Annotated in this window: 67 protein-coding genes (2 of these 67 cut by a window edge); 55 read left to right on the top strand and 12 right to left on the bottom strand. The window is 61.5% G+C overall.

The window, feature by feature from the left end:
• From rplD to ACQK2M_RS14285, 30 genes are all read left to right on the top strand, one after another.
• Positions 1-583, top strand: the 3' portion of a protein-coding gene (rplD, locus tag ACQK2M_RS14140) for a 50S ribosomal protein L4 (RefSeq protein WP_223478097.1). The gene continues 38 nt to the left of window position 1, outside the view; the window shows 583 of its 621 coding nt (coding positions 39-621); its start codon lies beyond the left edge, outside the window; the stop codon is at positions 581-583.
• The gene (locus ACQK2M_RS14145; protein ID WP_223477864.1) at positions 580-873 is read left to right on the top strand and encodes a 50S ribosomal protein L23; all 294 of its coding nucleotides are present in this window, start codon (positions 580-582) and stop codon (positions 871-873) included. Before rplD ends, ACQK2M_RS14145 begins: the two co-directional genes overlap by 4 nt.
• 25 nt (positions 874-898) lie before the next feature.
• Positions 899-1,732, top strand: a complete 834-nt coding sequence (gene rplB, locus ACQK2M_RS14150; RefSeq protein ID WP_223477863.1) for a 50S ribosomal protein L2 — start codon at positions 899-901, stop codon at positions 1,730-1,732.
• 19 nt (positions 1,733-1,751) lie between these two features.
• Entirely contained in the window at positions 1,752-2,030 is a 279-nt protein-coding gene (gene rpsS, locus ACQK2M_RS14155) for a 30S ribosomal protein S19 (RefSeq protein ID WP_223477862.1), read from the top strand.
• Between the two features lie 2 nt (positions 2,031-2,032).
• Entirely contained in the window at positions 2,033-2,422 is a 390-nt protein-coding gene (rplV, locus tag ACQK2M_RS14160; protein WP_223477861.1) for a 50S ribosomal protein L22, read from the top strand.
• Positions 2,422-3,126 (top strand): 30S ribosomal protein S3, encoded by a 705-nt coding sequence (gene rpsC, locus ACQK2M_RS14165; protein ID WP_223477860.1) that lies wholly within the window; start codon positions 2,422-2,424, stop codon positions 3,124-3,126. The genes rplV and rpsC overlap by 1 nt, the downstream gene beginning before the upstream one ends.
• A 24-nt stretch (positions 3,127-3,150) precedes the next feature.
• Entirely contained in the window at positions 3,151-3,564 is a 414-nt protein-coding gene (rplP, locus tag ACQK2M_RS14170; RefSeq protein WP_223477859.1) for a 50S ribosomal protein L16, read from the top strand.
• 11 nt (positions 3,565-3,575) lie between these two features.
• Entirely contained in the window at positions 3,576-3,773 is a 198-nt protein-coding gene (rpmC, locus tag ACQK2M_RS14175) for a 50S ribosomal protein L29 (RefSeq protein ID WP_223478096.1), read from the top strand.
• A 1-nt stretch (position 3,774) separates the two neighbouring features.
• Positions 3,775-4,017, top strand: a complete 243-nt coding sequence (gene rpsQ, locus ACQK2M_RS14180; protein WP_223477858.1) for a 30S ribosomal protein S17 — start codon at positions 3,775-3,777, stop codon at positions 4,015-4,017.
• A gap of 66 nt (positions 4,018-4,083) precedes the next feature.
• The gene (gene rplN, locus ACQK2M_RS14185; protein WP_223477857.1) at positions 4,084-4,452 is read left to right on the top strand and encodes a 50S ribosomal protein L14; all 369 of its coding nucleotides are present in this window, start codon (positions 4,084-4,086) and stop codon (positions 4,450-4,452) included.
• A gap of 11 nt (positions 4,453-4,463) precedes the next feature.
• Entirely contained in the window at positions 4,464-4,775 is a 312-nt protein-coding gene (rplX, locus tag ACQK2M_RS14190) for a 50S ribosomal protein L24 (protein WP_223477856.1), read from the top strand.
• Complete coding sequence (gene rplE, locus ACQK2M_RS14195; protein WP_223477855.1) at positions 4,768-5,325, top strand: 50S ribosomal protein L5; 558 nt, start codon at positions 4,768-4,770, stop codon at positions 5,323-5,325. The genes rplX and rplE overlap by 8 nt, the downstream gene beginning before the upstream one ends.
• Before the next feature lie 27 nt (positions 5,326-5,352).
• Positions 5,353-5,658, top strand: coding sequence for a 30S ribosomal protein S14 (rpsN, locus tag ACQK2M_RS14200; protein WP_223477854.1), 306 nt, complete (start codon positions 5,353-5,355; stop codon positions 5,656-5,658).
• 12 nt (positions 5,659-5,670) lie between these two features.
• Positions 5,671-6,069, top strand: coding sequence for a 30S ribosomal protein S8 (gene rpsH / locus ACQK2M_RS14205; RefSeq protein ID WP_223477853.1), 399 nt, complete (start codon positions 5,671-5,673; stop codon positions 6,067-6,069).
• 44 nt (positions 6,070-6,113) lie between these two features.
• Positions 6,114-6,647 carry a 50S ribosomal protein L6 gene (gene rplF / locus ACQK2M_RS14210; RefSeq protein WP_425418340.1) on the top strand — a complete coding sequence of 178 codons (534 nt, stop codon included), beginning with the start codon at positions 6,114-6,116 and terminating at the stop codon, positions 6,645-6,647.
• A gap of 12 nt (positions 6,648-6,659) precedes the next feature.
• Complete coding sequence (gene rplR, locus ACQK2M_RS14215) at positions 6,660-7,022, top strand: 50S ribosomal protein L18 (protein WP_223477851.1); 363 nt, start codon at positions 6,660-6,662, stop codon at positions 7,020-7,022.
• 41 nt (positions 7,023-7,063) lie between these two features.
• Positions 7,064-7,633, top strand: a complete 570-nt coding sequence (rpsE, locus tag ACQK2M_RS14220; RefSeq protein ID WP_223477850.1) for a 30S ribosomal protein S5 — start codon at positions 7,064-7,066, stop codon at positions 7,631-7,633.
• A 60-nt stretch (positions 7,634-7,693) separates the two neighbouring features.
• Positions 7,694-7,891 (top strand): 50S ribosomal protein L30, encoded by a 198-nt coding sequence (gene rpmD, locus ACQK2M_RS14225; protein ID WP_425418341.1) that lies wholly within the window; start codon positions 7,694-7,696, stop codon positions 7,889-7,891.
• Positions 7,892-7,908: 17 nt separating this feature from the next.
• Positions 7,909-8,388, top strand: a complete 480-nt coding sequence (gene rplO / locus ACQK2M_RS14230; protein WP_223477848.1) for a 50S ribosomal protein L15 — start codon at positions 7,909-7,911, stop codon at positions 8,386-8,388.
• A gap of 157 nt (positions 8,389-8,545) precedes the next feature.
• The gene (secY, locus tag ACQK2M_RS14235; protein ID WP_425418342.1) at positions 8,546-9,886 is read left to right on the top strand and encodes a preprotein translocase subunit SecY; all 1,341 of its coding nucleotides are present in this window, start codon (positions 8,546-8,548) and stop codon (positions 9,884-9,886) included.
• Entirely contained in the window at positions 9,883-10,467 is a 585-nt protein-coding gene (locus ACQK2M_RS14240; RefSeq protein ID WP_223477846.1) for an adenylate kinase, read from the top strand. Before secY ends, ACQK2M_RS14240 begins: the two co-directional genes overlap by 4 nt.
• 198 nt (positions 10,468-10,665) lie before the next feature.
• Positions 10,666-11,034, top strand: coding sequence for a 30S ribosomal protein S13 (rpsM, locus tag ACQK2M_RS14245; RefSeq protein WP_223477845.1), 369 nt, complete (start codon positions 10,666-10,668; stop codon positions 11,032-11,034).
• A gap of 123 nt (positions 11,035-11,157) precedes the next feature.
• On the top strand, positions 11,158-11,547 hold the full coding sequence (gene rpsK / locus ACQK2M_RS14250; RefSeq protein ID WP_223477844.1) for a 30S ribosomal protein S11: 390 nt from the start codon (positions 11,158-11,160) through the stop codon (positions 11,545-11,547).
• A gap of 90 nt (positions 11,548-11,637) precedes the next feature.
• Positions 11,638-12,648 (top strand): DNA-directed RNA polymerase subunit alpha, encoded by a 1,011-nt coding sequence (locus ACQK2M_RS14255; RefSeq protein WP_223477843.1) that lies wholly within the window; start codon positions 11,638-11,640, stop codon positions 12,646-12,648.
• A 39-nt stretch (positions 12,649-12,687) separates the two neighbouring features.
• Positions 12,688-13,116, top strand: a complete 429-nt coding sequence (gene rplQ / locus ACQK2M_RS14260; RefSeq protein WP_223477842.1) for a 50S ribosomal protein L17 — start codon at positions 12,688-12,690, stop codon at positions 13,114-13,116.
• A gap of 103 nt (positions 13,117-13,219) precedes the next feature.
• Positions 13,220-14,728, top strand: a complete 1,509-nt coding sequence (locus ACQK2M_RS14265) for a DegQ family serine endoprotease (RefSeq protein WP_425420046.1) — start codon at positions 13,220-13,222, stop codon at positions 14,726-14,728.
• A gap of 1 nt (position 14,729) precedes the next feature.
• Entirely contained in the window at positions 14,730-16,043 is a 1,314-nt protein-coding gene (locus tag ACQK2M_RS14270) for a replication-associated recombination protein A (RefSeq protein WP_425418343.1), read from the top strand.
• A gap of 72 nt (positions 16,044-16,115) precedes the next feature.
• The gene (locus tag ACQK2M_RS14275) at positions 16,116-16,670 is read left to right on the top strand and encodes a flavodoxin domain-containing protein (RefSeq protein ID WP_425418344.1); all 555 of its coding nucleotides are present in this window, start codon (positions 16,116-16,118) and stop codon (positions 16,668-16,670) included.
• Between the two features lie 52 nt (positions 16,671-16,722).
• The gene (gene crcB / locus ACQK2M_RS14280) at positions 16,723-17,100 is read left to right on the top strand and encodes a fluoride efflux transporter CrcB (RefSeq protein ID WP_425418345.1); all 378 of its coding nucleotides are present in this window, start codon (positions 16,723-16,725) and stop codon (positions 17,098-17,100) included.
• A 16-nt stretch (positions 17,101-17,116) separates the two neighbouring features.
• A complete protein-coding gene (locus ACQK2M_RS14285) occupies positions 17,117-18,106 on the top strand; it encodes an RluA family pseudouridine synthase (RefSeq protein ID WP_425418346.1) in 990 nt (329 codons plus the stop codon).
• A 47-nt stretch (positions 18,107-18,153) separates the two neighbouring features.
• On the opposite strand, the gene ACQK2M_RS14290 is transcribed toward ACQK2M_RS14285, so the two are convergent.
• The 4 genes from ACQK2M_RS14290 to ACQK2M_RS14305 form a co-directional block, all read right to left on the bottom strand.
• On the bottom strand, positions 18,154-19,728 hold the full coding sequence (locus ACQK2M_RS14290) for an MBL fold metallo-hydrolase RNA specificity domain-containing protein (protein WP_223477836.1): 1,575 nt from the start codon (positions 19,726-19,728) through the stop codon (positions 18,154-18,156).
• Between the two features lie 96 nt (positions 19,729-19,824).
• Positions 19,825-20,253, bottom strand: coding sequence for an FKBP-type peptidyl-prolyl cis-trans isomerase (locus ACQK2M_RS14295; protein WP_223477835.1), 429 nt, complete (start codon positions 20,251-20,253; stop codon positions 19,825-19,827).
• A 229-nt stretch (positions 20,254-20,482) separates the two neighbouring features.
• Positions 20,483-21,889: a type I glutamate--ammonia ligase gene (gene glnA, locus ACQK2M_RS14300; protein ID WP_425418347.1), complete on the bottom strand. Its 1,407-nt coding sequence runs from the start codon at positions 21,887-21,889 to the stop codon at positions 20,483-20,485.
• 61 nt (positions 21,890-21,950) lie between these two features.
• Positions 21,951-22,289, bottom strand: a complete 339-nt coding sequence (locus tag ACQK2M_RS14305) for a P-II family nitrogen regulator (protein WP_223478095.1) — start codon at positions 22,287-22,289, stop codon at positions 21,951-21,953.
• A gap of 213 nt (positions 22,290-22,502) precedes the next feature.
• On the opposite strand from ACQK2M_RS14305, the gene ACQK2M_RS14310 reads away from it, so the two are divergent.
• Complete coding sequence (locus ACQK2M_RS14310) at positions 22,503-24,023, top strand: NAD(P)H-hydrate dehydratase (RefSeq protein WP_425418348.1); 1,521 nt, start codon at positions 22,503-22,505, stop codon at positions 24,021-24,023.
• A 9-nt stretch (positions 24,024-24,032) separates the two neighbouring features.
• Here the strand turns inward: ACQK2M_RS14310 and ACQK2M_RS14315 are convergent, their stop codons facing one another.
• The 3 genes from ACQK2M_RS14315 to uvrA all read right to left on the bottom strand — a co-directional run bounded on the left by ACQK2M_RS14315 (position 24,033) and on the right by uvrA (position 28,469).
• Positions 24,033-24,845, bottom strand: a complete 813-nt coding sequence (locus tag ACQK2M_RS14315; protein ID WP_425418349.1) for a DUF72 domain-containing protein — start codon at positions 24,843-24,845, stop codon at positions 24,033-24,035.
• Positions 24,846-24,945: 100 nt separating this feature from the next.
• A complete protein-coding gene (locus ACQK2M_RS14320; protein ID WP_425418350.1) occupies positions 24,946-25,434 on the bottom strand; it encodes an Hsp20/alpha crystallin family protein in 489 nt (162 codons plus the stop codon).
• Between the two features lie 116 nt (positions 25,435-25,550).
• Complete coding sequence (gene uvrA / locus ACQK2M_RS14325) at positions 25,551-28,469, bottom strand: excinuclease ABC subunit UvrA (RefSeq protein ID WP_425418351.1); 2,919 nt, start codon at positions 28,467-28,469, stop codon at positions 25,551-25,553.
• Between the two features lie 253 nt (positions 28,470-28,722).
• Here uvrA and ssb point away from each other — a divergent pair, with 253 nt between their 5' ends.
• Both ssb and ACQK2M_RS14335 read left to right on the top strand, forming a co-directional pair.
• On the top strand, positions 28,723-29,223 hold the full coding sequence (gene ssb, locus ACQK2M_RS14330; protein WP_425418352.1) for a single-stranded DNA-binding protein: 501 nt from the start codon (positions 28,723-28,725) through the stop codon (positions 29,221-29,223).
• Positions 29,224-29,233: 10 nt separating this feature from the next.
• Positions 29,234-29,644, top strand: coding sequence for a hypothetical protein (locus ACQK2M_RS14335; protein WP_425418353.1), 411 nt, complete (start codon positions 29,234-29,236; stop codon positions 29,642-29,644).
• 10 nt (positions 29,645-29,654) lie between these two features.
• Here ACQK2M_RS14335 and ACQK2M_RS14340 read toward each other — a convergent pair whose 3' ends face one another.
• Positions 29,655-30,281 (bottom strand): MarC family protein, encoded by a 627-nt coding sequence (locus ACQK2M_RS14340; protein WP_425418354.1) that lies wholly within the window; start codon positions 30,279-30,281, stop codon positions 29,655-29,657.
• A 167-nt stretch (positions 30,282-30,448) separates the two neighbouring features.
• Here ACQK2M_RS14340 and gyrA point away from each other — a divergent pair, with 167 nt between their 5' ends.
• The 8 genes from gyrA (at position 30,449) to tgt (ending at position 38,504) form a co-directional block, all read left to right on the top strand.
• Entirely contained in the window at positions 30,449-33,247 is a 2,799-nt protein-coding gene (gene gyrA / locus ACQK2M_RS14345; RefSeq protein WP_425418355.1) for a DNA gyrase subunit A, read from the top strand.
• Between the two features lie 60 nt (positions 33,248-33,307).
• Positions 33,308-33,934, top strand: a complete 627-nt coding sequence (locus tag ACQK2M_RS14350; protein WP_425418356.1) for a LysE family translocator — start codon at positions 33,308-33,310, stop codon at positions 33,932-33,934.
• Positions 33,935-34,135: 201 nt separating this feature from the next.
• Positions 34,136-34,552 (top strand): hypothetical protein, encoded by a 417-nt coding sequence (locus ACQK2M_RS14355; RefSeq protein WP_425418357.1) that lies wholly within the window; start codon positions 34,136-34,138, stop codon positions 34,550-34,552.
• 60 nt (positions 34,553-34,612) lie between these two features.
• Positions 34,613-35,107 carry a pantetheine-phosphate adenylyltransferase gene (coaD, locus tag ACQK2M_RS14360; RefSeq protein WP_425418358.1) on the top strand — a complete coding sequence of 165 codons (495 nt, stop codon included), beginning with the start codon at positions 34,613-34,615 and terminating at the stop codon, positions 35,105-35,107.
• 26 nt (positions 35,108-35,133) lie between these two features.
• Entirely contained in the window at positions 35,134-35,736 is a 603-nt protein-coding gene (locus ACQK2M_RS14365) for a peptidylprolyl isomerase (protein WP_425418359.1), read from the top strand.
• Between the two features lie 37 nt (positions 35,737-35,773).
• Positions 35,774-36,280 carry a peptidylprolyl isomerase gene (locus ACQK2M_RS14370; RefSeq protein ID WP_223477822.1) on the top strand — a complete coding sequence of 169 codons (507 nt, stop codon included), beginning with the start codon at positions 35,774-35,776 and terminating at the stop codon, positions 36,278-36,280.
• Positions 36,281-36,306: 26 nt separating this feature from the next.
• On the top strand, positions 36,307-37,374 hold the full coding sequence (gene queA / locus ACQK2M_RS14375; RefSeq protein ID WP_425418360.1) for a tRNA preQ1(34) S-adenosylmethionine ribosyltransferase-isomerase QueA: 1,068 nt from the start codon (positions 36,307-36,309) through the stop codon (positions 37,372-37,374).
• On the top strand, positions 37,374-38,504 hold the full coding sequence (tgt, locus tag ACQK2M_RS14380) for a tRNA guanosine(34) transglycosylase Tgt (RefSeq protein WP_425418361.1): 1,131 nt from the start codon (positions 37,374-37,376) through the stop codon (positions 38,502-38,504). The genes queA and tgt overlap by 1 nt, the downstream gene beginning before the upstream one ends.
• Here the strand turns inward: tgt and ACQK2M_RS14385 are convergent.
• Entirely contained in the window at positions 38,501-38,929 is a 429-nt protein-coding gene (locus ACQK2M_RS14385; RefSeq protein ID WP_425418362.1) for a DUF4864 domain-containing protein, read from the bottom strand. The genes tgt and ACQK2M_RS14385 overlap by 4 nt on opposite strands.
• A 107-nt stretch (positions 38,930-39,036) precedes the next feature.
• Here ACQK2M_RS14385 and ACQK2M_RS14390 point away from each other — a divergent pair, with 107 nt between their 5' ends.
• From ACQK2M_RS14390 to eno, 3 genes are all read left to right on the top strand, one after another.
• Positions 39,037-39,948 carry a VOC family protein gene (locus tag ACQK2M_RS14390; protein ID WP_425418363.1) on the top strand — a complete coding sequence of 304 codons (912 nt, stop codon included), beginning with the start codon at positions 39,037-39,039 and terminating at the stop codon, positions 39,946-39,948.
• Positions 39,945-40,775, top strand: coding sequence for a 3-deoxy-8-phosphooctulonate synthase (gene kdsA, locus ACQK2M_RS14395; protein WP_425418364.1), 831 nt, complete (start codon positions 39,945-39,947; stop codon positions 40,773-40,775). Before ACQK2M_RS14390 ends, kdsA begins: the two co-directional genes overlap by 4 nt.
• Before the next feature lie 284 nt (positions 40,776-41,059).
• Positions 41,060-42,334, top strand: coding sequence for a phosphopyruvate hydratase (gene eno, locus ACQK2M_RS14400; protein ID WP_425418365.1), 1,275 nt, complete (start codon positions 41,060-41,062; stop codon positions 42,332-42,334).
• 25 nt (positions 42,335-42,359) lie between these two features.
• Here the strand turns inward: eno and ACQK2M_RS14405 are convergent, their stop codons facing one another.
• A complete protein-coding gene (locus tag ACQK2M_RS14405) occupies positions 42,360-42,965 on the bottom strand; it encodes an AAA family ATPase (RefSeq protein ID WP_425418366.1) in 606 nt (201 codons plus the stop codon).
• Between the two features lie 74 nt (positions 42,966-43,039).
• Between ACQK2M_RS14405 and ACQK2M_RS14410 the strand changes: the two genes are divergently transcribed.
• The 11 genes from ACQK2M_RS14410 (at position 43,040) to ACQK2M_RS14460 (ending at position 52,199) form a co-directional block, all read left to right on the top strand.
• Positions 43,040-43,348 carry an FtsB family cell division protein gene (locus tag ACQK2M_RS14410; protein WP_425418367.1) on the top strand — a complete coding sequence of 103 codons (309 nt, stop codon included), beginning with the start codon at positions 43,040-43,042 and terminating at the stop codon, positions 43,346-43,348.
• Positions 43,349-43,493: 145 nt separating this feature from the next.
• Positions 43,494-44,534 (top strand): pyruvate dehydrogenase (acetyl-transferring) E1 component subunit alpha, encoded by a 1,041-nt coding sequence (pdhA, locus tag ACQK2M_RS14415; protein ID WP_425418368.1) that lies wholly within the window; start codon positions 43,494-43,496, stop codon positions 44,532-44,534.
• A gap of 13 nt (positions 44,535-44,547) precedes the next feature.
• On the top strand, positions 44,548-44,826 hold the full coding sequence (locus tag ACQK2M_RS14420) for a hypothetical protein (protein ID WP_425418369.1): 279 nt from the start codon (positions 44,548-44,550) through the stop codon (positions 44,824-44,826).
• Positions 44,827-44,856: 30 nt separating this feature from the next.
• On the top strand, positions 44,857-46,296 hold the full coding sequence (locus tag ACQK2M_RS14425) for a pyruvate dehydrogenase complex E1 component subunit beta (RefSeq protein ID WP_223477811.1): 1,440 nt from the start codon (positions 44,857-44,859) through the stop codon (positions 46,294-46,296).
• A 14-nt stretch (positions 46,297-46,310) separates the two neighbouring features.
• On the top strand, positions 46,311-47,681 hold the full coding sequence (locus ACQK2M_RS14430; protein ID WP_425418370.1) for a pyruvate dehydrogenase complex dihydrolipoamide acetyltransferase: 1,371 nt from the start codon (positions 46,311-46,313) through the stop codon (positions 47,679-47,681).
• Between the two features lie 13 nt (positions 47,682-47,694).
• Positions 47,695-48,333: an SGNH/GDSL hydrolase family protein gene (locus tag ACQK2M_RS14435; protein WP_425418371.1), complete on the top strand. Its 639-nt coding sequence runs from the start codon at positions 47,695-47,697 to the stop codon at positions 48,331-48,333.
• A 75-nt stretch (positions 48,334-48,408) separates the two neighbouring features.
• Positions 48,409-48,672 carry a YdcH family protein gene (locus ACQK2M_RS14440; protein WP_223477808.1) on the top strand — a complete coding sequence of 88 codons (264 nt, stop codon included), beginning with the start codon at positions 48,409-48,411 and terminating at the stop codon, positions 48,670-48,672.
• 84 nt (positions 48,673-48,756) lie between these two features.
• A complete protein-coding gene (gene lpdA / locus ACQK2M_RS14445) occupies positions 48,757-50,202 on the top strand; it encodes a dihydrolipoyl dehydrogenase (RefSeq protein ID WP_425418372.1) in 1,446 nt (481 codons plus the stop codon).
• Between the two features lie 84 nt (positions 50,203-50,286).
• Positions 50,287-50,535: a GlsB/YeaQ/YmgE family stress response membrane protein gene (locus ACQK2M_RS14450; protein ID WP_425418373.1), complete on the top strand. Its 249-nt coding sequence runs from the start codon at positions 50,287-50,289 to the stop codon at positions 50,533-50,535.
• Between the two features lie 21 nt (positions 50,536-50,556).
• Entirely contained in the window at positions 50,557-51,525 is a 969-nt protein-coding gene (lipA, locus tag ACQK2M_RS14455) for a lipoyl synthase (RefSeq protein WP_223477805.1), read from the top strand.
• A 200-nt stretch (positions 51,526-51,725) separates the two neighbouring features.
• Positions 51,726-52,199 (top strand): type II toxin-antitoxin system RatA family toxin, encoded by a 474-nt coding sequence (locus ACQK2M_RS14460; protein ID WP_425418374.1) that lies wholly within the window; start codon positions 51,726-51,728, stop codon positions 52,197-52,199.
• Here the strand turns inward: ACQK2M_RS14460 and ACQK2M_RS14465 are convergent.
• The gene (locus ACQK2M_RS14465; protein WP_425418375.1) at positions 52,196-52,747 is read right to left on the bottom strand and encodes a CinA family protein; all 552 of its coding nucleotides are present in this window, start codon (positions 52,745-52,747) and stop codon (positions 52,196-52,198) included. The genes ACQK2M_RS14460 and ACQK2M_RS14465 overlap by 4 nt on opposite strands.
• A gap of 4 nt (positions 52,748-52,751) precedes the next feature.
• Positions 52,752-53,886, bottom strand: partial view of a bifunctional 2-C-methyl-D-erythritol 4-phosphate cytidylyltransferase/2-C-methyl-D-erythritol 2,4-cyclodiphosphate synthase gene (locus ACQK2M_RS14470; RefSeq protein ID WP_425418376.1) — the 3' portion only. The gene runs 83 nt beyond the window's last position; the window shows 1,135 of its 1,218 coding nt (coding positions 84-1,218); its start codon lies off the right edge, out of view; the stop codon is at positions 52,752-52,754.

The following is a 53,886-nucleotide window of genomic DNA, read 5'->3' on the forward strand; positions in this document are numbered from 1 at the left end:
CGGTTCCGTATCGGTCTCCGACGAGGTTTTCGGCCTCGATCCGCGTGTCGACCTGATGCAGCGCGTTGTGCTTTGGCAGCTTGCCAAGAAGCAGCAGGGCACGCATCAGGCCAAGGGCCGTGCGGACATCTCCCGCACTGGTGCGAAGATGTTCCGCCAGAAGGGTACGGGCCGCGCCCGTCACTCCTCCGCGCGCGCTCCGCAGTTCCGCGGCGGCGGCAAGGCACACGGGCCGGTAGCTCGCAGCCACGAGACAGTGCTTCCGAAGAAGGTTCGCGCGCTCGGTCTGCGTCATGCGCTGTCGGCCAAGGCCAAGTCATCCGACCTGATCATCATCGATGATCTGAAGGCGGGCGACGCGAAGACCAAGACGCTGCTCGGTCAGCTTTCCGGCCTCGGCCTGGAGAATGCACTGGTTATCGGCGGTGCCGAGCTGGACGGTAATTTCAAGAATGCGGCATCCAACATTCCGCAGATCGACGTGCTGCCGGTGCAGGGGATCAATGTCTACGACATCCTTCGCCGCAACAAGCTGGTTCTGTCGAAGGCTGCTGTCGAGGCTCTCGAGGAGCGGTTCAAATGACGGATATTCGCCACTATGACGTGATCGTCTCTCCGGTGATCACCGAGAAATCGACGCTCGTGTCGGAACACAACCAGGTCGTCTTCAATGTCGCCCGCGATGCTTCGAAGCCTGAGATCAAGGCAGCTGTCGAAGCGCTGTTCGGCGTCAAGGTGAAGTCAGTCAACACGCTGCTTCGCAAGGGCAAGGTGAAGCGGTTCCGCGGCATCACCGGCAAGCAGAGCGACGTTAAAAAGGCGGTCGTGACCCTCGTCGATGGTCAGTCCATCGACGTCGCGACCGGGCTCTAACCGGTCGGCCGAGAGGTAATTTGTTATGGCAATGAAAACATTCAAACCGACGTCTCCGGGCCAGCGCCAGCTGGTGACGGTCGATCGTTCCGGCCTTCACAAGGGCGGTCCGGTCAAGGCGTTGACCGAAGGCCTGACGAAGTCGGGCGGCCGCAACAATGCGGGCCGCATGACTTCGCGCAACAAGGGCGGCGGTCACAAGCGTACGTATCGCATCATCGACTTCAAGCGCCGCAAGACCGGCGTCGAAGCGACGGTGGAGCGCATCGAATACGATCCGAACCGGACCGCGTTCATCGCTCTCCTGAAATATGATGACGGCGAACTGTCCTACATTCTCGCGCCGCAACGCCTGCAGGCGGGCGACCGCGTGGTGTCGGGCGAATATGTCGACGTGAAGCCGGGCAACGCGATGGAACTTGGCCGCATGCCGGTTGGCACCATCGTGCACAACGTGGAAATGAAGCCGGGCAAGGGCGGTCAGATCGCCCGTTCGGCTGGTTCCTACGCACAGCTCGTCGGCCGCGACCAGGGCATGGCCATTCTGCGCCTCAACTCTGGTGAACAGCGCCTGGTTTCCGGCCGCTGCTTCGCCACGGTCGGTGCGGTGTCCAACCCGGATCACGGCAACATCAATCTGGGCAAGGCGGGTCGTTCTCGCTGGCTCGGTCGTCGCCCGCATGTCCGCGGCGTTGTCATGAACCCGGTCGACCACCCGCATGGCGGTGGTGAAGGCCGTACGTCCGGCGGTCGTCATCCGGTGACGCCGTGGGGCAAGCCCACCAAGGGCAAGCGTACCCGTTCGAACAAGTCGACAGACAAGTTCATCATGCGCTCGCGTCACCAGCGCAAGAAGTAACCGAGAGAGGAAAAGCCTAATGGCTCGTTCAGTATGGAAAGGCCCGTTCGTCGACGGCTATCTTCTCAAGAAGGCTGACAAGGCCCGTGAGAGCGGTCGTCACGACGTTATCAAGATCTGGAGCCGCCGTTCCACGATCATGCCGCAGTTCGTCGGCCTGACCTTCGGCGTCTACAATGGTTCGAAACACATCCCGGTGGCGGTCAACGAAGACATGGTCGGCCACAAATTCGGTGAATTCGCTCCGTCCCGGACCTATTACGGTCACGGCGCGGACAAGAAGGCAAAGAGGAAGTAACCATGGGCAAGCCCAAGGCACCGCGCCGGCTGGCCGACAACGAAGCGCGTGCGGTAACCCGCACCATCCGTGTCAGCCCGCAGAAGCTCAACCTGGTTGCGGCCATGATCCGCGGCAAGAAGGTCGATTCGGCGCTCGCTGACCTGACCTTCTCGCGCAAGCGCATCGCCTCGACCGTCAAGAAGACGCTCGAATCCGCGATCGCCAATGCCGAGAACAATCATGACCTCGATGTCGACGCTCTTGTTGTCGCCGAGGCCTATGTCGGCAAGTCGATCGTGATGAAGCGCTTCATGGCGCGAGGCCGTGGCCGCGCAAGCCGCATTCAGAAACCGTTCTCTCACCTCACCATCGTCGTGCGTGAGCAAGAGGAAGCAGGGGAGGCCGCGTAATGGGTCAGAAAATCAATCCGGTCGGCCTTCGCCTCGGCATCAACCGTACCTGGGATTCGCGTTGGTACGCGAACACCGGCGAATATGGTGAGCTGCTGCACGAGGATCTGAAGATCCGCGAGTACCTGATGAAGGAACTCAAGCAGGCCGCCGTGTCGAAGATCGTGATCGAGCGTCCGCACAAGAAGTGCCGCGTGACGATTCACTCGGCGCGTCCGGGCATCATCATCGGCAAGAAGGGTGCGGACATCGAAAAGCTGCGCCGCAAACTGTCGGAGTTCACGTCTGCGGAAACGCACCTCAACATCGTTGAAGTGCGCAAGCCGGAAATCGACGCGAACCTCGTGGCCCAGTCGATCGCACAGCAGCTGGAGCGCCGCGTTGCGTTCCGCCGCGCCATGAAGCGCGCCGTTCAGTCGGCGATGCGTCTCGGCGCCGAAGGCATCCGCATCAACTGCGCGGGTCGTCTCGGCGGCGCGGAAATCGCACGGACCGAATGGTACCGCGAGGGTCGCGTTCCGCTGCACACGCTGCGCGCCGATGTGGACTACGGAACCGCCGAAGCCGAGACGGCTTACGGCATCTGCGGGATCAAGGTCTGGATCTTCAAGGGCGAGATCCTCGAGCACGATCCCATGGCGTCGGAGCGTCGGGCGACCGAATCCGACAACCAGGGCTCTGGCCGCCGTCGCGAAAACGCATAAGCGGACAGTTTGGAGTAGAATTCGATGTTGCAACCAAAACGGACAAAGTACCGCAAACAGTTCAAGGGCAAGATCCATGGCGATGCCAAGGGTGGAACCGCTCTGAACTTCGGTGAATATGGCCTGAAGTCGCTCGAACCGAACCGCGTCAACGCCCGCGAGATCGAGGCGGCCCGCCGCGCGATCACCCGTCACATGAAACGTGCCGGCCGCGTGTGGATCCGCATCTTCCCGGATGTGCCGGTTACGTCGAAGCCGACCGAGGTTCGCATGGGTAAGGGCAAGGGTTCCGTCGATTATTGGGCGGCCAAGGTCAAGCCGGGCCGCGTGATGTTTGAAATCGACGGCGTTCCGGAAGATATCGCGCGTGAGGCCCTGCGTCTCGGCGCCGCGAAGCTTTCGGTCAAGACGCGCTTTATCCAGCGCATCGCCGAGTAGGAGTGGAGCCGATGAAAGCCTCTGATGTTAAGGCCATGAGCGCCGACCAACTCGCCGACGAGTTGGCCAAGCTCAAGAAGGAACAGTTCAACCTGCGCTTCCAGAAAGCGACTGGTCAGCTGGAGAAAACCTCGCGCGTACGCGAAGTGCGTCGCGACATTGCCCGTATCAAGACGATTGCCGCGGAAAACGCGGCCAAAGGGAAGTAAGATGCCAAAACGCGTTCTGCAGGGCACCGTTGTCAGCGACAAGAACGACAAGACCGTTGTGGTCAGGGTCGAGCGCCGCTTCACGCACCCGCTGTTCAAGAAGACCGTACGCCGTTCGAAGAAGTACAAGGCGCACGACGAAAACAACCAGTTCAAGACCGGTGACACCGTTTTCATCCAGGAAAGCGCGCCGATCTCGAAGGACAAGTGCTGGGTGGTCGTCACCGACCAGCCTGCGTCCTGAACCTAAACCGCAATACATGCGGCTTCCCAGGAAGCCAGCTGGACACATTTTAAAAGGCAGCCAGTCATGATTCAGATGCAAACAAACCTCGATGTCGCCGACAATTCCGGCGCCCGTCGTGTTCAGTGCATCAAGGTGCTGGGCGGCTCGAAGCGCAAATATGCTTCCGTGGGCGACGTGATTGTCGTTTCGGTCAAGGAAGCCATTCCGCGCGGCCGCGTCAAAAAGGGCGACGTCATGAAAGCCGTCGTCGTCCGCACCGCGAGCGATATTCGCCGTGCCGACGGTAGCGTGATCCGCTTCGACAAGAATGCGGCCGTGATCGTCGACAACAAGAAAGATCCGGTCGGCACGCGTATCTTCGGCCCCGTTCCGCGCGAACTTCGCGCCAAGGCGCACATGAAGATCATCTCGCTGGCGCCGGAAGTTCTGTAAGGAGAGACACGATGCAGAAGATCCGCAAGGGCGACGAAGTCGTCGTGCTCACCGGCAAGGACAAGGGCCGCAAGGGTTCGGTCCTCCAGGTCATGCCGAAAGACAACCGCGCGGTTGTTTCCGGCGTCAATGTCGTCAAGCGCCACCAGCGCCAGACGGCCGGCAGCGAAGGCGGCATTATCTCGAAAGAGGCCCCGATCGACCTGTCGAACCTGGCCTTGCTCGACCCGAAAGACTCCAAGCCGACCCGCGTCGGCTTCCGCATGGAAGGCGAACGCAAGGTTCGTTTTTCCAAACGTTCCGGAGAAGTGATCGATGGCTGACGCTAAGTACCAACCACGGCTCAAGAAGCTCTACGGCGATACCGTTCGCAAGCAGATGCTCGAAGAGTTCGGCTACAAGAACGAGATGGAAATCCCGCGCGTGACGAAGATCGTCGTCAATATGGGCGTCGGCGAAGCGACTGCGGATTCCAAGAAGCCGACATCGGCCGCTGAGGATCTTTCCCTCATCACCGGCCAGAAGGCTGTCATCACGCGTGCCCGCAATTCGATTGCCGGCTTCAAGGTGCGTGAAGACATGCCGATCGGCACGAAAGTGACACTGCGCGGAGAGCGCATGTACGAGTTCATGGATCGCCTGGTCAACATCGCGCTGCCGCGCGTTCGCGACTTCCGCGGCCTGAACCCGAAGAGCTTCGACGGACGTGGCAACTTCGCCATGGGCCTGAAGGAGCACATCGTGTTCCCCGAGATCAATTACGACAAGGTCGACCAGATCTGGGGAATGGACGTCATCGTTTGTACGACGGCGAAAACGGACGACGAGGCCCGGGCTCTGCTCAAGGCTTTCAACTTCCCGTTCCGTCAGTAACGGCAAGCGTTAAAAGGATAAGTTCGCATGGCAAAAGTCAGCGCAGTCGAAAAGAACAACCGCCGCCGCAAGTTGGTGGATCAGTATGCCGCGAGGCGCTCGGCGCTGAAGGCGATCGTGATGGATCGCTCGAAGCCGATCGAGGAGCGTTTCCGCGCGACCATGAAACTCGCAGAATTGCCGCGCAATTCCGCCAAGGTGCGCGTGCGCAACCGTTGCGAGGTTTCCGGGCGTCCGCGCGGTTACTACCGCAAGCTCAAGATGTCTCGTATCGCATTGCGCGAACTCGGTTCGCTCGGTCGTGTACCGGGCGTCGTGAAATCCAGCTGGTAAGGGGAATTCAAGATGTCCATGTCAGATCCTCTTGGCGATATGCTGACCCGCATCCGTAACGGGATGCACCGTTCCAAGGACCGTATCTCGACGCCGGCTTCGAAGCTGCGCGGGAACGTGCTCGAAGTGCTGAAATCCGAAGGCTACATCCGCGATTATTCGCAGGTGGAGTATTCCTCGGGCAAGGCCGAGTACGAAATCGAGCTGAAGTACTTCGACGGTACGCCGGTCATCCGGAAAATCGAGCGCGTGTCCAAGCCGGGCCGCCGCGTCTATGTCGGGGTCAAGTCGATCCCGCACGTCGCGAACGGCCTTGGCATTTCGATCCTGTCGACGCCGCAGGGCGTGATGGCGGATCACGAAGCACGTGAAAAGAATGTTGGCGGGGAGCTGCTTTGCCGCATCTTCTGATGCGTCTTGCAAGCCAGAAACCCAGTAAACGGACAGGTTGAAAAATGTCGCGTATTGGAAAAAGGCCGGTAGCTATTCCGGACGGTGTCACGGCGAGCGTTGACGGTCAGACCGTGACGGCAAAGGGCCCGAAGGGCGAACTGAAGTTCGTCGTCAACGACGAAGTTCTGGTTTCGTTGGAAGAAGGCGCGGTCGCCGTTCAGCCGAAGGACCAGTCGAAGGTCGCGCGCTCCAAGTGGGGCATGTCGCGCACCATGATCTCCAACATCATGGAAGGCGTGAAAAACGGCTTCGAGCGCAAGCTCGAGATCAACGGCGTTGGTTATCGTGCGGCCATGCAGGGCAAGAACATCCAGCTTTCGCTGGGTTTCAGCCACGAGGTCGTCTACCAGGTTCCGGTAGGCATCTCGGCCGCAACGCCGAAGCCGACTGAAATCGTGCTGACTGGCATCGACAAGCAGCAGCTTGGCCAGGTCGCCGCCGAGATCCGCGGGTATCGGTCACCGGAGCCCTACAAGGGCAAGGGCGTCAAATATGCGGAAGAGACCATCATCCGCAAAGAAGGCAAGAAGAAGTAGGGATTGCGCGCCATGGCTAGCAGAAAAGAAACGATCTCGCGCCGCGCGCAGCGCGTACGCCGCCAGATCAAGAAGGTTGCCAACGGTCGTCCGCGCCTGTCGGTTCACCGTTCGTCGAAGAACATCTATGCACAGGTTATCGATGATGCCGCCGGCCGTACGCTGGCTGCCGCTTCGACGCTCGAAGGCGACCTCAAGGGCTCGCTGAAGACCGGTGCCGACGCGGCTGCTGCGGCGGCTGTCGGCAAACTGATCGCCGAGCGCGCCGTCGAGGCTGGCGTCAAGGACGTCGTCTTCGATCGCGGTGCATACATCTATCACGGCCGCGTCAAGGCGCTCGCCGATGCCGCCCGCGAGGGCGGGCTGAACTTCTAAATTTCAACCCCGTGCTTCCGGAAAAGAAAAAGGACTAGGATATGGCACAAAACGATCGTGGAGGTCGCGGACGCGACCGTGGTCCACGCGATGAGGTTGAGAGCGAGTTCGTAGACAAACTCGTTCACATCAACCGCGTTGCAAAAGTCGTGAAGGGTGGCCGCCGTTTCGGTTTCGCCGCACTCGTCGTCGTTGGCGACCAGAAGGGCCGCGTTGGTTTCGGTCATGGCAAGGCGCGCGAAGTGCCGGAAGCCATCCGCAAGGCGACCGAATCCGCCAAGCGCGACATGATTTTCGTGCCGCTGCGTTCCGGCCGTACGTTGCATCATGACGTCGAAGGCCGTCATGGCGCCGGCAAGGTTCTGCTGCGCGCGGCAACGCCCGGTACCGGGATCATCGCGGGTGGCCCGATGCGCGCCGTCTTCGAGACGCTCGGCGTCCAGGACGTCGTTGCCAAGTCGCTCGGCACGTCGAACCCGTACAACATGGTTCGCGCCACGTTTGATGCCCTCAAGCGCCAGATGCATCCGAAGGACATCGCGGCACAGCGCGGCCTCAAATATTCCACGCTTCAGTCTCGCCGCCGCGAGCTGATCGGCGCCGAAGAATAGATCGATCGTGCTCCTGGCTTTCGGCAACGAGGGCAGGGGTCATTGGAAGGAAACTGACTGATGGCTGACACCAACAAGGGCACGATCACGGTCGAACAGATCGGCAGCCCGATCCGCCGGCCGGCCGACCAGCAGAAAACGCTGATCGGTCTCGGCCTTAACAAGATGCACCGTCGCCGTACGCTGGAAGACACTCCGGCCGTGCGCGGCATGATCCGCAAAGTCCAGCACCTCGTCCGCGTTGTGGACGAGGCCTGATAGCGGGGAGACGAACAATGGATTTGAACGAACTGCGCGACAATGAAGGCGCACGCACCTCCCGCAAGCGGGTGGGACGCGGTATCGGTTCCGGCAAGGGAAAGACCGGTGGACGCGGCGTGAAGGGTCAGAAGTCCCGTTCCGGCGTTGCCATCAAGGGCTATGAAGGCGGTCAGATGCCGATCTACCGGCGTCTTCCGAAACGCGGCTTCAACAACATCTTCGCCAAGGACCTCAACATCGTTTCGGTTGGCCGCATTCAGGCCGCGATCGATGCTGGCAAGCTTGACGCCAAGAAGACAGTCGATGCCGCGGCCCTGGCCGAAGCCGGCGTGATCCGCCGCGTCAAGGACGGCGTGCGCGTGCTGGCCGATGGCGAGCTGAAGGCCAAAGTGACCTTCGAGGTCGCTGGTGCTTCGAAGTCTGCGGTCGAGAAGATCGAAAAGGCCGGTGGCTCCGTCACGGTCCTGGCAGCCGCGAAACAGGCAGCCGAGTAATACCGGAGGGCGGCGGAGATATCCGCCGCCCTTTCTTCACATGTTTCTTTACTTGCGTCTCCCCGGCATGGCGCTTATCTCCGCACTGACGTGCGTTGGCCCGGCCGGCCGCATTTCCGGCGATTGACCGGCCCACGCCGAACCGGAGAATTCTTCAATGGCATCTGCAGCAGAACAGCTGGCATCCAACCTGAACTTCGGCGCCTTCGCCAAGGCCGAAGAGCTGAAAAAGCGTATCTGGTTTACGCTCGGCGCACTCCTCGTCTACAGGCTGGGTACTTACATCCCGCTCCCCGGACTCGACATGAATGCCTTTGCGCAGGCGTTCGACAACCAGTCCGGCGGTATCCTGGGGATGTTCAACATGTTCTCCGGCGGCGCCGTCCAGCGCATGGCGATCTTCGCGCTCGGCATCATGCCCTATATCTCGGCCTCGATTGCCATCCAGCTCATGACCTCGGTCATTCCGACGCTGGAGCAGTTGAAGAAAGAGGGCGAACAGGGCCGCAAGGTCATCAACCAGTACACGCGTTACGCAACGGTTCTGCTCGCGACGCTGCAGGCCTACGGCATCGCCGTCGGTCTCGAAAGCGGCAGCGGCATCGTCGCGGATCCGGGCTGGTTCTTCCGTATTTCCACGGTGATCACGCTTGTCGGCGGCACCATGTTCCTGATGTGGCTCGGTGAGCAAATCACCGCACGCGGTATCGGTAACGGCATCTCGCTGATCATCTTCTCCGGCATCGTCGCCGGTCTCCCGAGCGCCATCGCCGGTACGCTGGAACTCGGCCGCACGGGCGCGCTTGCGACCGGTGTGATCCTTGCGATCATCGTTGTGGCGATCGTTGTAATCGGCGCGATCGTGTTCGTGGAACGCGCGCAGCGCCGCCTTCTGATCCAGTATCCGAAGCGGCAGGTCGGCAACCGGATGTTCCAGGGCGACACGTCGCACCTGCCGTTGAAGCTGAACACCGCAGGCGTCATCCCGCCGATCTTCGCATCGTCGCTTCTGTTGCTGCCTGCGACGCTGGCCGGTTTCTCGGATTCCTCGACATTGCCTGAATGGGCGACCGCGATTCTGGCCGCGCTCGGGCACGGACAGCCGCTCTACATGCTGTTCTACGCCTCGATGATCGTGTTTTTCGCGTTCTTCTACACGGCGATCGTCTTCAATCCGGAGGATACCGCTGACAATCTGAAGAAGCATTCGGGCTTCATTCCGGGCATTCGTCCGGGTGCGCGCACGGCGGAATATATCGACTACGTGCTGACGCGTATCACGGTGGTCGGCGCGATCTATCTCGTGCTGGTCTGCATGTTACCCGAATTTCTAATAGCGTCGACGGGAGTGCCGTTCTATCTCGGCGGTACGTCGCTGCTGATTGTTGTGAGCGTTACCCTTGATACCGTTGCACAGGTCCAGGGGCATTTGATCGCCCATCAGTATGAAGGCCTGATCAAGAAGTCGAAACTGCGCGGGGGAAAACGCGGACGATGAAACTTATACTTCTGGGACCGCCCGGCGCGGGCAAGGGAACTCAGGCGCAGCGCCTGGTCGAGAAATACTCCATTCCGCAGCTATCAACCGGCGACATGCTGCGTGCTGCGGTGAAGGCGGAGACTGAGGTCGGTCTTCGCGCCAAGGCAGTCATGGAAGCGGGGGAACTGGTTTCGGACGAGATCGTGAATGCGATCGTTTCCGACCGGATCGACGAGGCAGATTGCGCCAACGGTTTCATCCTTGACGGATATCCGCGCACGCTCGCCCAGGCCGATGCGGTCGAGGCGATGCTTGCCGCGAAAGGCACGCATCTCGATGCAGTCATCGAACTCGTTGTCGACGACAAGGCGCTGGTAGGCCGGATCATGAAGCGGGCCGAAGAGGCGAAAGCCGCCGGTCAGCCGGTCCGCAAGGATGACACGCCGGAGGTGTTCGACGAGCGGCTTCGCGAATACTACAAAAAGACGGCTCCGCTCACGGGCTACTACCATGCCAAGGGCATGCTGAAGAACGTCGATGGCATGGACACGATCGAGGGCGTAACCGCTCAGATCGAAAAGGTTCTGGCTTCGCTCTGACGCGCCTTTAACAGATTGTAAAAACGGGGTTGACGGAATCGCCAGCCCGTGCAATAGCGTCGCATCCTCCCTGCAAGATAGGACATTGAGTGCCTTCGTGGCGCGATGCCGTTTGGTTGGGAAACCCGCAAGGGCCGGCCTCCACCGGACGCGGGGCAACAATAAACGCCGGTTCACCCGGCATACATGGAGAACAAAATGGCACGTATAGCCGGTGTTAACATACCGACCGGAAAGCGCGTTGTGATCGCGCTTCAGTATATTCACGGTATCGGTGCGACTTTCGCCCAGGAAATCGTCGAGAAGAACAACATCCCCGCAGAGCGCCGGGTGCATGAACTGACCGACGCCGAAGTCATGGGCATTCGTGAAACCATCGACCGCGACTATCAGGTCGAAGGCGATCTTCGTCGCGAAGTCTCGATGAACATCAAGCGTCTGATGGACCTCGGCTGCTATCGCGGCCTGCGCCATCGCCGCAACCTGCCGGTGCATGGTCAGCGCACGCACACCAATGCCCGTACCCGCAAGGGTCCGGCAAAGGCGATCGCCGGCAAGAAGAAGTAATTGGGCGAATAGCGAAGCCGCGGTTGGCGAACAGGACTTTCTGCTCGCCGGTTCGCTGCTCACTGTTTGCTCTCCAGGTGTAGCCGCTGGAACTACGGCGGTGCAGAGATCGAAAGGACTACCATGGCAAAGGATGCCGGACGCGTTCGCCGCCGCGAGCGTAAAAACATTTCGTCGGGCGTGGCGCACGTCAACTCGACTTTCAACAACACGATGATCACCATTACCGACGCGCAGGGCAATACGATTGCCTGGTCTTCGGCCGGCATGCAGGGCTTCAAGGGCTCGCGCAAGTCGACGCCGTTCGCCGCGCAGGTTGCGGCCGAGGACTGCGCCAAGAAGGCCCAGGATCACGGCATGCGTTCGCTGGAAGTCGAAGTCTGCGGCCCGGGATCCGGCCGTGAGTCGGCTCTGCGCGCCCTTCAGGCGGCCGGGTTCACCATCACGTCCATCCGCGACGTGACGCCGATCCCGCACAATGGCTGCCGTCCGCGCAAGAAGCGCCGGGTGTAAGTACAAGAAGGGCGACGCCGATCCTGCGTCGCCCGTTTTCAGGTCTGTTGCCACGAATGGATGGTGGCAAGGAAGCTGAGGGAAACTGCCGTGATACACAAGAACTGGCAAGAACTGATCAAGCCGAAGAAGGTCGAGTTCAAGAGCGGAGGCACCAACAAGGTCACGCTCATCGCCGAGCCGCTGGAACGCGGGTTCGGTCTGACGCTCGGCAACGCGCTTCGCCGCGTGCTTCTTTCGTCGTTGCGCGGCGCGGCTGTAACCGCGGTGCAGATCGACGGCGTGCTGCATGAATTCTCCTCGATCGCCGGCGTGCGCGAGGACGTGACGGACATCGTCCTGAACATCAAGGAAATCGCCATCCGCATGGAAGGCGACGGTCCGAAGCGCATGGTCGTGCGCAAGCAGGGCCCGGGCGTCGTTACCGCCGGCGATATCCAGACGGTAGGCGATGTCGAGATCCTCAATCCGGATCACGTCATCTGCACCCTCGACGAGGGCGCGGAGATCCGCATGGAGTTCACCGTCGACAACGGCAAGGGCTACGTGCCGGCCGAGCGCAACCGCGCCGAGGACGCGCCGATCGGCCTGATCCCGGTCGACAGCCTGTATTCGCCGATCCGCAAGGTCTCCTACAAGGTGGAAAACACCCGTGAAGGCCAGGTTCTCGATTACGACAAACTGTCGATGACGATCGAGACCAACGGCGCGGTCACGGCCGAGGACGCTGTCGCGTTTGCGGCACGCATCCTGCAGGATCAGCTCGGCGTCTTCGTCAATTTCGAAGAGCCGCAGAAGGAAGTCCAGGAAGAACAGGTCCAGGAACTGGCGTTCAACCCGGCTCTCCTCAAGAAAGTCGACGAACTCGAATTGTCGGTACGTTCGGCGAACTGCCTGAAGAACGACAATATCGTCTATATCGGCGATCTGATCCAGAAGACGGAAGGCGAGATGCTTCGCACGCCGAATTTCGGCCGCAAGTCGCTGAACGAAATCAAGGAAGTGCTGGCGTCCATGGGGCTCCATCTCGGTATGGAAGTCCCGGCTTGGCCGCCGGAAAACATCGAAGACCTCGCGAAACGCTACGAGGATCATTACTGATCGCCGGCAACACCGGCCTAACACGCAAGGAGAAGGCTCATGCGCCACGGAAAATCGGGCCGCAAGCTGAACCGCACTGCCAGCCACCGCAAGGCGATGTTTGCCAACATGGCGGCTTCGCTTATCGAGCATGAGCAGATTGTGACGACGCTGCCCAAAGCCAAGGAAATTCGTCCGATCGTCGAGAAGCTGGTTACGCTCGGCAAGCGCGGCGATCTACATGCCCGCCGCCAGGCGATCGCCGCGATCCGCGACGAAACCCAGGTGCGCAAGCTGTTCGATGCGATCGCGACGCGTTACGCCGATCGTAATGGCGGCTATCTGCGGATCATGAAGGCGGGCTTCCGCCATGGCGACAATGCGCCGATGGCCGTCATCGAGTTCGTCGACCGCGATGTCGACGCGAAGGGAGCGGGCGACCGCGCCCGGGTCGAGGCAGAAGAGCAGGCTGCCGAAGAAGCAGCCTGACAATAGTCCCGAGGGACTGTCTGAAAATGGGGCCTTTTATGGCCCCTTTTTTTCGTTATGTTGGCGCGAATCTCAGGCGGTCAGGGAGCTTTTCATGTCATCGATGCGTATTTCGCGCGTGGTGCTCGCAGTGGCATTGGTTCTGGGAACAGCGTTCGCGCCGGTCCATGCCCAAAGCATAGAAGAGGGCGTCAACAACCTGCTCGAAGATCTCTTCGGGGGCGGTAATTCGCGCCAGAAGCCACCGCGTCCCGGAAATCCCGCCGATGCCGATGCACCGCGTCGCGTCCCAGCCAGTCAAGGCGAGATTCAGCTTTCCTTCGCGCCGCTAGTGAAGCGGACGGCGCCCGCCGTCGTCAACGTCTATGCGGCCCGCATCGTGCAGCAGCGCTCGTCGCCATTTCAGGGCGATCCGTTTTTCGAACATTTTTTTGGTCGGAATTTCGGTGGCCCGGCCAAGCCGCGCATGGAGCAGTCGCTCGGGTCCGGCGTCATCGTCGATCCGTCCGGCCTGATCGTCACGAATAACCACGTCATCGGCAATGCGGACGAGATCAAGGTTGCCCTGTCGGATGGCGAGGAATTCGAGAGTACAGTCGTGTTGCGCGACGAACGTTCCGACCTTGCGGTGTTGCGGATCGATGCGGGTCGGCAGCTGGATTATATCGAACTGGACGATTCCGACGCGGTCGAGACGGGTGACCTCGTTCTCGCGATCGGCAATCCGTTCGGTGTCGGGCAGACCGTCACCTCGGGCATTGTATCGGCACTTGCGCGGACCCGGATCGGCGTCTCGGATTTCGGATTTTTCATCCAGACCGATGCGTCCATCAATCCCGGAAATTCCGGCGGTGCGCTGATCGCCATGTCGGGCCGGCTGATCGGTATCAACTCTGCCATCTTCTCTCGGTCGGGCGGCTCCAACGGTATCGGTTTTGCTATCCCGTCCAACATGGTGCGTGCGGTGCTTGATCAGGTTCGCGGCGGTGCGGACGCCTTCGAGCGGCCTTATCTTGGGGCCGAATTCTCGACGGTGACCGCCGAGATCGCCGAGAGCCTCGGCATGCGGCGGCCGGTGGGCGCGATCGTGCGCAGTATCGACCCGGGCAGTCCCGCGGACCGGGCCGGCCTGAGTGTCGGTGACGTGGTCTTGAGCGTCGACCGGCATACGATCGAACATCCGGACGCCATCTTCTATCGCCTGGCGACTGCCGGGCCCGGGCGCACGGTGACGTTCGCCCTGTTATCTCGGGGGAAACGCCTCGCACTCGATATCCGGCTCGAGAAAGCGCCGGAATCCGTTCCTGCGAACGAGACGACGATTACCGGTTCCAATCCGCTCGCCGGCGCAAGCGTTGCGAATATTTCACCGCGCATTCTGAATCGGATGAATATCCGTTTCCGGGGAGACGGCGTGATCGTCACGGACATCGGGCGTGGCTCGCCCGCGATGAAGTTCGGCTTCCGTCCCGGTGACATACTGGTGAAGATCAATGGCACGACCATCAGGGACGTCGGTGATGTTGCCGAGACCGTCGAGGACGGAAAGCGGTCCTGGAGCTTCGAGGTCAATCGCGGCGGCCGCCTGATCCGCCAGTATTTCCGCGGCTAGCATGAGCGATTTGTTTGCAACGCCGGAAACCGGTCCGACTGTCTCGGCGCCGCGCCCGCTTGCGGACCGGCTGCGGCCGGAGCGGCTCGACGACGTCGTGGGACAGGATCATCTGACCGGGCCGGACGGTGCACTGACCAGGATGATCGCATCCGGCGGTCTGGGCAATGTCATCTTCTGGGGGCCTCCAGGCACCGGCAAGACAACCATCGCGCGATTGCTCGCGGGCGCGACCGGACTGCATTTCGAGCAGATATCCGCAATCTTCAGTGGCGTCGCCGACCTGAAGAAGGTCTTCGAGGCGGCGCGGCTGCGATTGCGCAATGGCAAGCAGACATTGCTGTTCGTCGACGAGATACATCGCTTCAACCGCGCGCAGCAGGACAGCTTCCTCCCGGTCATGGAGGACGGCACGATCCTTCTCGTTGGTGCTACGACCGAGAATCCGTCCTTTGAACTGAACGCCGCCTTGCTTTCGCGCGCGCGTGTCCTGACGCTTAAACGGCTTGAAGAGGATCATCTGGCGCGCCTCTTGCAGCGCGCGGAGGCGCTGACGAGAACGCCGTTGCCGGTTACTCCCGAGGCGCGCATCCTGCTCACCGGCATGGCCGACGGCGATGGCCGTGCCGTTCTGACGTTGGCCGAGGAAATTCTTCGTGCGGCAAAGCCCGACGAGACACTTGATGAGGATGGCGTGCGGCGCATTCTGCAGCGGCGCGCGCCAATCTACGACAAGGGACAGGACGGCCACTACAACCTGATCTCCGCGCTGCACAAATCGGTTCGCGGATCCGATCCGGATGCGGCGCTTTATTATCTCGCCCGCATGTTCGACGCTGGCGAAGACCCGCTTTTCATCGGCCGGCGGCTCGTTCGCATGGCGAGCGAGGATATTGGTCTCGCTGATCCGCAGGCCTTGTCGATCGCATTGTCCGCCAAGGAAGCTTACGACTATCTGGGATCGCCCGAGGGCGAACTCGCGCTGGCGCAAGCCTGCATCTATCTCGCAACCGCGCCGAAATCGAACGCGGCCTATGTCGCGTTCAAGGCGTCGATGCGGGCGGCGAAGGAGAACGGTTCGCTGTTGCCGCCGATGCATATCCTCAATGCGCCGACCAAGTTGATGTCGAAGGAGGGGTATGGCGACGGCTATCGCTATGACCATGACGAACCAGACGCTTTCTCCGGGCAGGACTATTTCCCGGAAGCATTGGGACGTCAGAATTTCTACGAACCGGTCGAGCGCGGATTCGAACGCGAGATTCGCAAACGACTGGACTACTGGGCGCAACTGCGGAACAAGAAAAACTCCTGAACGCCGGGTTTGATCGTTATCAAGGCAATGCCGGGCGGCGGGTGGCACTTGGTTCGCCGAATGGAGGAAAGCATGCGTATCCTGCTCGTTTATGCGACCGTTGAGGGTCAGACACGCAAGATTGCCGACCATGTGGCCGAGAGGCTTTCGGGCGGTGGAAACGACGTAACGCAGATCGACGCCACCGATGTACATAAAGCGCCCGACGCGAGCGCGTTCGACGTCGCGATCGTGGCCGCGCCGGTCCATATCGGTACGTTTCCGGCGCCGTTGCGCCGTTTCGTAGAAAAGAACAGTGCCACGCTGATGGCCCGGCCGGGCGCATTCGTTTCGGTTTCTCTCACTGCGGCATCGGCGGATGAGAGCGAGATCGCCGAACTCGATCAGATCGTCGAGAAGTTCAGCCAGGAAACCGGCTGGTGGCCTGTATCGATCCACAACGCCGCCGGCGCGCTCAAATACACCGAGTACGACTTCTTCCGCCGCTGGATGCTGAAGCGTATTGCCCGGAAAGAGGGCGGGCCGACCGACACCAACCGTGATCACGAGTTCACCGACTGGGTGGCGCTGGACAAGTTCGTCGATGAATTTGTCGCACAGGCTCCGCACCTCGCCGGAAAGATCTGAAGCCGACGCGCCAGGGCTTTCGCGCCGGCGGGCCATGGAGTAGGACGACTCCATGTCTCATCTTCTACTCGTGGCCCTTGGCGGCGGTCTTGGCGCATCCGCCCGTTACCTGACCAATCTTGCCGCGCTCCGGATCGCCGGGCCGCATTTCCCTTGGGGCACGATGATCGTCAACATCGTCGGGTCCTTCGCCATGGGTGTTCTCGTGGCTTGGCTCGCGCGGCGGACCGGAACCAGTATGGAATTGCGCAGCTTCATCGCCACGGGTTTCCTCGGCGGCTTCACCACGTTCTCGGCGTTCTCGCTCGATTTCGCGCTGATGTGGGAGAGGGGCAACCAGTGGCCGGGTGCGATCTATCTTGCCGCCAGCGTGGCGCTGTCGATCCTTGCCTTGTTCGCCGGGCTGACGCTCGTGCGCAGTGTAGCCTGACGGCGGAGAACCAAAGATGGCGAACGTCGAGCAGAAGACGGTGGAGGACGACGAGGCGGGAATGCGTCTCGATCGCTGGTTCAAGGTCCATTATCCGGACCTTGCTTTCGGTGCATTGCAGAAACTGCTGAGAACCGGCCAGGTCAGGGTCGATGGTGGTCGCGCCAAGTCGGAAACGCGGCTCGAAGCGGGGCAGACTGTGCGCATTCCTCCAATGGCTGCGGCAAGTGTGCTCGAAAAGGGGCCGATGACCGCCCGCACGATTCGCAACCAAAGCGACGAAGAAGCCCTGAAGCGGATGATCCTCTTCGAGGACAAGAAAGTTCTTGTTCTCAACAAACCGGCGGGTCTCGCGGTTCAGGGCGGTTCGGGCCTCAACAGGCATATCGACGGCATGCTCGAGGCGCTGCGCAACGCCAAAGGCGAGAAGCCGCGCCTGGTGCACCGTATCGACCGCGATACGTCGGGTATCCTTGTCGTGGCGCGGACACGCGGCGCGGCGCAGAAACTGACCGGTTCATTCCGGACACGCGACACGCAGAAGACCTACTGGGCATTGGTCAAGGGCGTCCCGAAGAAGCGGGAAGGGCGCATCTCGACCTGGCTGCTCAAGGAGCAGACGCCCGACGGCGACAAGATGCGCGTGTGCAAACATGGCGAACCCGACGCTGACCATGCCGTTTCGGATTACCGCGTCATACAAGTCGCCGGCCATCAATTGTCATGGCTGGAGATGGAGCCGGTCACCGGGCGCACGCACCAGTTGCGCGTTCACGCCGCGCATATGGGCAATCCGATCCTTGGCGACCCGAAATATTTCGAGGACGACCCGAATTGGGAGTTTCCGGGCGGGATGCAGAAAAAGCTGCACCTGCATGCGCGGCGCATCGTGATTCCTCATCCCGACGGCGGCGTCATCAACGTGACCGCGTCCTTGCCTCCGCACATGGTGCAGAGCTGGAATCTGCTCGGGTTCAAGGAGTCCGACGCCGACACTGAGGAGTGAAGGCATGCCTGACTTCTGCTCCGTCTGCGGACCCGTAGCCTTTCCGACTAAAGCGCCTTGCTCAGGCCGGCGATGATCTCCCGGCGTTCTTCGTCGTTCTTGGCGTCTTGCAGGCGCCGTGTGAGGGTGACGAGGAACGCGGCATAATCGTTGTTCCAATCGGTCAGCAATTCCGCCTGCGGCACGCGCTGTGGCAGGCGCCCCTTGGATTTGGCGTCACCGGCCACGAGCTCGAACGATTCGTCCATTTGCGGCAGGACGATATGTTCCGGGTCGAACCCACGCGTTGCCAGCAGCCGCGCCATTTCCTCGCGCGCATCGTCATCGCCATGGTTGAGAAACAGGCGTCCGACCACGGGGCCGCGCTCCTCGACCCAGTCGAGCAATTCCGACTGGTCGGCATGGGCGGAATAGTTGCCGAGCTGGCGGATTTCCGCCTTCACCATGAACTCCTTGCCGTGAATGCGAACGACCGGCTCGCCGCTGGTGATGAAATATCCCAGCGTTCCGGGGGCCTGGTAACCGGCAAAGAGGATCGTGGCGTTCGGGCGCCAGATATTGTTCTTGATGTGATGCTGGATCCGTCCCGCATCGGCCATCCCGCTGGCCGAGATGATGATCGCGCCGCCGGTGATTCGGTTGATCGCCTTGCTCTCCTCGACATCCTGGACGAGGCGGAAGCGCGGATCGCGAAAGAGGGCGGCTTCGTCGAGTTCGACGTCGTCAAGCGTGCCCGCGTGTTTGATGAAGACTTCCGTCACGGCCTTGGCAAGCGGTGAATCGAGAAAGACCGTCGTTTCCGGCAGTTCGCCGTTCGCGAGCAGGACACCGATATCGTGCAGGAGTTCCTGGCTGCGTTCGACCGCGAAGGCCGGGATCACCACATTGCCGCCGGCCGACAATCCGCGCACCAGTTCCTTGCGGAGCATTTCGCGGCGGACTTCCAGCGTGTAGTCGTCGCGCTCGCGGTCGCCATAGGTGCTCTCGCAGATGACATAGTCGAAGCCACGCTCTGCTTCAGGCTCGGGATGGAAAACCTTCTCCTCGGGGCCGATGTCGCCCGAGAACAGCATGCGCATCGTGTTGCCGCCGTTATCGTCCTCGATCTTCAATTCGGCGGAGGCCGAGCCCAGGATGTGGCCGGCGTTCCAGAAACGGACATGGATGCCCGGCTTCGGCTCGAACCATGAGTCGTAATCCTTGGTGCGAAGCAGTTCCAGCGTCGCGCGCGCGTCTTCCTCGGAGTAGATCGGCTCAAGCGGTTCCTCGCCCTTGCGCTGGCGCCTTCGATTGTAGCGCTCGGTATTGGACCGCTGGATCTTGGCCGAATCCAGCAGCATGAAGCTCAGCAGATCGGCGGTCGGGGGCGTGCAGTAGATGGGGCCGGAAAAGCCATGCTTGACCAGTTTGGGCAGGAGGCCCGAATGGTCGATATGGGCATGGGTGAGAATCAGGAAATCGGCGCCGGGGTCGAACGGGAACGGCTGATCGTTGAGCGCCCGTATCGTCTTGTTGCCCTGGAACATGCCGCAATCGACGAGAAAGCGGGCATTGGCTGCCTGCACCATCGAGCAGGAACCGGTTACTGTCCCCGCCGCGCCGTAGAAAGAAAGCGTTGCCATGAAATTATCTCCCGGTTCCTCTGAGAACCGGTGTGACAAATCCGGCCCTTGCGGGCAAGGGGCGCGAAGCCGATGCCTCGCACCCCGTCATGTATGCTAGCTGACCGCTACCAGTTCCACGTCAAAAACCAGATCGCGTCCGGCAAGGGGATGGTTGGCGTCAAGCGTCACGGTGGCGTCGTCCGCCGCAACCACCGTCAGATTGATGACATTGCCGTCCTGGGCGGACGCCTGCAGGCGTGAACCGAGATCGGTATCGACATTCGGGGGAAGGGATTCGCGTTCGACCACGTGGACGCCTTCCGGATGGTGCGGGCCATAGGCCTCGTCAGAGGGGATGGTGACAGTCTTCGACTGACCGACTTCCATGCCGCGCATGGCCTTGTCCAGACCGGGAATCACCTGTCCGGCGCCGAGTTCGAACTCGAGGGGTTCGCGTCCGTCGGAACTGTCGAAGACGGTGCCGTCCGTCAGTTTTCCTGTGTAGTGAATATGCACCTTGCTGCCGTGCTGGGCTTCGCTCATATGGCTTCTCGTTTTGGATAATGGAGTTCTGGGCAAATCGTTCGCGCTGCCCAATGGTCGTCCGCATGCGTGTCGCGCGCGGGATTTGCAACAGCATACAAATGTGAGGTGAGGTGTAAACCCTGTCACCCCTTCCCATTTCCATGCCGGACCGGCGGTTCAATGGCATGAAAAAACCGGCGGCGCTTGCGCGCCGCCGGCTTGTAGCCCCGTCCCCTTCGCTCTGGAATCAGAGCGAGTAGTACATGTCGTATTCGACCGGGTGCGGCGTGTGCTCGTAACGGATGTTTTCCTCTTCCTTGAGCTCGAGATAGGCCTCGATCTGGTCGTCGTCGAAGACGCCGCCGGCTTTCAGGAAGTCGTTATCCTCACGGACTGCCGCGATGGCTTCACGCAGCGATCCGCAAACGGTCGGGATACCGGCCAGTTCTTCGGCCGGCAGGTCGTAGAGGTCCTTGTCCATCGGATCGCCCGGATGGATCTTGTTCTTGATGCCATCGAGGCCGGCCATCAGCATTGCGGCGAAGGCGAGATAGGGGTTCGCCATCGGATCCGGGAAGCGGATTTCGACGCGCTTGCCCTTCGGCGAGCCGGAATGCGGAATACGGCAGGACGCCGAACGGTTACGCGCCGAATAGGCGAGCAGAACCGGTGCCTCGAAGCCCGGGACGAGACGCTTGTAGGAGTTCGTCGACGGGTTGGTGAAGGCATTCAGCGCCTTGGCGTGCTTGATGATACCGCCGATGTAGTAAAGGCAGGTATCGGACAGGCCGGCATAGCCGTCGCCGGCCATCAGCGGCTTGCCGTCGCCCCAGATCGACTGGTGGACGTGCATGCCGGTGCCGTTGTCGCCATAAACCGGCTTCGGCATGAAGGTGACCGTCTTGCCATAGGCGTGGGCGACGTTGTGGCAGACATATTTGTAAAGCTGCACTTCGTCGGCCTTGAAGGTCAGCGTGTTGAACAGCATCGACAGTTCGTGCTGAGCGGCCGCCACTTCGTGGTGGTGCTTTTCGATCTTCACGCCCATTTCGCCCATGACCGTCAGCATCTCGGAACGGATGTCCTGTGCGGAGTCGATCGGGTTGACCGGGAAGTAGCCGCCCTTGATGCGCGGACGGTGACCGAGGTTGCCGGTCTCGTAGTCGGCGTCTGTGTTGGTCGGCAGTTCGACGGAATCGACCTCGAAGCCGGTCTTGTACATGTCGGTCGAGAACTTCACGTCGTCGAACAGGAAGAATTCCGGTTCCGGGCCGAAATAGGCCGTGTCGCCGAATCCGCCGGACTTGATGTAGGCCTCGGCCTTCTTCGCGGTCATGCGCGGATCGCGGTTGTAGGCTTCACCGGACATCGGCTCCAGGATGTCGCAGAAGATCGCCATCGTGGACTGCGCGTAGAACGGGTCCATGTGCGCGGTCTCGGTGTCGGGCATCAGCACCATGTCGGAGTCGTTGATGGCCTTCCAGCCGGCAATCGAGGAACCGTCGAACATGACGCCGTCGGCGAACATGTCTTCGTCGACGACCGAGGTTTCCATCGTGACGTGCTGCAACTTGCCGCGCGGGTCGGTGAAGCGCAGGTCGACGAACTTGACCTCGTTGTCCTTGATGTTCTTCAGAATGTCATTTGCACTCATTTGTCTTCCCTTTGGTTGAACTGCAAATTTTGGGGAAATGGTTTCTCGAGGAACCGTGTCGTCAGATCGCGTCCGCGCCGGTCTCGCCGGTACGGATACGGATGACTTCCTCGATATTGGAGACGAAGATCTTCCCGTCGCCGATGCGCCCGGTCTGGGCTGCATTCCTGATCGCTTCCATGGCCGCTTCGACGGTATCGTCCGCGACCACGACCTCGACCTTCACTTTCGGGAGAAAGTCCACGACATATTCGGCGCCCCGGTAGAGTTCGGTATGACCCTTCTGGCGGCCGAACCCTTTTGCTTCCGTAACGGTAATGCCCTGGAGGCCCACCTCCTGCAAAGCTTCTTTCACTTCATCGAGTTTGAACGGTTTAATGATCGCTTCGATCTTTTTCATGTACAGGCAAGCCTCCACGGTAAAGTCTGGCGCTACACAAGCAGATGGCGTGCCAATTTTGAACTGCGTCGTTTTGCCATGGACAAGTTCGCCGAAGCCCAACAATCTCGGCTTTGCCATCTGCGGTGCGCGCCGTGTTTCGCGCCTAGCTACATATGGAATGCACAACCAATAGGCAAATTGCATAATTTGTAATCACATAAGAGGTTCGAAATGGAGTCCGCGACGGACGCCCGTCATGAGAATGCGATCCTGACTTGCGCGCGGATGGCGCGTGCGGATGCCTTCTCAATTCGCAATGCCTACGCATCGGGCATCACCCTGATGCGCAATGCCGGGGCGGCGGTTGCCGACTGCGTGCTTGCCGGTTTCGGAGATGCGCAACGCGCGCTGGTTCTTTGCGGGCCTGGGAACAATGGCGGCGACGGCTATGTCGTCGCACAACGGCTCGCGCAAGCAGGTGTCGCAGTCAGATTATTCGCCTTGGGCGAGCCGCGCCCGGGTTCGGACGCGGAGATTGCACGGTCGGAATGCGCGGTGCCAGTGCTGCCGCTCGATCGGTTCGATCCCGGTCGCGACGACGTGGTCATCGATGCGCTGTTCGGCGCCGGTCTTGCGCGGGGGATTACCGGCGCTGCGCTAACCGCGCTGGACAGGACGCGCGAGAGCGGCTGCCGCGTCGTCGCTGTCGACCTGCCAAGCGGCGTCAATGGCGACAGCGGCCGCGATCTCGGCGGAGCGGTGCCAGCCGATGCGACGGTCACGTTCTTTCGCAAGAAGCCGGGGCACCTTCTTTATCCGGGCAGGGCCCTTTGCGGAACGCTGGTCGTTGCGGATATCGGCGTCCGGCCCGAGGTCTTTCGGGACGACCCGCCGGATGTGTTCGAAAACGAACCGGGCCTTTGGCGAAGCAGATTGTCGCGTGCCGATGAACGGTCTCATAAATATGCGCGCGGGCATGCGGCGGTGTTTTCCGGCGGGCGGCACGCGACCGGCGCGGCGAGATTGTCGGCTATGGCGGCGCAACGCGCCGGCGCCGGTGCGGTGACCATTCTCGCACAGCCCGATGCGCTCGATATTCACGCCGCCCATCTGACCTCCATCATGCTTCGCCCCTGCGCGCCGGACGATGCATATGACAGGCTGAGCGATCTGAAGGGGTGCCGCGCCTGCGTGCTGGGGCCGGGATTCGGCGATCTGGCCAGTGCGCGGCCCATCGCGCGGCTGACGCTTGAGGGCGCAAATGAGAGCGGCCTGCATCTCGTGCTGGACGCGGACGGGATCACCGCGTTCGCGCAGGACCGAAAGACGCTCTTCGATGCTGCGGCTTCATGTGCGGAGCCGGCTTTGGTGCTGACACCGCATGAAGGCGAATTCGGCCGGCTGTTTCCCGACCTCGCGGAAGACGGCACCATGTCGAAACTCGACAAGGCGCTGGAGGCGTCCCGGCGGGCGAATGCGGTTCTGCTCTACAAGGGGCCGGACACGGTGATCGCCGCTCCGGATGGACGCGCGGCGATCAATTCCAATGGGACAGCGGCGCTTGCGACCGCAGGCTCCGGCGACGTGCTGGCGGGTGTCATCGGCGGACTGATCGCGCAGGGAATGGGTCCGTTCGAAGCGGCATGCGCGGCAGCATGGCTGCATGGCGAAGCGGGAAGGGCGGCCGGACCATTGACAATCGCTGAAGATATCGTTTCGCAAATCGCTCCGGCTCTCGAGCCGTTGCTCTGACGACAAGCCTCAGCCGGCCTTTTCAACACGGTTCAGGAAATCGATAGCCGCGTGCGGTGCGCGGATCTTTCCCTCGTGGATGAAGTAGAGGAACACGTCGCGCGGTTTTTGCTCCGGTCGGCGGTCCGGTGCGGCAAGCGGCAGACCGTCAGGGACGCCACCTTCAGCCCAGGTGATCGCACGTTTCGCCCAGGCGTCCATGGCGTCCGGCGAATAGGCCGTCGGGATTGAATCGTCGCCTGTCTGCAGGCGCGCATAGATGAAATCGGCGGTGACGTCGGCGATGGCCGGATAGGCGAAATGGTCGGCATAGACGATGGCCGCGCCATACGCGGCGGCCAGTTCGACGAATGCGGGATCGATGAAGCTCTCGTGACGAACCTCCAGCGCGTGCCGAAGCCGGACGCCGTTTTCCTCGGCCGGTAGAAGTTTCAGGAATTCCTCGAAGTCGTCGGCCTCGAATTTCTTTGTCGGTGCGAACTGCCACAGGATCGGACCGAGCTTGGGGCCAAGACCGGAAAGCTGCTGGGCGAAGAACTTGCTCAGCGAGTCCGCGGCGCTGCCAAGCACCTTCTTGTTGGTGACGAAGCGATTGCCCTTGATGGAAAAGACAAAACCGTCAGGCGCTTCGGCACCCCAGCCGGCGACCGTTTCGGGCTTCTGGCCCCGATAATAGGTGGCGTTGACCTCGATCGTGGTGACCTGGCGGGTCGCGTATTCGAGCTGTCGTTTCTTCGGCAGGTCTTCCGGATAGAAGACGCCTTGCCATGGCTCGAAATTCCAGCCGCCCATGCCCGATCGAATGATACCGCGATTTGCCATGGCGCATGCTTGGCGCATGTCGCGGGCGGCGGCAACCCGAAAGCAGAAAACCGGCCGGGAAGACCGGCCGGCTCCTGACACATACTGCTATTTCCCGCTGCTACTTCTCGATAGCGATCTTGCGCGCGGCGGAGACGGACTCCGCCTTTTTCGGCATGACGACCTTCAAGACGCCCTTGTCGAACTTCGCGCTGATCTTGTCGGCATCGACGCGGTCCGGCACCGGCATGGTCCGCTGGAACGACCCGTAGGACCGTTCGGTGACATGGACATTATCCTTGTCCTCGTCGCGCTCATGCTTCTTCTCGCCTTTCAGCGTCAGGACGCCATCGCGCACTGTCAGATCGACATCTTCCTCAGCGAGACCGGGAAGTTCCGCGGTCAGCGTGATGGACTCGTCATTCTCGGTGACGTCGATGGCGGGATTGACCAGGCCGGTGGGCATATCCGCCCAAGCCTTGGACGGCGTCGGCCAGCCGCGCCGACCGCTGAAGAAGCTGGAGATCGCATCATCCATTTCCTTGCGGAAGTCGTCGAACATTCCGCCGGACCACATGGAAGGAACATTGCTCTTTTTGTTTTCAGCCATGAATACCTCCTTTGCGTGCCCCGTCCTCGCGGGGTGTCGGGAAGGTAGGAATTCGATTGTGAAAATTCCTTGACGGCTATCAATGGCACGGTAGCCGAGCTGCCCTTGGGAGGTCGCTATTCCGCCGCTTCGACCCGCTTCTGCGGCCGTCGTTCCAGCAGTTCGCGCAGGAACTGGCCGGTGTAGGAGCGCGGTTCCCCGACCACGTCTTCCGGCGTGCCGGTCGCGACGATCTCGCCGCCGCCGTCGCCGCCCTCAGGGCCGAGATCGATAATCCAGTCCGCTGTCTTGATGACTTCGAGATTGTGCTCGATCACGACGACCGTGTTGCCGGTCTCCACCAGTTCATGCAGCACGTCGAGCAGCTTGGCGACATCGTGGAAGTGCAGGCCGGTGGTCGGTTCGTCGAGGATGTACAGCGTGCGCCCGGTGGCGCGGCGCGACAACTCCTTGGCAAGCTTGACGCGCTGTGCCTCGCCGCCGGACAGCGTCGTCGCCTGCTGGCCGATCTTGATATAGCCGAGGCCGACGCGCTTCAGCGTTTCCAGCTTGTCGCGCACGGCCGGAACCGCGGCGAAGAAATCGACGCCTTCCTCCACCGTCATTTCCAGCACATCGGCGATCGACTTGCCTTTGAAATGCACGTCCAGCGTCTCGCGATTGTAGCGGTGGCCGTCGCAGACGTCGCAGGTGACGTAGACGTCGGGCAGGAAGTGCATCTCGATCTTGATGACGCCGTCACCCTGGCAGGCCTCGCAGCGGCCGCCCTTGACGTTGAAGGAGAACCGCCCCGGCGCATAGCCGCGCGCCTTGGCTTCCGGCAGGCCGGCGAACCAGTCGCGGATCGGCGTGAACGCGCCGGTATAGGTGGCTGGGTTGGAGCGCGGGGTGCGGCCGATCGGCGACTGGTCGATGTCGATCACCTTGTCGAGCAGTTCCAGGCCGTCGATCCGGTCGTATTCCGCCGGGTTCTCGCGCGCGCCGTTGATGCGCCGCGCGGCCGCCTTGTAGAGCGTCTCGATCAGGAATGTGGATTTGCCGCCGCCTGACACGCCGGTGACAGCGGTGAACAGGCCGAGTGGGATTTCCGCCGAGACATCCTTCAGGTTGTTGCCGCGCGCGCCGGATACCTTGATGGCCCGGTTCTTCTTGCGTTTGCGCCGTTCGGCCGGCACCGGGATCGCCTTGTCGCCCGAAAGATACTGGCCGGTGAGCGAAGCGGGGTTCGACATGATCTCGCCGGGCGTTCCCGAGGCGATGATCCGCCCGCCGTGAATGCCCGCCGCCGGGCCGATATCGACGACATGGTCGGCGGTCAGGATCGCGTCCTCGTCATGCTCCACGACGATGACCGTGTTGCCGAGATCGCGCAGGTGGCGCAACGTGTCGAGCAGGCGGGCATTGTCGCGCTGGTGCAGGCCAATGGACGGCTCGTCCAGGACATAGAGCACGCCGGTCAACCCCGAGCCGATCTGCGAGGCGAGCCGGATGCGCTGGCTCTCGCCGCCGGAAAGCGTGCCGGAATTGCGCGACAGGGTCAGGTAGTCGAGACCGACATCATTGAGGAAGCGCAGGCGTTCACGGATTTCCTTGAGGATCCGATAGGCGATCTCGCGATGTTTCTCGGAGAACGTCTCCTCGACCTCGTCGAACCATTTCACCGCGTTGCGGATCGAGAATTCGGTGACCTCGGAAATGTGCTTGCCGCCGATCTTCACGGCCAGCGCTTCCGGCTTGAGCCGGTAGCCGTTACAGGCAGCGCAGGGCGTTGCCGACATATAGCGCTCGATCTCCTCGCGCACCCAGGACGAATCGGTTTCCTTCCAGCGGCGTTCGAGGTTGGGGATCACGCCCTCGAAGGTTTTCGAGGTCTTGTAGGAGCGCAGCCCGTCATCATAGACGAAGTCGATCTTGCGGCTGCCGGTCCCTTGCAGCACGGCGTGACGCGCCTCATCCGAGATCTCCGACCATTTCTGGGTGATCTTGAAGCCATAGGCCTTGCCCAGCGCATCGAGGGTCTGCCGGTAATAGGGCGAGGAGGATTTCGACCACGGCGCGATCGCGTCGGTCATCCTGACCTCGCGTTCCGGCACGACGAGGCCGGCGTCGATCGTGCTCTGCGTGCCCAATCCGTCGCAGGACGGACAGGCGCCGAACGGGTTGTTGAACGAGAACAACCGGGGCTCGATCTCGGGAATGGTGAAGCCGGAAACCGGGCAGGCGAATTTTTCGGAAAAGACGGCGCGCTCATGCGTGTCGTTCTTCGACTTGTTGACCGCGTCGGCGCCGGTATCTTCCGGCGGCAGCGGCCGGTCGGCGAATTCCGCGACAGCAAGGCCATCCGCGAGGCTGAGGCAGGTCTCGAGGCTGTCGGCAAGCCGCGCGGCGATGTCGTCGCGCACGACGACGCGGTCGACCACCACGTCAATATCGTGCTTGTACTTCTTGTCGAGGGCAGGGACATCGGCGATTTCGTAGAATTCGCCATCGACCTTCACGCGCTGGAAGCCCTTCTTCATCAAGTCGGCGAATTCCTTGCGGTACTCGCCTTTTCGTCCGCGCACGATGGGCGCGAGGATATAGAGCCGCGTGCCGTCCTCATATGCCATGATGCGGTCGACCATCTGGCTGACGGTCTGGCTTTCGATCGGCAATCCCGTGGCCGGAGAGATCGGCACGCCGACGCGCGCGAACAGCAGGCGCATGTAGTCGTAGATTTCGGTGACCGTTCCGACAGTTGAGCGGGGATTGCGCGAGGTCGTCTTCTGCTCGATGGAGATGGCCGGCGACAGGCCGTCGATCTGGTCGACGTCCGGCTTCTGCATCATCTCGAGGAACTGCCGCGCGTAGGCCGACAGGCTTTCGACATAGCGGCGCTGCCCCTCGGCATATATGGTGTCGAAGGCAAGCGAGGACTTGCCCGAGCCCGACATGCCGGTCATCACGATCAGCTTGTCGCGTGGCAGGTCGAGGTCGACATTTTTCAGATTGTGTTCGCGGGCCCCGCGAATGGTGATGTGTTTCTGATCGGTCATGAAAGGTGCCTGTCGCGGAGGTCCGCCTGCTTCCATCATTTAAGCATGCGGCGTCTGATGTCGAGGGATCGGGGCAATCTCTGCCGACAATCCCCGACTCGCCGCATGCGCCTTGACAGAGGCATTGCGCAAACACTAGAACATTACAAGAACAAAAAGACCCTGTGGACAGCGTCAGCCGGTGTGGAGCCCGCTATCGCGCTTGAGTAGGGTAAAATCACGTATCGAACAATCAGACGGGAGTGTTGGCGTCATGGCTGGCAGTGTGAACAAGGTTATCCTCGTCGGGAATCTGGGCGCCGATCCCGAAATCCGGCGAATGAACTCGGGCGATCCGGTGGTCAATCTGTCGGTGGCGACATCGGAGACATGGCGGGACAAGGGCTCCGGCGACCGGCGCGAGCGCACCGAGTGGCATCGCGTCGTCATCTTCAACGAGAACCTCGCCAAGGTGGCCGAAAACTACCTGAAGAAGGGCGCGAAGGTCTATATCGAGGGCCAGTTGCAGACCCGCAAGTGGCAGGACCAGAACGGCCAGGACAAATACACGACCGAGATCGTGCTGCAGCGCTTCCGGGGTGACCTGCAGATGCTGGACAGCCGCGGTGAGGGCGAGGGCTCCTATGGTGGTGGCGGCGGCGGTCAGCAGCGGGTTGGCGGAGGTGGCGGCGGCTACGGCAATGATCGTGGTGGCCAGGCGCCTTCCGGCGGCGACGATTTCGTCCGCGACATGGACGACGAGATTCCGTTCTGAGGAATGAACCATGAATGCCCGGCGCGGGACGAGGTCTGACGCGACGGCGCTGTCGATTGCGCTCGTCACCATCGCGGCGATCCTGTTGTCCCTGACGCAGGTCTTCGCCAGCGAGGCGGATGTCGTCGCGGTCGACGCAACAGCCGAGAGCGGCGGAACGTGGCGCTTCGACGTGACGGTTCGCCATGCCGACGAGGGCTGGGAGCACTACGCCGACAAGTGGGTCGTCCAGGGGCCGGATGGTACGGTCTATGGGGAGCGGGTTCTGCTGCACCCGCACGAGACAGAACAGCCTTTCACGCGATCACAGACCGGCATCGCAATTCCCGATGCCGTATCTTCGGTGATCGTGAAGGCGCATGACAGCGTTCACGCATTCGGCGGACAGGAGATGACCGTCGATCTCGACGCGTTGCGCTAACGCCGGCCGGTCAGGCGGCGATCAGCGCCTTGACGCCGTCGGCAACGAATTGCACCGCCAGCGCCGACAGGATGACGCCGAGCAGGCGCGTCAGTACCGTGCGGCCCGTCGCGCCCAGCAAACCCTCGACGCGCTCGGCCAGCAGAAAGATACCATAGGTCAGCAGCACGATCGCGAGCACGATGCCGATCAGCGCGGTGCGATCAAGCGCGTTTGAAAAATCGCCGGACAGCAGGATGACCGCTGAAATCGCGCCGGGGCCCGCCATGAGCGGGATAGCCAGCGGAAAGACGGCGACACCGTGGATGTCATCCTGGGTGATCGCGCGTTCGGCGGCTTTTTCGTGGCGTTCCTGGCGGCGCTCGAACACCATTTCGAAGGCGATCCAGAACAGCAGCAATCCGCCGGCCACGCGAAATGCGGGCAAGGTTATACCGAACAGTTTCAGGATCAACGTTCCGGCCAGCGCGAAGACCAGGAAGACCGCGAATGCGATCACGCTCGCGCGCAGCGCAACCTGCTTGCGTTCCGCCCGATTCATTCCGGTGGTGACCGCCAGGAAAAGCGGTGCGAGGCCGGGCGGATCGATGGTCACGAAAAGCGTGACGATCGAATTGATGAGGAGGTCCATGCTCATGGTTTTGCGTAGCAGGATAGCGGCTTGGCGGGCAAGAGAGGCGTGCGATCATTCTCCGGTGGAGAAACTCACCCTATATATAGGGAAAGATGGCCGGATTGTTCGCTTTTTGCAGCCGTATCCGCTAATCTCAACACAATGATTCTGAACAGAAAAGCATAAACTCCTTGAGCGACGAAACACCAATCGGCGGGCCCGGCGGAAGCGACGGTATCGAGCCCGTCTCCATTCTGGAGGAAATGCAGCGTTCCTATCTCGATTACGCGATGAGCGTGATCGTGAGCCGGGCGCTGCCGGACGTGCGTGACGGCCTCAAACCCGTCCATCGCCGCATCCTCTATGCAATGCATGAGGGCGGGTTCCACTGGAACCGCAAATACGTCAAGTCGTCCCGCATCGTCGGTGACGTCATGGGTAAATATCACCCGCATGGCGACGCCGCGATCTACGACGCCATGGTGCGCATGGCCCAGGACTGGTCGCTGCGCGTGCCGCTGGTCGATGGCCAGGGCAATTTCGGCTCCATCGACGGCGACCCGCCGGCGGCGATGCGCTACACGGAATCCCGGCTCGAGAAAGTCGCGCACGAGCTTCTGGAGGACATCGACAAGGAAACAGTCGATTTCCAGGAGAACTATGACGGCTCGGAAAACGAGCCGACGGTGCTGCCCGCGCGGTTCCCGAACCTTCTCGTCAACGGTTCGGGCGGCATCGCGGTCGGCATGGCGACCAATATCCCGCCGCACAACCTCTCGGAGGTTGTCGATGGCTGCATGGCGCTGATCGACAATCCCGCGATCACGCTGCCGGAGATGATGGAGTTCATTCCCGGACCGGATTTCCCGACAGGTGCGATCGTGCTTGGACGTTCGGGCATCAAGTCGGCCTATGAGACGGGCCGCGGTTCCATCGTCATGCGCGGCAAGGTCGATATCGAGCAGCGTGCCGGCGACCGCGAGTCCATTGTCATCACCGAGGTGCCCTACCAGGTCAACAAGGCGGGCATGATCGAGAAGATGGCCGAACTTGTGCGCGAAAAGCGCATAGAGGGCATCTCCGACATACGCGACGAATCCGACCGGCAGGGCTACCGCGTGGTGGTCGAGCTGAAGCGTGACGCGGTCGCTGACGTCGTTCTCAACCAGCTCTACCGCTACACGCCGCTGCAGACATCGTTCGGCGCCAATATGGTCGCGCTCAATGGCGGCAAACCCGAGCAGATGACTCTGCTCGACATGCTGCGCGCGTTCGTCTCGTTCCGCGAGCACGTCATCAGCCGGCGCACGAAATACCTTCTGCGCAAGGCGCGTGAACGCGCGCATGTGCTGGTCGGTCTCGCCATTGCGGTCGCCAATATCGACGAGGTGATCCAGCTGATCCGGAGCGCGCCGGACCCGGCGACGGCCCGCGAACAGTTGATGTCGCGGCGCTGGCCGGCGAAGGACGTGGCGCCGCTGATCGCGCTGATCGACGATCCGCGCCACGGCATCGATCCGGAAGACAACACCTACATGCTGTCGGAGGAACAGGCGCGCGCCATCCTCGATCTGCGCTTGCAGCGCCTGACCGCGCTGGGTCGTGACGAGATCGCTGACGAACTGAACAAGATCGGCGCGGAAATCCGCGATTACCTCGAAATTCTGTCGTCGCGCGCGCGCATCCAGCAGATCGTCAAGGACGAGCTGATCGCCGTGCGTGAGGAGTTCGGAACGCCGCGGCGCACCGAACTTGCCGAGGGCGGTCCGGACATGGACGACGAGGACCTGATTGCCCGCGAGGACATGGTCGTCACGTTCAGCCACCAGGGCTACATCAAGCGCGTTCCGCTGCAGACCTACCGCGCCCAGAGGCGCGGCGGGAAGGGGCGTTCGGGCATGGCGACCAAGGAGGAGGATTTCGTCACTCGCCTCTTCGTCGCCAATACGCATACGCCGATCCTGTTCTTCTCGTCTCGGGGCATCGTCTACAAGGAGAAGGTCTGGCGGCTGCCGATCGGTACGCCACAGTCGCGCGGCAAGTTCCTGCGCAACATGCTGCCGCTGCAGGACGAGGAACGCATCACGACGATCATGCCGTTGCCGGAGGACGAGGATAGCTGGGGCGAACTCGACGTCATGTTCGCGACGACCAACGGCACGGTCCGGCGCAACAAGCTGTCCGACTTCGTGCAGGTCAATCGCAACGGCAAGATCGCGATGAAGCTCGAGGATGACGGCTCGGAGATCCTGAATGTCGCGACCTGTTCGGAGAACGACGATGTGGTCCTGACGACCGCGATCGGTCAGTGTATCCGGTTCCCGGTGACCGACATCCGTGTCTTCGCCGGCAGGAATTCCGTCGGCGTGCGCGGCATCTCCCTGGGCGATGGCGACAACCTGATTTCGATGTCGATCCTGCGGCACAGCGATGCGACGCCCGCCGAGCGGAATGCCTATCTGAAGCAGGCGTCGGCGCTGCGCAGGCATTCGGAAGAAGAAGATGCCGAGGATGTGGCGCTCACCAATGAGGAAACCGAGGCCAGTGGCGACACCTTTGTCCTGACCGACGAGCAGTTCGAGCAGATGGCTGCGGTGGAGGAGTTCGTGCTCACCATCAGCGAATTCGGCTATGGCAAGCGCTCGTCCTCCTATGATTTCCGGGTCTCCGGGCGTGGCGGCAAAGGCATTCGGGCAACCGATACGTCGAAAACCGGTGAGATCGGTCCGCTGGTTGCGGCGTTCCCGGTCGATGACGGCGACCAGATCATGCTTGTCACCAATTCGGGCAAGGTGATCCGCGTTCCGGTCGAGGGTATTCGTTTCGCCTCGCGCGCCACCAAGGGTGTGACGATCTTCAAGACCGCGGAAGGCGAGCATGTCGTTTCGGTGGAGCGTATTCGCGAACCGGAGGAAAGCGCTGAAGAGGCGGAAGAGGCCTTGGATGTGCCCGAATCCGGGGATCAGACGCCTCCGGAAGACGAGGCGTGACACGGGCCTGAGGCTGTGGCTTAGTCGACCAGACAGCCACAGCCCGGGATCAGCCTAATCGTGATAGACCTGAATGCCTTGCTGGCTTTTGCAATTGCCAGTTTTCTGATCGTCGTGGTCCCCGGGCCGACGGTGACAGTCATCATCGCCAACTCATTGCGCGCCGGCTCGAAGGCGGGTCTGCTCAATGTGGCGGGTACGCAATTCGGCATCCTGTCGATGATCACGATCCTCGCGGTCGGCCTGAATACCGTGGTGGCGATCGTCGGCGAGGCTTTCATCGTACTGAAGGTCGTAGGCGCGCTCTACCTGATATGGCTGGGCGTCAAGCTTTGGCGGGCGGACGGATCGCTTGGCGAGGCGGACCCGAACCTGGCGAGGCGGTCGTCATGGGGATATTTCTGGCAGGGATTCGTCGTTATCTGGTCGAACCCGAAAGCGCTGTTCCTGTTCGGCGCCTTCATACCGCAATTCGTCTCGACTTCGGGAAATCCCGCCATGCAAACGGTGCTTCTTGGCGCGACCTTTGTGGTCGTGGCGACTGTCTGCGACAGCGTTTACGCGTTTGCGGCGGGAAGGACGGGCGGGTGGCTGAACCGGCGTAACATTCGACTGGTCGAACGCGTGTCCGGAACGTGTCTGATCGGCGGCGGCCTGTGGATGCTGGCTGCCCGGCGCGCCGCCTGATCGACAATTAGTGCGCGGCCTTCTTCGGCATCAGAGCCGGAACTGCGAAGGCTGCGGTAACGAGCATCATGGACATTGCGAAAAAAGCGATCATGTCGGTGTCTCCTTTGTTGAGACGGATTAAATCTTATTCTTCACGCGGAGGATGTGCATTCGCGCACATCGTGGCAGTATGGTTCCGGGGTGGCACTGGAGGTCGCCATGTTTAAGTCCCGATATGCACTAAACGCCGCAATCACGATTTTGGTTGCAGTTGCCTTGCATGCGCGGCCCGCGCATGCGTCCGGAGACATCATCTGCGAGGCAACCGACGGATCCGGTGCGTCCATTTCGATAGGCATTGGACATCTCCCTGTTCTGCACGTGTTGAGCGCCTTTGCCACCGACGGGGTGGACACCTGGTCGACCAATGCGAGCGGAGACGAACGGCCATTCATTTTCGGGCAGGGATACGCGGACAACACGCGCGTCATCGTCGATTTCACCGATCCCAATGTCGAACGCATCGTCGTTTCGCTGCGGCTGTTCCAGGCCTCCGGTGACAAGACCTATGCCGAGGCGGGCGTGCTTTCCTTCGAGGGAGTGGCTGTTTTTCCGGTTCAATGCATAAACGGGTGATCCGGTTTAAACCGCCGGGTCCCTTTCCCGCGCGTCGATTCTGGGCTAGAGGCTCTCGCCATGACAGAGCATGTCGCAATATATGGCGGGTCCTTCGACCCCATCACAAACGGCCACATCGATGTGTTGCGGGCCACTTTGGCGGTATTCGACCGGGCGGTGATCGCTATCGGTACGCATCCCGGCAAAAAAGGGCTTTTTAACTTCGATGAGCGTGTGAGCTTGATCAAGCAAGTTATTGAAAGTGAAAATCTTTCACCGGATCGAGTGACGATCGTCAGTTTTGATGGATTGATCGTGAACGCGGCCCGAGACTATGGCGCGAAGGCGCTTGTTCGCGGGCTTAGAGACGGGACGGATCTCGATTACGAAATGCAGATGGCCGGCATGAACGAGATGATGGCGCCCGATCTTCAGACCGTGTTCTTTCCGGCGAGCCCATCGGTTCGCACGATTACCGCCACATTGGTGCGCCAGATCGCGTCGATGGGCGGTGACACCAGCCCGTTCGTTCCCGCGGCCGTCGATACGGCGCTGCGCGCGAAATTCAACTGAACGCTTCACTCTCGAGGAACTCACAAATGAACCTGACGAAACGCGTCTTCATGGCCGCCTGCGCGGCGACTTTCGGTCTCGCGCTGGCCGGGCCAGCCGCTGTCGCACAGGAAACGACCGATCCGGAAAACACGATGATCATCAAGCTCGAAGATGGCGATGTGGTCGTCCGTCTGCGTCCGGACCTTGCGCCGAAACATGTCGCGCAGATCAAGACGCTGGTGCGCAACGGCGAATATGACAATGTCGCGTTTCACCGCGTGATCCCGGGTTTCATGGCGCAGACCGGCGATGTCCAGTATGGCGACATGGAGAACGGCTTCCAGCCGGGTCGTGCCGGTACCGGCGCTTCGAACCTGTCGGACATTCCGGCCGAGTTCACCAATGAACCCTTCGTGCGCGGCACGGTCGGCATGGCGCGGGCGCAAAACCCGAATTCCGCCAACTCGCAGTTCTTCATCATGTTCGACAAGGGAAGCTTCCTGAACGGCCAGTACACGGTGTTCGGCGAGGTGGTCAGCGGCATGGAATTCGTCGACAAGATCAAGAAAGGGACTCAGGCCAACAATGGCGCGGTCTCCGATCCCGACCGGATGATCAAGGTTGTCATCGCGGCGGACGCACAATAAGTCACGGTAAATCCGAAAAACCGAAGAAAGGCGCCACATGGCCTACAAGGACCCCGAAAACACGCTGCTCATGGAAACGACCGTCGGTCCCGTCGTCATCGAGTTGCGGCCCGATCTCGCGCCGAACCATGTCGCCCGGATCAAGGAACTGGCTCGTGCTGGTGACTATGACGGCGTGGTTTTCCATCGTGTCATCGACGGTTTCATGGCACAGACCGGCGACGTGCGTTTCGGCAACAAGAACTCCGACAATTTCGATCCGTCGCGCGCGGGCATGGGCGGTTCGTCGAAGCCGGATCTTGCCGCCGAGTTCAACGACGCCAACCATACGCGCGGCGTGTGTTCCATGGCGCGGGCGCAGAATCCGAACTCCGCCAATTCGCAGTTCTTTATCGTCTTCGAGGACGCATCCTTCCTCGATCGCCAATACACCGTCTGGGGTCAGGTGGTTGAAGGCATGGACAATGTGGACAAGATCAAGCGCGGCGAACCCGTGCGCGATCCCGATTCGATCGTCTCCATGAAGATCGCTGCGGACCAGTAATCCGTTAAGGCCGGCAGGCGGAACCCATGCGTGTAGACGCCTTCGATTTCGACCTGCCGGACGACCGGATCGCCATCCGGCCGGCTTCGCCGCGTGACAGCGCGCGCCTGCTCGTCGTCAAGCCCGGCGAGGACCTGTCCGATACGACGGTGAACCGACTTCCCGGCCTTTTGCGGCCGGGAGACGTGCTCGTCTTCAACGATACCAAAGTCATTCCGGCTCAACTGGAAGGCGTCCGCGTTCGCGCGGATGGCGCGACGGCGCATGTCGGTGCGACCCTGCACATGCGTGTCGGGCCGGATCGCTGGAAGGCGTTCATACGCGGCGCAAAGAAGCTCAAGCCCGGCGACAGGGTCGATTTCGGTGCCAATGGTCACGATCTTGCAGCCGAAGTCCTGTCGAAGGGCGACGAGGGCGAGGCCGAGTTGCGGTTCGACCGCGCCGGCGGGGAACTGGACGCCGCTCTGGCGCTGGTCGGTCATGTTCCCTTGCCGCCCTACATCGCTTCCAAACGGGCGGAGGATGCGCAGGATCGGCGCGACTACCAGACGATCTATGCCCGCGAAAAAGGGGCCGTCGCGGCTCCGACTGCCGGGCTGCACTTTACGGACGACCTGTTCGCGGCACTCGATGAAGCCGGCATACGTCGCGCCTTCGTGACACTGCATGTCGGGGCGGGCACGTTTCTTCCGGTGAAAGCCGAGGATACGACCGCGCACAAGATGCATGCTGAGATCGGCCACGTGGATGCGCAAACGGCAGCGATGCTGAACGAAGCGCGAGCGAATGGCGGCCGTGTGGTTGCGGTCGGTACAACCTCATTACGGCTTCTCGAAAGCGCCGCATCGGAAAGCGGCCAAATAGAGCCGTGGGCGGGCGCGACCGATATATTCATCACGCCTGGGTACAGGTTCCGGGCAGTCGATGTGCTGATGACCAACTTTCATCTGCCGCGTTCGACGCTTTTCATGCTGGTTTCGGCCTTTAGCGGCCTCGATACGATGCGGGCGGCGTATGCCCATGCGATCGAAACCGGCTATCGTTTCTACTCCTACGGGGATGCCTGTCTGCTGTTCCCGCAAAAGGCCGCCTGATGACGACTCCATTTACCTTCGAACTGCTGGCGACCGACGGCGCGGCGCGGACCGGGTTCGTCAAGACCGCGCGCGGCGATATCCGTACGCCGGCCTTCATGCCTGTGGGCACGGTCGGCACGGTCAAGGCGATGTATCTCGATCAGGTGCGTGACGCCGGTGCCGATATCATTCTGGGCAACACCTACCATCTGATGTTGCGTCCCGGCGCCGAACGGGTGGCGCGACTCGGCGGGCTGCACGAGTTCATCCGCTGGCCCTATCCGATCCTGACGGATTCCGGCGGATTCCAGGTCATGTCGCTTGCCGGTCTGAGAAAGATGAGCGAGCAGGGCGTCGTCTTCCAGTCGCATATCGATGGAAAGCGCCACGAGATGAGCCCGGAACGGTCCATCGAGATCCAGGGCCTACTCGGGTCGGATATCCAGATGCAACTCGATGAATGCGTGGCCCTGCCGGCGGAACCGGACGTCATCCGCAAGGCCATGGAGCTCTCGCTTCGTTGGGCCGAACGCTGCAAGACCGCATTCGGTGAGCAGCCCGAGAGGGCGATGTTCGGAATCGTCCAGGGCGGCGATGACGAGAAGCTGCGCGAGGAATCCGCGAAGGCGCTCACCGGGCTCGACCTGAAGGGCTATGCGATCGGAGGCCTTGCGGTCGGCGAACCGCAGGATGTCATGCTTGCCATGCTGGATGTCACCTGTCCGATCCTGCCGTCAGACCGGCCGCGATATCTGATGGGTGTCGGAACGCCTCAGGATATCCTGCGCTCGGTCGCGCATGGTGTCGACATGTTCGATTGCGTGATGCCCACGCGCTCCGGGCGCCATGGATTGGCCTTCACGCGGCGCGGACGCGTGAATCTCAGGAATGCGCGTCATGCCGAGGATCATCGGCCGCTCGACGAGGAGTCGACCTGTCCGGCAGCGCGGGACTATTCACGCGCCTATCTGCATCATCTGATCCGCTCGGGCGAGGCGCTCGGCGCGATGCTGCTGTCATGGAACAACATCCACTACTACCAGCAATTGATGCAGGGCATCCGGGATGCAATCGCGTCGCGGAACTACGCCGCGTTCAGCGCGCAAACCGAAGCGGCATGGGAACGCGGCGATATCGACCCGCTCTAGGTCATGCCGGCCGCGCCCCTGCGCATCGTGACGGCATCGACCTTCCACGATCCGTCGGGCTGCATTTCCATGAAATAGGCAGCGGTGTAGTCGGATCCATCGGGGCCATTGATCATGACCTCCCAGACGAGTCGCCCGTCGGCAAGGCGTTCGACGCGGCCGAAGGCGTAGTTGCCTGGCCGCAGCACCGGCAGATAACCAGTCTGAACCATCGCCATGAAACGGTCGAGCGTCGGAAAAATCGTCCGGATATCCGGAGACGCGTAGGAATATGCCTGTTCGAAATCGCCGGACAGGAACGCTTCCAGTTGTCGCGTCACCACATCCTGCGCCAGTTGTTCATCCGCCGATTGCGCCTTGGCTGGGTAAGAACTGATTGCCAGCGCCGCCATGAGCGCCAGCGCGAACCCCGATCGCGATTGCATCGCCACCTCCATTTTCACCGTCCCCGCTGCCTGTTGCATCTAGGACAGACATGCGCGGTGGCAATGAAGCGCTTGAACGCCCCCGGTAAATGATGCAAATCACGCCAATGTCGAAAGCGATCAAAAAGCCGCGCAAGGCGCGCATCCTCGACCACGCGGTCCTGCCGGTGGAAAGCCTCGAAATGGCGCGCGCGCGGTTTTCCGCACTGGGGTTCACGGTCGCGCCGGACGGCGTGCATCCGTTCGGCACCGAAAACGCCTGCATCTTCTTTGCCGACGGGACGTTTCTGGAGCCATTGGGTATCGCGCAACGCGAAGATTGCGAGGCGACAGCGCGCAAGGGCAATGTCTTCACCGCGCGCGATCAGGCGTTTCGCTTCCGTAACGGCGATAACGGCTTTTCCGCAATCGCTTTTCTGACCGATGACGCGAAGGCCGATCACAAGGCGTTCCGCAAGACCGGCTTTTCCGCCGGCAAGAAGCTTTCGTTTTCGCGCAAGTTCGTCAATGCCCAGGGTGAGAAGGACAAGGCGGAATTCCTGCTGGCGTTCGCGGCGGACCTGCGGTCTCCCGATTCCTTCTTCTTCACCTGCGAACGGGTCGCCCAACCCAAGGTCGATCGCAGTGCGCTCGAGGTTCACGAAAACGGCGTGTCCGGCATCGTCGAGATCGTGCTCAGCGAAGCGAACCCGACCGACTTCCAGTATCTCCTGCAAGAGGTGGTCAACAACCGGGACGACGAGGCGCACTCGTTCGGACTGGAAATCGCCGCGGAAAACGCGCTCGTCAATGTGATGACCCCGGAAGGCCTGTCCGCCTATTTCGGCGTCAAGCGCTCGGTGGCCGGTCGGGGTTTGCGGCTGGAGGGGATCATCCTCTCGGTTCGCTCGCTTGCAGCTGTGCGCCGGACGCTCGAACATCACGCGACAGCGTTTCGCGAGATGCACAATCGTGTCGTCGTCGACGCCTCTGCGGGGCAGGGCTGCTTCATCGCGTTTCAGGAACAGGCGTCGGCATGACCCCCAACAGCTCCGTTACGGCCGGCAACGTCGCGTTCGGCAATGATGCGCCGCTATCGCTGATCGCCGGTCCATGCCAGATGGAAAGCCGGGACCATGCTTTCGACATGGCGGGCGCGCTGAAGGAAATATGCGAAAAGGCGGGTATCGGTCTCGTTTACAAATCGTCTTTCGACAAGGCCAACCGCACGTCGCTCTCGGGCCGACGCGGATTGGGCATCGACAAGTCCCTGCCGGTCTTCGCAGACCTGAAAGCCGAGCTCGGTTTTCCGGTGCTGACCGACATTCATACCGAGGCGCAATGCGCCGACGTGGCCGAGGTGGTCGATATCCTGCAGATTCCGGCCTTCCTTTGCCGGCAGACGGACCTGCTGCTTGCGGCGGCCCGCACGGGACGCGTCATCAACGTGAAGAAGGGGCAGTTCCTCGCGCCTTGGGACATGACAAACGTGCTCGCCAAGGTGGTCGAGGGCGGCAATCCGAATGTTCTCTTGACGGAACGCGGGGTTTCCTTCGGTTACAACACGCTCGTTTCCGACATGCGCTCACTGCCAATCATGGCCGAGACCGGTGCGCCGGTGATTTTCGACGCCACGCATTCCGTTCAGCAGCCGGGCGGGCAGGGCGGCTCTTCCGGTGGAGAAAGGCGCTTCGTGGAAACGCTGGCGCGGGCGGCGGTCGCCGTCGGTGTCGCCGGCGTCTTTGTCGAGACGCATCAGGATCCGGACAATGCGCCGTCCGATGGTCCCAACATGGTGCCGCTTGCCGACATGCCGCGCCTGATCGAGACGCTGATGGAATTCGACAGGATCGCGAAATCCCGCTGATCAGTCTCCGGCGACGATTACCAGTTCCTCGGTGCCGACCGTGTTCTGCGGCGTATTGCCTGACGTCAGCAAGCCAAGCGTGATGAAGGCGAAAGTCAGTGCTCCTGCGATCCGTGTCATGGTGTCCTCCACGGGTTGCGCCCCCAAAGCAAATGCGAGGCTGGACGCCGATTCGGGCCTGACAATGATTTTCGGGATGAATTTGTTCGCCGCTCCTGTTTTACTTTGTGAGTGGCTCGGCTAAGGCACAGCCGAGATTGTTACCAGGCAAAGGGACCTTTGGCATGAGCGCTATCGTGGATATTATCGGCCGGCAGATTTTCGACAGCCGGGGAAATCCCACCGTGGAGGTCGATGTCGTGCTGGAAGACGGCACGCTCGGTCGAGCCGCCGTGCCTTCCGGCGCGTCGACCGGTGCGCATGAAGCGGTCGAACTGCGTGACGGCGGCGAACGCTACAAGGGCAAGGGGGTCACCAAGGCGGTTGGCGCGGTGAACGGTCCGATCTTCGACGCGATCGGCGGCATGGACGCGACGCAGCAGGCCAAGATCGACGCGACCATGATCGAGCTCGACGGCACAGCGAACAAGGGCAAGCTCGGCGCCAATGCGATCCTCGGTGTTTCGCTCGCTGTCGCAAAGGCAGCCGCGATCTATTCCGGCATGCCGCTGTATCGTTACGTTGGCGGCACCAATGCGCATATTCTTCCGGTTCCGATGATGAACATCATCAATGGCGGTGCGCATGCCGACAACCCGATCGACATCCAGGAATTCATGATCATGCCGGTCGGTGCGGAAAGCATCGCCGACGCGGTCCGGATGGGGACGGAAATCTTCCACACGCTGAAATCGGCGCTCAACAAGGCCGGGCACAATACGAGCGTCGGCGACGAGGGCGGTTTTGCGCCGAACCTTCGCTCGACGGCCGAAGCGCTCGACTTCATCATGTCGGCGGTCTCGTCGGCTGGCTACACGCCCGGCGAGGATGTCCGTCTCGCGCTCGATTGCGCGGCGTCCGAATACTACAAGGACGGAAAGTACGAACTGGCGGGCGAGGGCAAGTCGCTGACGTCGGAGGAAAATGCGGCCTATCTGGACAATCTCGTGTCGAATTATCCGATCATCTCGATCGAGGACGGCATGCACGAGGATGACTGGGACGGCTGGAAGGTGATGACGGAAATGATGGGCGACAAGTGCCAGCTCGTCGGCGACGACCTTTTCGTCACCAACACGATCCGGCTGCGTGACGGCATCAAGATGGGCGTCGCCAATTCCATTCTCGTCAAGGTCAACCAGATCGGCTCGCTCACCGAGACGCTGGATGCGGTCGAGACCGCGCACAAGGCCGGTTACACAGCGGTCATGTCGCATCGCTCCGGCGAAACCGAGGATGCGACCATCGCCGATCTGGCGGTGGCGACGAATTGCGGGCAGATCAAGACCGGCTCTCTCGCGCGCTCGGACCGGCTGGCGAAGTACAATCAGTTGATCCGCATCGAGGAAGAACTCGGTGCACAGGCGGTCTATGCGGGTACGTCTATCCTGAAGGCCTAGCCAGCTTCGCGCTGTCCAGTACGTTTCATATCGCCGCCGGCCAAAGCCGGCGGCGTTTTAGTTCCTGCTCGATGAAATCCGCGCGTTCGGTGACGCTGATCTTTGGAAGGATGACCGGGAGATAGCCATGGCGGGGATAGGCCTCAGCGAGGCGCTCATATTCCCCGGCGGCGGCTTCAAAGTCGTGCTGTCGTTCGCGATCGGAGAGGAAAAGTTCCTCCCAGGGCGGGGCAAGAAAGACGATCGGTGCGTAGCGGCAGCGATCGATTGCCCGGTAGCAGCATGACGGGACCGGCGATTTGGTCGTTTCGAAAGCCGCAACGGCATCGATCATCGAACGGTCGAAGAATACCGGGCCCGCATTGGGTTGCGCCAATGTGTGGAAGTGAATGGCGCGAATGACGCACTGTTCCAGAAATCCGGCCATGTCGTCCCATGGCACGAAGGTGCCGCCGATCAGTTGCTGTTCGCGCACGATCTGGCGGCCCGGTTCCGCGAATGTCGCGTAGCCGCGTTGCGCAAGTTCGGCCATCAGCGTGGATTTTCCGCCGCCGGAGCAGCCCGAAATGACGATCATCCGGTCTGTGTCGGGTCCGGATTTCGAGCCGGGGCGGTAGTCGTCTTCGATCATATGAACGCTCTCCGTTTAGCGCCGCTTAACCAAAAGCGCGTAGTGTCAAAGGTCCGATCCAGGGCTTTTGTATTATGTGGACCCGTCATCGTCGCCGTTCTCCTCTCCGTCATCTCGTGTTGCCGATCTTCGCGACCGGGGTTCTGGCCTATTTCGGCCACCACGCAATCAACGGCTCATTGGGGCTGACGTCCGGGCAGCAATATGAAGAGCGCATCGCTAAGCTCAAGGCCGAGTTGCAGAGCCTCGAGACACGTCGTGCGGCGCTCGACAAGAAGACGGCGATGCTGCGCGACGGTTCGCTGGAACGGGACATGATCGACGAGCAAGCGCGGCGGCTTTTGGGTCTCACACGGTCGAATGAAATTGTAATTCTGCAATAGCGCCCAATTAACCGAATTCCGGTTAATTCGCATTTTATCCTGCGATTTGAGCTGCTTATCGTATGACAGCCATGCGGATTTAGGCATTGCCTTCCGGCATTCTTACGCTACTCTATTTCCCAACAAAAAGCTAGGGAGTGAGTGCATGGCAACGCGTGCCAAGAAGACCCCCGCCGCATCGGCGAGGGGCAAAACCTCATCAACAATCAAAGCCCCCAAGCCAGCCGAATTCAGCAAGGACGATGAACTTCTCGCCTATCGCGAGATGCTGATGATTCGCCGTTTCGAGGAAAAGGCCGGTCAGCTCTACGGTATGGGATTCATCGGCGGGTTCTGTCACCTCTATATCGGCCAGGAAGCTGTCGTCACCGGGATGCAGATGGCGGCAAAAGAGGGTGACCAGGTCATCACCGGTTACCGCGATCACGGCCACATGCTCGCCGCCGGAATGGAATCGCGCGGCGTGATGGCCGAACTGACCGGACGACAGGGCGGCTATTCCAAGGGCAAGGGCGGCTCGATGCACATGTTCTCCAAGGAGAAGAACTTCTACGGAGGCCACGGCATCGTTGGCGCACAGGTGTCCTTGGGAACCGGTATCGCTTTCGGCAACAAGTATCGCGAGAATGGTGCCGTCACGATGACCTATTTCGGCGACGGCGCCGCCAACCAGGGCCAGGTCTATGAGAGCTTCAACATGGCTTCGCTGTGGAAGTTGCCGGTCGTCTATGTGATCGAGAACAACCGCTACGCGATGGGCACCTCCGTCAGTCGCGCTTCGGCCGAAACCGACTTCTCGCATCGCGGCACGTCTTTCCTTATCCCCGGCTTCCAGGTCGACGGGATGGATGTCCGCGCGGTGAAGGCCGCCGGCGAATTCGCGCTCGAACATGCCCGTTCCGGCAAGGGTCCGATCATCGTCGAGATGCAGACCTACCGGTATCGCGGCCACTCCATGTCCGACCCGGCGAAATACCGCTCCAAGGACGAAGTGCAGAAGATGCGCTCCGAGCACGATCCGATCGAGCAGGTGAAAGCCCGTATTCTCGAGAAGGGTTATGCCGACGAGGCGGAACTCAAGGCGATCGACAAGGAGGTGCGCGACATCGTCAGCGACGCTGCCGAGTTCGCGCAGACCGATCCGGAGCCGGATGCATCCGAGCTCTACACGGACATTCTGCACTAGGCGGTCCGGGTCGATGCAGGCTTCGCCGGATATCTGGGTCTATGTGTTGGGGGCGGGTGTTGTCGTCCTCTTCGGGCTGTTTTTCTGGCATGTCTTCAATTCGTTCATCGGCGCCGGCCGGAAGGTCGCTGACTATCTCGACAACTCTTCGGCGCGCCGGCGTGCGGCGCTGGAACGCGAAATCAGGTTCGGTCCGGATCCGCTTTGGCTGCGCGCCATTCGTTTCATGTTCATCGCGGCGGCAGTTTGCCTCGCAGCGGTGCTGTTCTGGAAAAAATTCCGGCTCCAATAGGGCCGGCAAGAAAACACAGGTGAGGAAACCATGCCCGTTGATATTCTGATGCCTGCGCTCTCCCCGACGATGGAAGAGGGCAATCTGGCCAAATGGCTGGTCAAGGAGGGTGACAACGTCTCGTCAGGTGACGTGATCGCCGAAATCGAAACCGACAAGGCGACGATGGAAGTCGAAGCTGTCGATGAAGGTGTGATCGGAAAGATCCTCATCGACGAAGGCGCCGAAGGCGTGAAGGTCAACACGCCGATCGCGGTTCTGCTTCAGGAAGGCGAAAGCGCCGACGACATCGGCAAGTCCGCGCCGCCCTCCGGCGATCCGCATGGCGAGCGAAGCGCCGATGGCGCGGCCGGCGAGGGTACCGCGACCGATGGCAATGCCGTCGAGGACATGGATGCGCGCCGGGTGCCTGCCGAAGGCAAGGTCCATCCCGAACCGTCGGCGCCGGATGTCGGTTCCGACCCGGACATTCCCGATGGAACCGAAATGGTCCCGACGACGGTCCGCGAAGCACTGCGCGACGCGATGGCCGAGGAGATGCGCGCCGACGAGACCGTCTTCGTGATGGGCGAGGAAGTCGCCGAATACCAGGGCGCCTACAAGGTCACGCAGGGCCTCCTCGACGAGTTCGGTCCGAAGCGTGTCGTCGATACGCCGATCACCGAACACGGCTTCGCCGGTGTCGGTGTTGGCGCGGCAATGTCCGGGTTGCGGCCGATCGTCGAGTTCATGACGTTCAACTTCGCCATGCAGGCGATCGACCAGATCATCAACTCCGCGGCCAAGACGCTTTATATGTCCGGCGGCCAGATGGGCGCGCCGATGGTCTTCCGCGGCGCCAGCGGCGCGGCGGCCCGTGTGGCGGCCCAGCACAGCCAGGATTATGCGGCGTGGTACAGCCACGTGCCCGGCCTCAAGGTCGTCATGCCCTACACCGCGGCGGACGCGAAAGGCCTCTTGAAGGCTGCCATCCGCGATCCCAACCCGGTGATCTTCCTCGAAAACGAAATTCTCTACGGACAGACTTTCGACGTTCCGAAACTCGACGATTTCGTGCTGCCGATCGGCAAGGCGCGCATCCATCGCTCCGGGTCTGACTGCACGATCGTGTCTTTCGGGATCGGCATGACCTATGCCATCAAGGCGGCCGAGGAACTGGCGGGAGCCGGTATCGAATGCGAGGTGATCGACCTGCGCACGATCCGTCCCATGGACTTGCCGACAGTGATCGAAAGCGTGAAGAAGACCGGTCGTCTCGTAACCGTCGAAGAGGGTTTCCCGCAGAGTTCGGTCGGCGACTTCATCGCCAACCGCGTGCAGCGCGAGGCGTTCGACTATCTCGACGCGCCGGTCGTCACCATTGCCGGCAAGGATGTCCCGATGCCTTACGCGGCCAATCTGGAAAAACTGGCGCTGCCGAATGTCGGCGAAGTGGTCGACGCGGTCAAAACCGTCACCTACGCGTCCTGAGGGGGAGGAGCACTATGCCCATCAATATCACAATGCCTGCGCTCTCCCCGACGATGGAAGAGGGCAATCTCGCCAAGTGGCTGGTCAAGGAAGGCGACACCGTTTCCGCCGGCGACGTGATCGCCGAGATCGAAACGGACAAGGCCACGATGGAAGTCGAGGCTGTTGATGAGGGAACGGTCGCCAAGATCGTCGTTCCCGATGGCAGCGAAGGCGTCAAGGTCAACGCCGTCATCGCCATTCTCGCCGCCGAAGGCGAGGATGTGAGCGAGGCGGCGTCCTCCGGCGGTGCGTCGCCGGCACCGGCCAAGGAAGAGCCGAAAGCCGAGGCCGCGCCGGCCAAAGAGGAACCGAAGCCGGCCGCTACGCCGGCTCCGGGCCCTGCCAAGGCGGCGCAAACGCAATCAATCCCGGATAACGTCAAGGCCGGACCTGTGCCGGTCAAGGACGGCGAAAGGGTTTTCGCCTCGCCGCTGGCGCGTCGCATTGCCAAGTCCGAAGGCGTCGATATCACGGCGGTTTCGGGCACCGGGCCGCATGGCCGTATCGTCAAGCGCGACGTGGAAGCCGCGATCGCCGGTGGTGCGAAGGCTCCCGCCGCTGCCGACAAGTCTCCGGTCACGCCGGCGCCTGCAATGGCGACCGGACCGTCCACCGATGCAGTGCTCAAGCTGTTCGAGGAAGGGTCCTACGAACTCGTCAAGCATGACGGCATGCGCAAGACCATCGCGAAGCGGCTGCAGGAATCGAAGCAGACGATCCCGCATTTCTACGTCTCGGTCGATTGCGAGCTGGATGCGCTCCTGAAGCTACGTTCCGAGTTGAACGCCGCCGCACCGCGCAAGGACGATCGTCCGGCCTACAAGCTGTCCGTCAACGACATGGTCATCAAGTCGCTCGCGCTTGCGCTGCGAGACGTGCCGGACGCCAATGTCTCGTGGACGGACGAGGCGATGGTCAAGCACAAGCATGCCGATGTCGGCGTAGCGGTTTCCATTCCGGGCGGGCTGATCACGCCGATCGTTCGCCAGGCGGAAATGAAGTCGCTTTCGGTCATCTCCAACGAGATGAAGGATCTCGGCAAGCGCGCCAAGGAACGCAAGTTGCAGCCGCAGGAATACCAGGGCGGTACGACGGCGGTCTCCAACATGGGCATGATGGGCGTGAAGGACTTCGCCGCTGTCGTGAACCCGCCGCATGCGACGATCCTTGCGGTCGGCGCGGGCGAAAAGCGCGCGGTGGTCAAGGACGACGCGATCGCCATAGCACAGGTGATGACGGTGACACTGTCGACCGATCACCGCTGTGTCGATGGCGCGCTCGGCGCGGAACTCCTCGCGGCCTTCAAGGGCTACATCGAAAATCCGATGTCGATGCTGGTCTAGGGCCGATCGCGCGATGAAAACCGTTCTTGCCTTCGGCGATTCGCTGACCTGGGGCTACGATCCGGAAAGCGGACGACGCCACCTGAGCGAAAATCGCTGGCCGGTGGCGCTCGCCGATGCACTTGGCGGGCGCGTCGAGGTGATTGGCGAAGGACTGAACGGCCGGACGACAGCGTTCGACGATCATCTCGGTGGAAGTGACCGAAATGGCGCGCGGACGCTGCCGATGGTGCTCGATACGCACAAGCCTATCGATCTCGTCGTCATCATGCTGGGCACGAACGACCTGAAGCCGTCGGTTCACGGCCTCGCCTTCACCGCGCGGCAGGGGATCGAGAAACTGGTCAGCCTCGTGCGCAATCACGACTGGTCGTTCGAGATGGAGACGCCCGCGGTCCTGATCGTCGCGCCGCCGCCATTCTGCGAGACCGCAAATCCGGATTACGCGGCGATGTTTGCGGGCAAGATATCGGAATCGCGGATGCTCGGGTCGATGTATGCGGATGTCGCGGACGATCTGGAGTGCGGTTTCTTCGACGCATCGACGGTTGCATGGACGTCGCCTGTCGACGGGATTCATCTCGACGCAGAGAATACGAGAGCCATCGGAAAGGCGCTTGCGCCGGTCGTTTCGCTGATGCTCGGATTATAAATTGATACGGATCAAGGAGGGACTGGCAACAGGGGTTAGGGTCGGATACACGACGGATAAACTGGAGGTATCCCAATGTCCCATGTCCCGCATGAACTGGCCGACGAATTCCCGGAACTGGTCGCCGAAATCCACCACTTGCGTGAGAAGGATGGCCATTTTCACCGGATCTCGAACGAGTATCACGAGCTGAACCGGGCCATTCATCGCGCAGAGACCGATATTGAACCTTGCGATGATGCGCGTCTGGTCGAGATGCGCAAAAAGCGCATGGCACTGAAAGACGAAATCTACGGGATGCTGGTCAAGCCGGAACCCACCGCAGAAGACCCTGCATAAGGGGCGGCAAAAGGCTTCCACTCCCGCAACCGGTCCCCGGCGTCTCGCGCCGTCGGGCCGATATAACAAGGAGTGGAAGCGCCCATGTCGAACGCATACGACATCATCATCATCGGTTCCGGCCCCGGCGGCTATGTCGCCGCAATCCGGGCCGCGCAGCTTGGCCTCAAGACCGCCATCGTGGAGCGTGAGCATCTCGGTGGCATCTGTCTCAACTGGGGCTGCATCCCGACCAAGGCGCTGCTTCGGTCGGCTGAAGTCATGGACTTCGCCAGCCACGCCAAGAACTACGGCCTGAAAATCGACGGCACGGTGAGCGCGGACGTGAAGGCCGTGGTCGACCGGTCGCGCGGTGTGTCCGGGCGTCTCAATGGCGGCGTCGGCATGCTGATGAAGAAGAACAAGATCGACGTGATCTGGGGCGAGGCGAAACTCGCCGGCAAGGGCAAGATCACTGTCGGCAAGCCTTCCAAGAAACCGATGGAGCCGCAGCACCCGGTGCCCAAGGGCGTCAAGGGCGAGGGCGACTACACGGCGAAGAACATCATCGTCGCAACCGGCGCGCGGCCCCGCGCTCTTCCGGGCATCGAGCCGGACGGCAAGCTGATCTGGACCTATTTCGAGGCGATGGTGCCGCAGGAAATGCCAAAAAAGCTCGTCGTCATGGGCTCGGGCGCGATCGGCATCGAATTCGCCAGCTTCTACAATTCCATGGGTGTCGACGTGACGGTCGTCGAACTGATGCCGCAGGTCATGCCGGTCGAAGACGAGGAAATCTCCAAGATCGCCCGCAAGCAACTGGAGAAGCACGGCCTGAAGATCATCACCGAAGCGAAGGTATCGAAGGTCGAGAAAAAGTCGAACTCCGTCGTTGCCCATGTCGAGAAAAAGGACGGAAAGACCGAGGCCATCGAGGCCGACCGGCTGATCTCCGCCGTCGGCGTGCAGGGCAATATCGAGAATCTCGGTCTTGAGAGCCTCGGCGTGAAGACCGATCGCGGCTGCATTGTCATCGATGGGTATGGCAAGACCAATGTCGAGGGCATCTACGCCATCGGCGATGTCGCCGGGCCGCCGATGCTGGCGCACAAGGCCGAGCATGAAGGTGTCATCTGCGTCGAGAAGATCGCCGGCGTGCCGGGCGTGCATCCGATGGACAAGTCGATGATCCCCGGCTGCACCTACTGTCATCCCCAGGTCGCATCCGTCGGTCTGACGGAAGCCAAGGCGAAAGAGGCCGGCCACGAAATCCGCGTCGGGCGTTTCCCGTTCGTCGCCAACGGCAAGGCGATCGCGCTTGGCGAGGATCAGGGCCTGATCAAGACGATCTTCGACAAGAAGACCGGGCAGCTTCTCGGTGCACACATGGTGGGCGCGGAAGTGACCGAACTGATCCAGGGCTTCGTCGTCGCGATGAACCTCGAGACGACGGAGGAAGAACTGATGCACACGGTCTTCCCGCATCCGACCCTCTCGGAGATGATGAAGGAAAGCGTGCTGGACGCCTATGGGCGTGTCTTGAACGCGTGACCCGGGTCGTCCGCAAGGCCGGTATCGGCCTTGCAATCCCGACCCCGCAAACGCATCTGTGAATTAGCAAAAGGAGCAGGACAAATGGGCTTCATCATCTGGATCATCATCGGCGGCCTTGCCGGCTGGCTTGCCGGCATCGTCATGAAAAACCAGTCGGGCCTGCTGATGAACATCGTCATCGGCATCATTGGCGCTTTCGTTGGCGGCTGGCTGTTCGGTGTCCTCGGCATCATGCCGAGCGGTGGTTTCGTCGGCTCGCTCATTACGGCCACGGTCGGTGCCATCGTGTTGTTGTTCGTGGCGGGGCTCGTCACCGGCAAGCGTCGCTAAAAGACAGAGAAGCAGAAAGTCATGGTCACAGTGCTCGATACGACCGCGCCCGCACAAAGGGTGCGCCATCCCGAAAAAGCGCACCGGCCGGACCAGCCCGTCCAGGCGCGCAAGCCGGACTGGATCCGCGTGAAGGCGCCGACATCGGCCGGCTTCCGGGAGACGCACGGCATCGTGAAATCGCACAATCTCGTGACGGTTTGCGAGGAAGCGGGCTGCCCGAATATCGGCGAGTGCTGGGACAAGAAGCACGCCAGCTTCATGATCATGGGCGAGATCTGCACCCGCGCTTGCGCCTTCTGCAACGTCTCGACCGGCCGGCCTGCGCCACTCGATTCGAAGGAGCCGGAAAACATCGCCCATGCCGTCAAGACGATGGGTCTGACGCATGTCGTCATCACCTCCGTCGACCGCGACGATCTCGACGATGGCGGCGCGCAGCATTTCGTCGAGGTCATACAGGCAATCCGCGAGGAAGCGCCGGACACGACGGTCGAGATCCTGACGCCTGACTTCCTGCGCAAGGAAAAGGCAGTGGAGAAGGTCGTCGCCGCCAAGCCGGATGTCTTCAACCACAATCTGGAAACGGTGCCGTCCAACTACCTCACGGTGCGGCCGGGTGCCCGTTACTTCCATTCGATCCGGCTTCTCCAGCAGGTCAAGGAGATCGACCCGACCATGTTCACGAAGTCAGGCATCATGGTCGGGCTTGGCGAAGAGCGGAACGAAATCCTTCAGCTTATGGACGACCTGCGCACCGCCAATGTCGATTTCCTGACGATCGGGCAATATCTGCAGCCGACCAAAAAGCACCATCCGGTCATCCGGTTCGTTCCGCCGGACGAGTTCAAGTCGCTGGAGACCATCGCGTATTCCAAAGGCTTCCTGATGGTATCCGCGAGCCCGCTGACGCGGTCTTCGCACCACGCCGGAGACGATTTCGCGCGCCTGAGGGAAAACCGGGCAAAGAGACTGGCGGCAGCCGGGTAGGCCAGGCGGGCCTTGCGAGGGCTCGCCGACCTTCTATCTCCGTTTGCCGCGCACGGAACTCGTCTTTTGGATGCGGCCATCGCGGCATGTCTCGCTTTTCGGTGTTATCTGGCGGCGGCATTCCCGTATGCATATTGAAATCCTTAGCGGATGCGGATCGCCTACTTGCCATGTGCGAGCGTGATCCTTAGCTGTCCGGCATGCCGAAGTTTCAGGACATAACGACCGTTCCGCACAGCGCGGCGCAGATGTTCGATCTGGTTGCAGATGTCGAGCGATATCCAGAGTTCCTGCCGATGTGCGAGGCATTGCGTGTTCGCGAGCGGCGCGAACGCGAAGATGCCACCATGCTCGTTGCCGACATGACTGTCGGCTACAAGATGATCCGCGAGACCTTCACGTCACGCGTGGTGCTCAAGCCCGGGCAAAACGCAATCGACGTTTCCTATCTCGAGGGTCCGTTCCGCTATCTCGACAATCGCTGGCGCTTCGAAGAGCGGCCGGATGGCGGCTGCGACGTGCATTTCGCCATCGACTACGAGTTCAAGAGCCGGACGCTCGGCATGGTGATGGGCGCCATGTTCGACAGGGCGTTCCGCATGTTCTCGGAGGCATTCCAGAAACGTGCATTCGCGGTCTATGGCGATCCGCGACGTGATGACGCCACCGCCTAGTCTTCGGCTTCAACCTCGGGCTCCGCTTGGCGGTCCGGAGCGAGCTTCGCCGTTTCCGTCAGGATCTCGATAGCCGTCATTACCGTTGCCTGTCGGATGAAGGCGCGGCCGTGATCCGGAAAGACTGTCTTGTGCACGAATGTCGGCGCCCAACTCGCCGCGCATCCGAACCAGACGAGACCGACCGGCTTGAGATCGGTGCCGCCATCGGGACCGGCGACACCGGTGACCGCGATCGTGATATCGGCGTCGGCGCGGGCGAGGGCGCCCTCCGCCATCGCGCCCGCCACTTCGCTGGACACCGCTCCGTTGCGCTCGATCATGTCTGCGGGAACGCCGAGCAGGTCGGATTTTGCGCCGTTCGAATAGGTGACGAAGCCGCGGTCGACCACGGCGGACGAGCCTGGGACTTCCGTCAGGGTGGCCGCAATCAGGCCGCCGGTGCAGGATTCTGCCGTCGCGATCATGATGTTCTTCTGTTTGCAGAGATCGAGCAGGGCGCCGATACGTTCTGCAACCTCGTCCTGCACTTCGCTGTTGTCATTCATCGCATTACTCTCCTTCCATCGGAAAGACCGCTGTCGCGGTTGCCAGCGCGACGATGCCTTCTTCACGGCCGATGAAGCCGATTTTCTCGTTTGTCGTCGCCTTGACCGAAACCCGGTTCACGCCGATTCCGATGACATCGGCAATCGACTCGCGCATGGCTTCGCGATGCGGGCCGATCTTCGGTCGTTCACATAAAAGCGTCACGTCGCAATGTGTCACGCGGCCGCCTGCATCCTGAACCAGCGTCGCCGCGTGTTTCAGGAAGACATGGGACGCCTGGCCTTTCCACTGGGGATCGCTCGGCGGAAAATGGCTGCCGATGTCGCCCGCACCGATTGTCGCCAGAAGGGCGTCGGTCAATGCATGGAAACCGACATCGGCATCGGAGTGCCCGGAGAGCATGCGGTCATGGGCGATCTCGACGCCGCACAGGACGATCCGGTCTCCGCGGACGAGTTGGTGCGTGTCATATCCATGGCCGACGCGAACATCTGGCAGGACGGGAGCGGTCTCGTCTTTCAGCATGCGTTCTGCTTCCTCGAAATCCTGCGGCCATGTCAGCTTGATATTGCGGGAATCGCCGGCAACGACACGCACCGGCAGATTGGCCCACTCGTAAAGTGCCGCGTCGTCGGTGAACTCCTCGGCCGCCGTTTCCGCCGCCTGCCTGTGAACATCCAGTATGGAGGCCAGCGGGAACGCCTGAGGTGTTTGCGCCCGGTACAGCCCCGACCGGGGCACTGTCGCGTGTATCCTGCCGGTGTCGTCCGTGGCCTTCAATGTCTCCGAGACCGCAAGGGCGGGAATGACACCGCTCTCTGGGTCATCGGCCAGAGACTCCGCGATCGTGTCGAGAACGGCTGATGTAATGAAAGGGCGCGCGGCATCGTGGATCAGCGCGAATTGCGGCGCGGGATCCATTGCTGCGAGTGCTTCCAGGCCGCGCAGGACGGATGCCTGCCGCGTCGTGCCGCCGGTGACCACCGTAATCCCGTCGAGATCACCGGAAAGCGCTTCGCGCAGCAGGGCTTCGTCATCGGCGTGGCGGACGATCACCACCGGGCATTCCGGATTCCATTCCCGGAAAGCTCCCAGTGTTCTCGCGATCACGGACTTCGCGCCGAGACGTCTGTATTGC

Source organism: Oricola indica (assembly GCF_965227485.1).
Taxonomy (GTDB): Bacteria; Pseudomonadota; Alphaproteobacteria; order Rhizobiales; family Rhizobiaceae; genus Oricola; species Oricola indica.

Excerpts from the sequence above, each read along its gene's own strand:
- ACQK2M_RS14145 (WP_223477864.1), top strand. The coding sequence starts at position 580 with ATGACGGATATTCGCCACTATGACGTGATCGTCTCTCCGGTGATCACC.
- rplB (WP_223477863.1), top strand. The coding sequence starts at position 899 with ATGGCAATGAAAACATTCAAACCGACGTCTCCGGGCCAGCGCCAGCTG.
- rpsS (WP_223477862.1), top strand. The coding sequence starts at position 1,752 with ATGGCTCGTTCAGTATGGAAAGGCCCGTTCGTCGACGGCTATCTTCTC.
- rplV (WP_223477861.1), top strand. The coding sequence starts at position 2,033 with ATGGGCAAGCCCAAGGCACCGCGCCGGCTGGCCGACAACGAAGCGCGT.
- rpsC (WP_223477860.1), top strand. The coding sequence starts at position 2,422 with ATGGGTCAGAAAATCAATCCGGTCGGCCTTCGCCTCGGCATCAACCGT.
- rplP (WP_223477859.1), top strand. The coding sequence starts at position 3,151 with ATGTTGCAACCAAAACGGACAAAGTACCGCAAACAGTTCAAGGGCAAG.
- rpmC (WP_223478096.1), top strand. The coding sequence starts at position 3,576 with ATGAAAGCCTCTGATGTTAAGGCCATGAGCGCCGACCAACTCGCCGAC.
- rpsQ (WP_223477858.1), top strand. The coding sequence starts at position 3,775 with ATGCCAAAACGCGTTCTGCAGGGCACCGTTGTCAGCGACAAGAACGAC.
- rplN (WP_223477857.1), top strand. The coding sequence starts at position 4,084 with ATGATTCAGATGCAAACAAACCTCGATGTCGCCGACAATTCCGGCGCC.
- rplX (WP_223477856.1), top strand. The coding sequence starts at position 4,464 with ATGCAGAAGATCCGCAAGGGCGACGAAGTCGTCGTGCTCACCGGCAAG.
- rplE (WP_223477855.1), top strand. The coding sequence starts at position 4,768 with ATGGCTGACGCTAAGTACCAACCACGGCTCAAGAAGCTCTACGGCGAT.
- rpsN (WP_223477854.1), top strand. The coding sequence starts at position 5,353 with ATGGCAAAAGTCAGCGCAGTCGAAAAGAACAACCGCCGCCGCAAGTTG.
- rpsH (WP_223477853.1), top strand. The coding sequence starts at position 5,671 with ATGTCCATGTCAGATCCTCTTGGCGATATGCTGACCCGCATCCGTAAC.
- rplF (WP_425418340.1), top strand. The coding sequence starts at position 6,114 with ATGTCGCGTATTGGAAAAAGGCCGGTAGCTATTCCGGACGGTGTCACG.
- rplR (WP_223477851.1), top strand. The coding sequence starts at position 6,660 with ATGGCTAGCAGAAAAGAAACGATCTCGCGCCGCGCGCAGCGCGTACGC.
- rpsE (WP_223477850.1), top strand. The coding sequence starts at position 7,064 with ATGGCACAAAACGATCGTGGAGGTCGCGGACGCGACCGTGGTCCACGC.
- rpmD (WP_425418341.1), top strand. The coding sequence starts at position 7,694 with ATGGCTGACACCAACAAGGGCACGATCACGGTCGAACAGATCGGCAGC.
- rplO (WP_223477848.1), top strand. The coding sequence starts at position 7,909 with ATGGATTTGAACGAACTGCGCGACAATGAAGGCGCACGCACCTCCCGC.
- secY (WP_425418342.1), top strand. The coding sequence starts at position 8,546 with ATGGCATCTGCAGCAGAACAGCTGGCATCCAACCTGAACTTCGGCGCC.
- ACQK2M_RS14240 (WP_223477846.1), top strand. The coding sequence starts at position 9,883 with ATGAAACTTATACTTCTGGGACCGCCCGGCGCGGGCAAGGGAACTCAG.
- rpsM (WP_223477845.1), top strand. The coding sequence starts at position 10,666 with ATGGCACGTATAGCCGGTGTTAACATACCGACCGGAAAGCGCGTTGTG.
- rpsK (WP_223477844.1), top strand. The coding sequence starts at position 11,158 with ATGGCAAAGGATGCCGGACGCGTTCGCCGCCGCGAGCGTAAAAACATT.
- rplQ (WP_223477842.1), top strand. The coding sequence starts at position 12,688 with ATGCGCCACGGAAAATCGGGCCGCAAGCTGAACCGCACTGCCAGCCAC.
- ACQK2M_RS14265 (WP_425420046.1), top strand. The coding sequence starts at position 13,220 with ATGCGTATTTCGCGCGTGGTGCTCGCAGTGGCATTGGTTCTGGGAACA.
- ACQK2M_RS14270 (WP_425418343.1), top strand. The coding sequence starts at position 14,730 with ATGAGCGATTTGTTTGCAACGCCGGAAACCGGTCCGACTGTCTCGGCG.
- ACQK2M_RS14275 (WP_425418344.1), top strand. The coding sequence starts at position 16,116 with ATGCGTATCCTGCTCGTTTATGCGACCGTTGAGGGTCAGACACGCAAG.
- crcB (WP_425418345.1), top strand. The coding sequence starts at position 16,723 with ATGTCTCATCTTCTACTCGTGGCCCTTGGCGGCGGTCTTGGCGCATCC.
- ACQK2M_RS14285 (WP_425418346.1), top strand. The coding sequence starts at position 17,117 with ATGGCGAACGTCGAGCAGAAGACGGTGGAGGACGACGAGGCGGGAATG.
- ACQK2M_RS14290 (WP_223477836.1), bottom strand. The coding sequence starts at position 19,728 with ATGGCAACGCTTTCTTTCTACGGCGCGGCGGGGACAGTAACCGGTTCC.
- ACQK2M_RS14295 (WP_223477835.1), bottom strand. The coding sequence starts at position 20,253 with ATGAGCGAAGCCCAGCACGGCAGCAAGGTGCATATTCACTACACAGGA.
- glnA (WP_425418347.1), bottom strand. The coding sequence starts at position 21,889 with ATGAGTGCAAATGACATTCTGAAGAACATCAAGGACAACGAGGTCAAG.
- ACQK2M_RS14305 (WP_223478095.1), bottom strand. The coding sequence starts at position 22,289 with ATGAAAAAGATCGAAGCGATCATTAAACCGTTCAAACTCGATGAAGTG.
- ACQK2M_RS14310 (WP_425418348.1), top strand. The coding sequence starts at position 22,503 with ATGGAGTCCGCGACGGACGCCCGTCATGAGAATGCGATCCTGACTTGC.
- ACQK2M_RS14315 (WP_425418349.1), bottom strand. The coding sequence starts at position 24,845 with ATGGCAAATCGCGGTATCATTCGATCGGGCATGGGCGGCTGGAATTTC.
- ACQK2M_RS14320 (WP_425418350.1), bottom strand. The coding sequence starts at position 25,434 with ATGGCTGAAAACAAAAAGAGCAATGTTCCTTCCATGTGGTCCGGCGGA.
- uvrA (WP_425418351.1), bottom strand. The coding sequence starts at position 28,469 with ATGACCGATCAGAAACACATCACCATTCGCGGGGCCCGCGAACACAAT.
- ssb (WP_425418352.1), top strand. The coding sequence starts at position 28,723 with ATGGCTGGCAGTGTGAACAAGGTTATCCTCGTCGGGAATCTGGGCGCC.
- ACQK2M_RS14335 (WP_425418353.1), top strand. The coding sequence starts at position 29,234 with ATGAATGCCCGGCGCGGGACGAGGTCTGACGCGACGGCGCTGTCGATT.
- ACQK2M_RS14340 (WP_425418354.1), bottom strand. The coding sequence starts at position 30,281 with ATGAGCATGGACCTCCTCATCAATTCGATCGTCACGCTTTTCGTGACC.
- ACQK2M_RS14355 (WP_425418357.1), top strand. The coding sequence starts at position 34,136 with ATGTTTAAGTCCCGATATGCACTAAACGCCGCAATCACGATTTTGGTT.
- coaD (WP_425418358.1), top strand. The coding sequence starts at position 34,613 with ATGACAGAGCATGTCGCAATATATGGCGGGTCCTTCGACCCCATCACA.
- ACQK2M_RS14365 (WP_425418359.1), top strand. The coding sequence starts at position 35,134 with ATGAACCTGACGAAACGCGTCTTCATGGCCGCCTGCGCGGCGACTTTC.
- ACQK2M_RS14370 (WP_223477822.1), top strand. The coding sequence starts at position 35,774 with ATGGCCTACAAGGACCCCGAAAACACGCTGCTCATGGAAACGACCGTC.
- queA (WP_425418360.1), top strand. The coding sequence starts at position 36,307 with ATGCGTGTAGACGCCTTCGATTTCGACCTGCCGGACGACCGGATCGCC.
- tgt (WP_425418361.1), top strand. The coding sequence starts at position 37,374 with ATGACGACTCCATTTACCTTCGAACTGCTGGCGACCGACGGCGCGGCG.
- ACQK2M_RS14385 (WP_425418362.1), bottom strand. The coding sequence starts at position 38,929 with ATGCAATCGCGATCGGGGTTCGCGCTGGCGCTCATGGCGGCGCTGGCA.
- ACQK2M_RS14390 (WP_425418363.1), top strand. The coding sequence starts at position 39,037 with ATGTCGAAAGCGATCAAAAAGCCGCGCAAGGCGCGCATCCTCGACCAC.
- kdsA (WP_425418364.1), top strand. The coding sequence starts at position 39,945 with ATGACCCCCAACAGCTCCGTTACGGCCGGCAACGTCGCGTTCGGCAAT.
- eno (WP_425418365.1), top strand. The coding sequence starts at position 41,060 with ATGAGCGCTATCGTGGATATTATCGGCCGGCAGATTTTCGACAGCCGG.
- ACQK2M_RS14405 (WP_425418366.1), bottom strand. The coding sequence starts at position 42,965 with ATGATCGAAGACGACTACCGCCCCGGCTCGAAATCCGGACCCGACACA.
- ACQK2M_RS14410 (WP_425418367.1), top strand. The coding sequence starts at position 43,040 with ATGTGGACCCGTCATCGTCGCCGTTCTCCTCTCCGTCATCTCGTGTTG.
- pdhA (WP_425418368.1), top strand. The coding sequence starts at position 43,494 with ATGGCAACGCGTGCCAAGAAGACCCCCGCCGCATCGGCGAGGGGCAAA.
- ACQK2M_RS14420 (WP_425418369.1), top strand. The coding sequence starts at position 44,548 with ATGCAGGCTTCGCCGGATATCTGGGTCTATGTGTTGGGGGCGGGTGTT.
- ACQK2M_RS14425 (WP_223477811.1), top strand. The coding sequence starts at position 44,857 with ATGCCCGTTGATATTCTGATGCCTGCGCTCTCCCCGACGATGGAAGAG.
- ACQK2M_RS14430 (WP_425418370.1), top strand. The coding sequence starts at position 46,311 with ATGCCCATCAATATCACAATGCCTGCGCTCTCCCCGACGATGGAAGAG.
- ACQK2M_RS14435 (WP_425418371.1), top strand. The coding sequence starts at position 47,695 with ATGAAAACCGTTCTTGCCTTCGGCGATTCGCTGACCTGGGGCTACGAT.
- ACQK2M_RS14440 (WP_223477808.1), top strand. The coding sequence starts at position 48,409 with ATGTCCCATGTCCCGCATGAACTGGCCGACGAATTCCCGGAACTGGTC.
- lpdA (WP_425418372.1), top strand. The coding sequence starts at position 48,757 with ATGTCGAACGCATACGACATCATCATCATCGGTTCCGGCCCCGGCGGC.
- ACQK2M_RS14450 (WP_425418373.1), top strand. The coding sequence starts at position 50,287 with ATGGGCTTCATCATCTGGATCATCATCGGCGGCCTTGCCGGCTGGCTT.
- lipA (WP_223477805.1), top strand. The coding sequence starts at position 50,557 with ATGGTCACAGTGCTCGATACGACCGCGCCCGCACAAAGGGTGCGCCAT.
- ACQK2M_RS14460 (WP_425418374.1), top strand. The coding sequence starts at position 51,726 with ATGCCGAAGTTTCAGGACATAACGACCGTTCCGCACAGCGCGGCGCAG.
- ACQK2M_RS14465 (WP_425418375.1), bottom strand. The coding sequence starts at position 52,747 with ATGAATGACAACAGCGAAGTGCAGGACGAGGTTGCAGAACGTATCGGC.